49 protein-coding genes and 7 tRNA genes (2 of these 56 cut by a window edge) are annotated in these 57,043 nt (G+C 62.6%); 28 read left to right on the top strand and 28 right to left on the bottom strand.

The features are described 5' to 3' along the window. The 5 genes from F2P44_RS01830 to F2P44_RS01810 form a co-directional block, all read right to left on the bottom strand. Positions 1-537, bottom strand: partial view of a hypothetical protein gene (locus tag F2P44_RS01830; protein WP_167084459.1) — the start only. 561 nt of this gene lie to the left of the window's left edge; 537 of the gene's 1,098 nt are visible here — the first part of the coding sequence; the start codon lies at positions 535-537; its stop codon lies off the left edge, out of view. Then, complete coding sequence (locus F2P44_RS01825; protein WP_167084457.1) at positions 534-1,619, bottom strand: DUF2169 family type VI secretion system accessory protein; 1,086 nt, start codon at positions 1,617-1,619, stop codon at positions 534-536. Before F2P44_RS01825 ends, F2P44_RS01830 begins: the two co-directional genes overlap by 4 nt. A gap of 10 nt (positions 1,620-1,629) precedes the next feature. Then, positions 1,630-2,166: a DUF6484 domain-containing protein gene (locus tag F2P44_RS01820; RefSeq protein WP_167084455.1), complete on the bottom strand. Its 537-nt coding sequence runs from the start codon at positions 2,164-2,166 to the stop codon at positions 1,630-1,632. Then, positions 2,163-3,455 carry a hypothetical protein gene (locus F2P44_RS01815; RefSeq protein WP_167084453.1) on the bottom strand — a complete coding sequence of 431 codons (1,293 nt, stop codon included), beginning with the start codon at positions 3,453-3,455 and terminating at the stop codon, positions 2,163-2,165. Before F2P44_RS01815 ends, F2P44_RS01820 begins: the two co-directional genes overlap by 4 nt. Positions 3,456-3,550: 95 nt before the next feature. Further along, positions 3,551-5,812 (bottom strand): type VI secretion system Vgr family protein, encoded by a 2,262-nt coding sequence (locus tag F2P44_RS01810; protein WP_167084451.1) that lies wholly within the window; start codon positions 5,810-5,812, stop codon positions 3,551-3,553. 64 nt (positions 5,813-5,876) lie between these two features. Here F2P44_RS01810 and F2P44_RS01805 point away from each other — a divergent pair, with 64 nt between their 5' ends. Continuing rightward, positions 5,877-6,092 (top strand): hypothetical protein, encoded by a 216-nt coding sequence (locus tag F2P44_RS01805; RefSeq protein WP_167084449.1) that lies wholly within the window; start codon positions 5,877-5,879, stop codon positions 6,090-6,092. Between the two features lie 283 nt (positions 6,093-6,375). Here the strand turns inward: F2P44_RS01805 and F2P44_RS36310 are convergent, their stop codons facing one another. Next, on the bottom strand, positions 6,376-6,705 hold the full coding sequence (locus tag F2P44_RS36310; RefSeq protein ID WP_370662621.1) for a recombinase family protein: 330 nt from the start codon (positions 6,703-6,705) through the stop codon (positions 6,376-6,378). A 254-nt stretch (positions 6,706-6,959) separates the two neighbouring features. Here F2P44_RS36310 and F2P44_RS01795 point away from each other — a divergent pair, with 254 nt between their 5' ends. From F2P44_RS01795 to F2P44_RS01780, 4 genes are all read left to right on the top strand, one after another. Then, positions 6,960-7,586 carry a recombinase family protein gene (locus F2P44_RS01795; RefSeq protein ID WP_167084445.1) on the top strand — a complete coding sequence of 209 codons (627 nt, stop codon included), beginning with the start codon at positions 6,960-6,962 and terminating at the stop codon, positions 7,584-7,586. Between the two features lie 1,020 nt (positions 7,587-8,606). Continuing rightward, complete coding sequence (locus F2P44_RS01790; protein ID WP_167084443.1) at positions 8,607-9,446, top strand: hypothetical protein; 840 nt, start codon at positions 8,607-8,609, stop codon at positions 9,444-9,446. Between the two features lie 134 nt (positions 9,447-9,580). Further along, a complete protein-coding gene (locus tag F2P44_RS01785; RefSeq protein ID WP_167084441.1) occupies positions 9,581-9,796 on the top strand; it encodes a helix-turn-helix domain-containing protein in 216 nt (71 codons plus the stop codon). A gap of 188 nt (positions 9,797-9,984) precedes the next feature. Then, on the top strand, positions 9,985-12,489 hold the full coding sequence (locus F2P44_RS01780; RefSeq protein WP_167084440.1) for a DUF3987 domain-containing protein: 2,505 nt from the start codon (positions 9,985-9,987) through the stop codon (positions 12,487-12,489). Between the two features lie 155 nt (positions 12,490-12,644). On the opposite strand, the gene F2P44_RS01775 is transcribed toward F2P44_RS01780, so the two are convergent. After that, complete coding sequence (locus F2P44_RS01775; protein WP_229423318.1) at positions 12,645-14,033, bottom strand: tyrosine-type recombinase/integrase; 1,389 nt, start codon at positions 14,031-14,033, stop codon at positions 12,645-12,647. Positions 14,034-14,514: 481 nt separating this feature from the next. Here F2P44_RS01775 and F2P44_RS01770 point away from each other — a divergent pair, with 481 nt between their 5' ends. Continuing rightward, the gene (locus F2P44_RS01770) at positions 14,515-15,036 is read left to right on the top strand and encodes a Panacea domain-containing protein (protein WP_167084438.1); all 522 of its coding nucleotides are present in this window, start codon (positions 14,515-14,517) and stop codon (positions 15,034-15,036) included. 14 nt (positions 15,037-15,050) lie between these two features. Next, positions 15,051-15,521: a hypothetical protein gene (locus F2P44_RS01765; protein ID WP_167084436.1), complete on the top strand. Its 471-nt coding sequence runs from the start codon at positions 15,051-15,053 to the stop codon at positions 15,519-15,521. 54 nt (positions 15,522-15,575) lie between these two features. Here F2P44_RS01765 and F2P44_RS01760 read toward each other — a convergent pair whose 3' ends face one another. From F2P44_RS01760 to F2P44_RS01705, 12 genes are all read right to left on the bottom strand, one after another. Continuing rightward, the gene (locus F2P44_RS01760) at positions 15,576-16,604 is read right to left on the bottom strand and encodes a MerR family transcriptional regulator (protein WP_167084434.1); all 1,029 of its coding nucleotides are present in this window, start codon (positions 16,602-16,604) and stop codon (positions 15,576-15,578) included. Positions 16,605-16,744: 140 nt separating this feature from the next. Then, a complete protein-coding gene (accD, locus tag F2P44_RS01755; protein ID WP_167084432.1) occupies positions 16,745-17,617 on the bottom strand; it encodes an acetyl-CoA carboxylase, carboxyltransferase subunit beta in 873 nt (290 codons plus the stop codon). 153 nt (positions 17,618-17,770) lie between these two features. After that, entirely contained in the window at positions 17,771-18,337 is a 567-nt protein-coding gene (locus tag F2P44_RS01750) for an HNH endonuclease (protein WP_167084430.1), read from the bottom strand. A 204-nt stretch (positions 18,338-18,541) separates the two neighbouring features. Beyond that, a tRNA-OTHER gene (locus F2P44_RS01745) sits at positions 18,542-18,631 on the bottom strand. Between the two features lie 7 nt (positions 18,632-18,638). Further along, positions 18,639-18,714, bottom strand: a tRNA-Trp gene (locus F2P44_RS01740). Positions 18,715-18,756: 42 nt separating this feature from the next. After that, positions 18,757-18,832, bottom strand: a tRNA-His gene (locus tag F2P44_RS01735). A 22-nt stretch (positions 18,833-18,854) separates the two neighbouring features. Further along, a complete protein-coding gene (locus F2P44_RS01730; protein WP_167084428.1) occupies positions 18,855-19,700 on the bottom strand; it encodes a HEAT repeat domain-containing protein in 846 nt (281 codons plus the stop codon). 70 nt (positions 19,701-19,770) lie between these two features. Further along, positions 19,771-19,857 (bottom strand) — tRNA-Leu (locus F2P44_RS01725). A 164-nt stretch (positions 19,858-20,021) separates the two neighbouring features. Continuing rightward, positions 20,022-20,097: transfer RNA gene (locus F2P44_RS01720), tRNA-Arg, on the bottom strand. A gap of 8 nt (positions 20,098-20,105) precedes the next feature. Beyond that, a tRNA-His gene (locus tag F2P44_RS01715) sits at positions 20,106-20,181 on the bottom strand. A 289-nt stretch (positions 20,182-20,470) separates the two neighbouring features. Next, a tRNA-OTHER gene (locus F2P44_RS01710) sits at positions 20,471-20,544 on the bottom strand. A 257-nt stretch (positions 20,545-20,801) separates the two neighbouring features. Beyond that, a complete protein-coding gene (locus tag F2P44_RS01705) occupies positions 20,802-21,263 on the bottom strand; it encodes a hypothetical protein (protein WP_167084426.1) in 462 nt (153 codons plus the stop codon). A 126-nt stretch (positions 21,264-21,389) separates the two neighbouring features. Between F2P44_RS01705 and F2P44_RS01700 the strand changes: the two genes are divergently transcribed. Continuing rightward, positions 21,390-21,578 carry a helix-turn-helix domain-containing protein gene (locus tag F2P44_RS01700; RefSeq protein WP_054265574.1) on the top strand — a complete coding sequence of 63 codons (189 nt, stop codon included), beginning with the start codon at positions 21,390-21,392 and terminating at the stop codon, positions 21,576-21,578. A gap of 29 nt (positions 21,579-21,607) precedes the next feature. Here the strand turns inward: F2P44_RS01700 and F2P44_RS01695 are convergent, their stop codons facing one another. Continuing rightward, the gene (locus F2P44_RS01695) at positions 21,608-23,452 is read right to left on the bottom strand and encodes a pre-peptidase C-terminal domain-containing protein (RefSeq protein ID WP_167084425.1); all 1,845 of its coding nucleotides are present in this window, start codon (positions 23,450-23,452) and stop codon (positions 21,608-21,610) included. 378 nt (positions 23,453-23,830) lie between these two features. Here F2P44_RS01695 and F2P44_RS01690 point away from each other — a divergent pair, with 378 nt between their 5' ends. From F2P44_RS01690 to F2P44_RS01665, 6 genes are all read left to right on the top strand, one after another. Further along, a complete protein-coding gene (locus F2P44_RS01690) occupies positions 23,831-24,028 on the top strand; it encodes a hypothetical protein (protein WP_167084423.1) in 198 nt (65 codons plus the stop codon). Continuing rightward, entirely contained in the window at positions 24,022-24,408 is a 387-nt protein-coding gene (locus F2P44_RS01685; protein ID WP_167084421.1) for a PIN domain-containing protein, read from the top strand. The genes F2P44_RS01690 and F2P44_RS01685 overlap by 7 nt, the downstream gene beginning before the upstream one ends. Before the next feature lie 194 nt (positions 24,409-24,602). Next, positions 24,603-27,371: an XrtA/PEP-CTERM system TPR-repeat protein PrsT gene (gene prsT / locus F2P44_RS01680; protein ID WP_167084419.1), complete on the top strand. Its 2,769-nt coding sequence runs from the start codon at positions 24,603-24,605 to the stop codon at positions 27,369-27,371. Between the two features lie 427 nt (positions 27,372-27,798). Next, complete coding sequence (locus F2P44_RS01675; RefSeq protein ID WP_229423317.1) at positions 27,799-28,446, top strand: N-acyl amino acid synthase FeeM domain-containing protein; 648 nt, start codon at positions 27,799-27,801, stop codon at positions 28,444-28,446. A gap of 108 nt (positions 28,447-28,554) precedes the next feature. After that, a complete protein-coding gene (gene prsT, locus F2P44_RS01670; RefSeq protein ID WP_167084417.1) occupies positions 28,555-31,323 on the top strand; it encodes an XrtA/PEP-CTERM system TPR-repeat protein PrsT in 2,769 nt (922 codons plus the stop codon). Positions 31,324-31,413: 90 nt separating this feature from the next. Next, the gene (locus F2P44_RS01665; protein ID WP_229423316.1) at positions 31,414-32,169 is read left to right on the top strand and encodes an N-acyl amino acid synthase FeeM domain-containing protein; all 756 of its coding nucleotides are present in this window, start codon (positions 31,414-31,416) and stop codon (positions 32,167-32,169) included. Here F2P44_RS01665 and F2P44_RS01660 read toward each other — a convergent pair. The 8 genes from F2P44_RS01660 to F2P44_RS01625 all read right to left on the bottom strand — a co-directional run bounded on the left by F2P44_RS01660 (position 32,166) and on the right by F2P44_RS01625 (position 39,761). Beyond that, on the bottom strand, positions 32,166-33,749 hold the full coding sequence (locus F2P44_RS01660) for an FAD-binding oxidoreductase (RefSeq protein WP_167084415.1): 1,584 nt from the start codon (positions 33,747-33,749) through the stop codon (positions 32,166-32,168). The two genes, F2P44_RS01665 and F2P44_RS01660, sit on opposite strands and share 4 nt — an antisense overlap. Before the next feature lie 121 nt (positions 33,750-33,870). Further along, the gene (locus F2P44_RS01655) at positions 33,871-34,818 is read right to left on the bottom strand and encodes an EDSAP-1 family PEP-CTERM protein (protein WP_167084413.1); all 948 of its coding nucleotides are present in this window, start codon (positions 34,816-34,818) and stop codon (positions 33,871-33,873) included. 157 nt (positions 34,819-34,975) lie between these two features. Next, positions 34,976-36,094, bottom strand: coding sequence for a nucleotidyltransferase domain-containing protein (locus F2P44_RS01650; protein ID WP_187363202.1), 1,119 nt, complete (start codon positions 36,092-36,094; stop codon positions 34,976-34,978). Next, positions 36,094-37,008, bottom strand: coding sequence for an HprK-related kinase A (locus F2P44_RS01645; RefSeq protein ID WP_167084411.1), 915 nt, complete (start codon positions 37,006-37,008; stop codon positions 36,094-36,096). The genes F2P44_RS01650 and F2P44_RS01645 overlap by 1 nt, the downstream gene beginning before the upstream one ends. Beyond that, positions 37,005-37,280 carry an HPr-rel-A system PqqD family peptide chaperone gene (locus F2P44_RS01640; RefSeq protein ID WP_167084409.1) on the bottom strand — a complete coding sequence of 92 codons (276 nt, stop codon included), beginning with the start codon at positions 37,278-37,280 and terminating at the stop codon, positions 37,005-37,007. Before F2P44_RS01640 ends, F2P44_RS01645 begins: the two co-directional genes overlap by 4 nt. 43 nt (positions 37,281-37,323) lie before the next feature. After that, positions 37,324-37,980, bottom strand: coding sequence for a hypothetical protein (locus F2P44_RS01635; protein WP_167084407.1), 657 nt, complete (start codon positions 37,978-37,980; stop codon positions 37,324-37,326). Positions 37,981-38,220: 240 nt separating this feature from the next. Then, the gene (locus F2P44_RS01630; RefSeq protein WP_167084665.1) at positions 38,221-38,829 is read right to left on the bottom strand and encodes an XrtA/PEP-CTERM system exopolysaccharide export protein; all 609 of its coding nucleotides are present in this window, start codon (positions 38,827-38,829) and stop codon (positions 38,221-38,223) included. Between the two features lie 143 nt (positions 38,830-38,972). Beyond that, positions 38,973-39,761, bottom strand: coding sequence for a S1 family peptidase (locus F2P44_RS01625; RefSeq protein ID WP_167084405.1), 789 nt, complete (start codon positions 39,759-39,761; stop codon positions 38,973-38,975). A gap of 456 nt (positions 39,762-40,217) precedes the next feature. Between F2P44_RS01625 and F2P44_RS01620 the strand changes: the two genes are divergently transcribed. The 14 genes in view from F2P44_RS01620 to F2P44_RS01555 are tightly spaced (at most 25 nt apart) and all read left to right on the top strand, a layout consistent with a single transcriptional unit that may run on beyond the window. Next, positions 40,218-41,756, top strand: a complete 1,539-nt coding sequence (locus F2P44_RS01620; RefSeq protein WP_167084403.1) for an XrtA system polysaccharide chain length determinant — start codon at positions 40,218-40,220, stop codon at positions 41,754-41,756. Between the two features lie 25 nt (positions 41,757-41,781). Beyond that, a complete protein-coding gene (locus F2P44_RS01615; RefSeq protein ID WP_167084401.1) occupies positions 41,782-42,723 on the top strand; it encodes an XrtA-associated tyrosine autokinase in 942 nt (313 codons plus the stop codon). Further along, positions 42,716-44,263 carry a TIGR03016 family PEP-CTERM system-associated outer membrane protein gene (locus tag F2P44_RS01610; protein WP_167084397.1) on the top strand — a complete coding sequence of 516 codons (1,548 nt, stop codon included), beginning with the start codon at positions 42,716-42,718 and terminating at the stop codon, positions 44,261-44,263. Before F2P44_RS01615 ends, F2P44_RS01610 begins: the two co-directional genes overlap by 8 nt. Positions 44,264-44,280: 17 nt before the next feature. Next, a complete protein-coding gene (locus F2P44_RS01605) occupies positions 44,281-45,309 on the top strand; it encodes an XrtA/PEP-CTERM system-associated ATPase (protein ID WP_167084395.1) in 1,029 nt (342 codons plus the stop codon). Next, positions 45,306-46,190 carry an XrtA system polysaccharide deacetylase gene (locus F2P44_RS01600; RefSeq protein ID WP_229423315.1) on the top strand — a complete coding sequence of 295 codons (885 nt, stop codon included), beginning with the start codon at positions 45,306-45,308 and terminating at the stop codon, positions 46,188-46,190. Before F2P44_RS01605 ends, F2P44_RS01600 begins: the two co-directional genes overlap by 4 nt. Then, a complete protein-coding gene (locus F2P44_RS01595) occupies positions 46,187-47,281 on the top strand; it encodes a FemAB family XrtA/PEP-CTERM system-associated protein (protein WP_167084393.1) in 1,095 nt (364 codons plus the stop codon). The genes F2P44_RS01600 and F2P44_RS01595 overlap by 4 nt, the downstream gene beginning before the upstream one ends. Positions 47,282-47,283: 2 nt before the next feature. Continuing rightward, on the top strand, positions 47,284-48,492 hold the full coding sequence (locus tag F2P44_RS01590) for a TIGR03087 family PEP-CTERM/XrtA system glycosyltransferase (RefSeq protein WP_167084391.1): 1,209 nt from the start codon (positions 47,284-47,286) through the stop codon (positions 48,490-48,492). Next, entirely contained in the window at positions 48,492-50,036 is a 1,545-nt protein-coding gene (xrtA, locus tag F2P44_RS01585) for an exosortase A (RefSeq protein ID WP_370662620.1), read from the top strand. The genes F2P44_RS01590 and xrtA overlap by 1 nt, the downstream gene beginning before the upstream one ends. After that, on the top strand, positions 50,036-51,184 hold the full coding sequence (locus F2P44_RS01580; RefSeq protein ID WP_167084389.1) for a TIGR03088 family PEP-CTERM/XrtA system glycosyltransferase: 1,149 nt from the start codon (positions 50,036-50,038) through the stop codon (positions 51,182-51,184). The genes xrtA and F2P44_RS01580 overlap by 1 nt, the downstream gene beginning before the upstream one ends. Then, positions 51,172-53,076, top strand: coding sequence for an XrtA/PEP-CTERM system amidotransferase (locus tag F2P44_RS01575; RefSeq protein ID WP_167084387.1), 1,905 nt, complete (start codon positions 51,172-51,174; stop codon positions 53,074-53,076). The genes F2P44_RS01580 and F2P44_RS01575 overlap by 13 nt, the downstream gene beginning before the upstream one ends. 17 nt (positions 53,077-53,093) lie before the next feature. Further along, on the top strand, positions 53,094-54,293 hold the full coding sequence (locus F2P44_RS01570; protein WP_167084659.1) for a TIGR04063 family PEP-CTERM/XrtA system glycosyltransferase: 1,200 nt from the start codon (positions 53,094-53,096) through the stop codon (positions 54,291-54,293). Further along, positions 54,290-55,459 (top strand): glycosyltransferase family 4 protein, encoded by a 1,170-nt coding sequence (locus F2P44_RS01565; protein WP_167084385.1) that lies wholly within the window; start codon positions 54,290-54,292, stop codon positions 55,457-55,459. Before F2P44_RS01570 ends, F2P44_RS01565 begins: the two co-directional genes overlap by 4 nt. Before the next feature lie 2 nt (positions 55,460-55,461). Further along, positions 55,462-56,421 (top strand): glycosyltransferase family 2 protein, encoded by a 960-nt coding sequence (locus tag F2P44_RS35320; protein WP_167084383.1) that lies wholly within the window; start codon positions 55,462-55,464, stop codon positions 56,419-56,421. Next, on the top strand, positions 56,418-57,043 hold the 5' portion of the coding sequence (locus F2P44_RS01555) for a glycosyltransferase family 4 protein (RefSeq protein WP_167084381.1). The gene runs 478 nt beyond the window's last position; only the first 626 of its 1,104 coding nucleotides appear in the window; its start codon is at positions 56,418-56,420; its stop codon lies beyond the right edge, outside the window. Before F2P44_RS35320 ends, F2P44_RS01555 begins: the two co-directional genes overlap by 4 nt.

Raw genomic sequence — 57,043 nt, 5'->3', positions numbered from 1 at the left:
CAAAAGACGCCGTTTGTCGAGATTGTGAATGATGGTGCCTCGATTGACGAAGGTATCGGCAGCGACGATCAAGACTGCGGCATGTCCCTTATCGAACAGCAGTTTGTACGCAAGTTCAAGGGCAGTTGCGACGCCAGTCTGCCCCTCTGTCACCAAGGTGGAGTCGCCGTGTACGGGATGACCAAAATGCTGCTCCAGTCTGCTCAAGATGCCCGTGTCGAGGTCAGTCAGCCTTCCTGCCCGCTCCAGTTCAGCCACGCATAGCAACAGCGGTGTTGAGGCGAGTGTCGCCCGATGGCCAGAGGCCAGCGCTTGGCGGATGGCTGATACTGCCATTTGCGCCAGCTTGTCCAGCCCAGTTCCTACGCCCGGCCAGGGTACGGACGCGCCGATCAACGGTTCATGCTCCTGGTCGACGAATGCAAGTTCGACGAAGTTATTCTGGCGTGTGCGCAGGGCGGCGCAGGTCGATGCCGTGTCGAGGCCAACGCTGGTGACTAGACCCGCGCCACGAATGGCGATGCGTGGGCGGCTCATAAGCGCATCTCAATGGCTGGCCCCCGGCAGCAGCCGGTGGGGTCGATATCTTGTTCAGGTGCCCCGACCTCAACATGGCCAATCTCGTCAATGGCGCGACGCAGGGGCTTTGCTACCCGCCAAGTGACGCTGAATCTTTGCCGGTCAGGTTCCAGCAACAGCGTATCGGCGCGCGCTGGCAGGGTCTGTGATGCCCCGTCTTTCGGATTAAACGTCACGTCGAGTGATAGCGACGGCAAAGTAAAGTCCAGACGGCCCGACGGTGTGAGGGCAGGGAGGGTCAAGTTGAGAAGCGTGACGGTCTCTCCCCCGATCAAAGCGTCAAGTTGCTGGTCTTCAGGCGCGCTTTGGAAATAGCGCTCATCAAAATCATGGGGTAGGAACGGAAACACGTTCTTTTGCCACGCTTCGTCGTAGGTGCCGGCATACTTGAGCCGTTGGCTCCAGTTGCGGCCTAGCGGCCCAAAACCCATCGGCGCGTATGCTTTGCCCGGATGTTTAATCTTGGCCTCGACGGCCTCCGTCTGCGCCATAGGAGCGCCATCGATCAAGCCACGGCGGATTTTTTTCTGATACCCAAGTCCAATGGGATTGGCGAGATAAGCCGCACGTTTGTCGGGTTTGCGCGGATTTTTCTCCACGCCCCCGAAGGCAATGTCGTAACTGATGGGCTGGCGTGTAAACGGAACGGCCGGGCCGGGGTTAATACCGAGCAGGCTGGCGCGCCAGTTGCGCTTGCCATAAACATGAAATGCTTTGCTGACGCTCCCGACTTGGAACCCCACACCGACGCGTTGCGCCGCCACCCCCTGGGGTGCATAGGCACTGCCTAACAACAGCACCTCACAGCGCGGTTTAACGAGTACGAACTCGCATTCATACTCCGGTGCCGACAGCCCAGGTTCCTCGGTCGCGGTATCGGCGCTCACAGGCTCGATCTGCGTGTCCAGCAACTGCGCCGGCTCGCCGCTAAGGGGGAGGCGGTAGGTCGCCTTGATGACGACCAGCAGGTGCTTACGTCCGCTTTTATCCGCAGCGGTGGTGCAAGCGGCGGCAAAGCCGGTGTGATTGATGATCTTCATCGGCGGCTCTTCAGTTAATCGAGACGGAACTGCCCTTGATCGCGTTTTGCCCTGCGGCGCGCGAGAGCAGATCAAGTCCGCGTATTTCGACGTTGCCATCCACATCAAGTGTGATGCTGGCTCGGCCACATTGCAAGGTCAGCTTGCGGTTTGCGACCAGCTTTACTTCGTCGCCGTCGCCGATGACTCGCAAGGGTGATGATGTAGAGGTCAACGCTGGGGCTTGCGCACTGTCCTTGCTCCTCACGGCAGAGCGGTGCAAGAGGCCCATGACCACAGCTTGCGTGATGTCGCCGCGTTCAAACTGGAGCGCCACCATGCTCCCAATGTCAGATTGCGCAAGCGGCGCAAATGTACGAGCGACGGCCGGTCCTTGGACCGGGTTGCCTTCAAAGTCGACGAGGGGAGCCATGTCGCTTGTAAAGCCGGTGAGGGTGCCGATGACCAGCCCCGTCACTGGCGTGGCCTGAGCGGCGTCATGTGTCTGTGCTGCGAGAGGTTCCGAAGCAACTGCGGTCTGCTCAATCATCATGGTTGTGTCGGTCATAATGTACTTCCTTTAAGTTGTTGCAAGCGCAACCACTGTATCGCGCTGTGTGCGCGTGTGGGCAGCAGCATGCTTCCCGGTTGCAAAAGGGACCAGTACAAAGCGGCGAGTTCCCGGTGTGCCTGCTCGCCGTGGTCGAGAATTTCGGAGAGCCAGGCGAAACTCACGGGTCGCCCTAAAAACAGCCGTGCGTCATCACGATAGTGCGACTGGTTGTCATGCCACCACGCGGCAACTTGGTCGGCAGCGGGATAGGGGTATCCATCCTTGATAGCCGCGTCGAATTGCTCCTCACCGAGCGGCGAGGCCAATACCGCGTCGCTCCGTTCGCAATCAAACCCCGTAATCATGCGGAAGGCTTCGGCGGCGGTAGCAGCCAGGGCCGGCACACGCATTTGCTCGATGAGCCAATTGCCGTATCCGGCATGCCCACTCCAGCCAACCGCCTTTATCATCAGTTCAGGCGTCAGTGGCGATTGCGACAACTTGCCAAGGTACTCCAGCACCCGCGATTGAGGAAGGGACAGGCAGATCAGCTTGAGCGCATGAGGTTGATGGCTGTCGCCTTGGTCGACGAACGATTGGAGTACCGTAAGCGACTCTTCATCGAGGCCGTTGAGCAGGGTCGCGGTCCAGGCCCCCCAAAAGCGGATAGCTGGGTCAGATCGCCTCGCCGGGTCGAGCCACGCTCTTACTTCCGCAAGTAAATCGACGCGGCCGCACTCGCCTGCGGTGCGTAGCGCCCGGCTGACCAGTTCAGGGGTGCTGCCCGTCAGGATGGCGGAGAGGTGATCCCCGCCTGACAGCCGATGCGTATGGCACTGCGCCAGCGCCGCGTCGCGGTAGCGAGGGTTGGCGTCACTCAGATGTGCCGTCAGGGCTGTGACGACCAGCGGCGAGTCATGCCAAGCGAAAAGGCCATCCAGTGCCCATGCCTTGCCCGGTAACGCATCGGTTCGAGCGAGCATTGAAGTGATAGCCGCTTCGTCTTCGCTGAGGAAAGCAAACGCAAGCGCGGCAAAGATATCGGCGGACAGGTCCGGCGCATCGGTGGCAAGTGCATTTCGCACTGCGTCCAGTCCACCACTTCCCGCAACGAGCAGACCGTCGAGATGCGCGTCGATGGATTCATCGTATTGCACCAGCATGGCGAATGTAGTTCTTGGATGATCGAGATAGGCGCTATCGCGCCGCCACCAGCGGGTAGCCACTTCTGTAGCGTGGCGACGGACGACTACAGGAATGCTAAAAGAGATTGGCGGCACTGAAGTGCTGCTTTGTTCTGACATGTCCGCCTCCAGCGACTGCACAGGAATAATAATGGGAACTGATTGCGAACGGCTCCGCGCGCATGCGCGAAGCCGCTGTCGGCAGCAGCCAGGATTTAATTGTTCTGGATGTCCTTGCCTTTGACCGCCACAGTACCGGAGGCACTGATGTTGATCTTGCTACCGTTGATGACGATACTTCCGTCCGACTTCATCACAAGAGTGGCCTTGCCGACGGTAATTGACAGCTCGTCCCCGGCACTGATTGCAATGCTATTCCCTACCTTGGTAATCTGATCGGTGCCAACCACGGTCGCCATGACCATCCCAACATTCAGGCTGTAGCCAAGGCCGACGTTGACGCCGTACGCGAGGCCGACGTTCTCCAAACGGCCCATGCCCACGTTCTGCATGTAGGCCATGCCGATGGTCTCGGTCTTGAACTTGGCCACGTTGATTGACCAGTTCTTGCCGATGGTGTCTTTCTCGTTCTTTATTACCGACTTGGTGCGATTGCCGCCGATGTCGATGGTTTCGTTCTTGCCCACGTCCTCAGAACGGTTGTCACCGATGCTGATTTTCTCATTGTGGTCCACGCGCTCGGCACGGTTGTTATGGATCGTGATAGTTTCGTTGTTGTCGACAGTTTCGACGCGATCATGATGCACCGTAATGGTCTCGTCACGATTGACCGTCTCGGTTCTGTCGCGCTTGACGAGCGTGGTCTCGTCCCTATCGATAGTTTTTCGTCGGTCGTTGCCGACCCACTTGTCCTCGTCGTGCTCAACTTCGGTCAGTTGATCTTTTTCCGCATGCAGCCAGAGCTGCTCACTACCTTTTTTGTCCTCAAAGCGCAGCGCATTGGCGTTGTCGTAGCTACCGCCCGGCGTGGAACGCGAGAGGATGCCACTTTGCGTCTTGTTGGCCGGCAGTGTCCACGGCGGCATCGTGTCCGCATTCGGCACCATGCCGGTGATGATCGGACGGTTTGGATTCCCGTCCATGAACGCCACGAGAACCTCCCCGCCGATTCGCGGAATTGTGGTCATACCAAAATTAGCGCCGGCCCACGGCGTCGCCACGCGAAGCCACGCCGAACTCTTTTCGTCATTGGTGCCGGCGCGGTCCCAATGGAACTGCACGCGCACGCGCCCGAATTCATCCGTGTGAATCTCTTCGCCTGCCGGCCCAACCACGGTCGCGGTCTGGATGCCGTGGATTTTGGTCTCCACGCTGTTATGGTCGCGCCCGGCTCGATAAGGAATGATCTTGCGGATCGCGCGCAGTCGATTTTGGTAGTGGGATTCGGCAGTGTTTTTGACGTGATAGTTGTTCGACGCACTGTGAACTACTTCAAGAATCAGAAACTCACGCGCCTGGGCGTCGTTACCGGTCGCGCTGGCGTCAAAGTGGTCGGCGAGTCTGAACCAGCGCCCCGGAAGGACGCTGCGGTTATTCCCGGAACCTTCAAACTGCTTGCCAGCGGCCTCGAATTCTTCCATCCGCAACTGTGCCAGGGAGCGCCCGCCACCCGTGAAGCCGTATGCCCCGGTGTATTCGTACGATTCGATGCTCGGCACGTTCCCCTGCTGACTCACTGTCGGCAGCGAAGTGTGAACAGGAGTAGGTGATTTGAAGTCAAAAGATGCGAGCGCTACTGCGCCCTGCATGATTTGCCGCGAAGGTGACCACTCGCCCAAGCCGTCCTCCTCTGCCTCGCCTCCATGACGTTGGAACCGGATCGAAGGATCGCCGTCGATTGGCTCCACGCTGGTCGTGTCATCCGACAGCACCAGCTTGTGGCCGTTTTCCGAGTGTTCAAACCAATACACGATACCGTTGCCGACCCAGCGCCGTTCAAGAAAATTGCGGTCACTCTCGTCAAACTGGCAGCAGTCCGTAAGCACCTCGGTCGCACCACTCACCCGCCAGTCCCACTCGGCCAGACTGCCATAGTCGCCGAAGATGCTGGCGGTCTGCTGGTACATCGTAGTGTAGTGGAAGAGGTAATTATCCTTCCGCATCGCCAGGTACTTGTACCAAGGACCGAGCAAGGCTTCGTAATACGACACCCCGCCATCGGCCGTTTTGAGGGAAAAGCTGAAGACGATCCCGGTGAAGTAGCGCAGCGTGCCATCGCGGCGAACCAACTGTACACACAGCATCTTTCCCTGCATATCCTTGAGCGGGATGTCGGGATTGTCCGATAGCAGCTCGACGCGGAACTCGAAGGGCTTGGATAAGCTCTCGAATGCTTCCAGCTTGTTGACGAGCAACTGCCCAGAAGGGGCGTCTTGGTTTGGAAATGACAAGCGCAACAGGCGATTGTGCTGACGGTCCCCAACGAGATCACGTAAGACGGTCAAAGCTCTACTCATGCTTTATTCCAATATCGCAAGTTGACTGGGGACGGGGCGTGGTCTATTGCACGGGCAGGGCCACATGAAGGAGTCTATTTTATCACAGTTATCATTAATGAATTATGCAAATGAAATATTTGTTGTGTTTTTTATAGGAATTTTAATGCCCATCCTACTACCAAAAGTCCTCCAGGGCGGCGCGGAATCACCATTCTCTCCCTACGCTCACGTGATAGCATTTGAAGATATTTTTTCTTGGGATTTTCCAAAAAAATTTCGTCGCAGAAAAATTTTTTGAGGACTATACCGATCAGTCTATACGTAGACCGGGGGGTGACCTTTGCCTCCCCCCCACCCCCCCCCCCTCGGCATTTCCATACCCGCTGAGGCGCTGCGGATACGGAGGGCGGTCAAAGGAGTCGTCGGCAGTCGTCCACCATTTTTATTTCCCAACACAGCAGCGCCCATCTTGGCTAAGTGAGTCCAGCGCGTTCAGGGCCGGCGTAAGAGGGACTGCTTAGCCCCGTCAACCGGCACGGCGCTTACGCCCACAGATAGTCTTTGCTCGCACCCCTGCTACCTCAGGCTCGGCAATGCAGGCCCGAAGTACGTCGAACTCGACTAGACCGCGCTCTCGCGCGCAATGTCGGCAGGTTTGACAATGGAGAGCACGTCGACCCCGATATACCGTATACCCTAACCAGTTCGCTCACGCTTTGACGTTTCTCGTACGCCGCCACGATTGCAAGCCGCTCTGCTGGCGTGGTCTTCGGGCGGCGTACCAGAGTCTCCCTCTCTGCCTTGACTCGTGCAAGTCCCGCTTGGGTTCTCTCAACGATCAGGTTGCGCTCCATCTCCGCCACTGCGCCCGACGTTGCAAGCATGAGCTTGCCAAGTTGAGGAGCAACCACTCCCCCTGGCGAAGGTCTTTTATCGGCGGCAGCACGTCAGGCACACCGGGGATGGAGAGAAGTAGCTCGGAAGCCACACCCCTATCTGGCTCCCATAGCATAAAAACCTGCTGGTCCATTTTGAGTATGCCTAAAGTGGACCAAAGTAGAAGTGCGTCTGCTACGGGCAGAAATTAAAATAGACCATGTTTAATAGACTTTTTCAAAAGAACTGTGTATATTGGACTTTATCAATATTTATGAAGGAGTTCATCATGTTCGTTCGCGCCTACCTCCGAGCGTCGACCAAGCAGCAAGACGCCACCCGTGCCAAGAGCCAGCTCGAATCATTCGCAAGTGAGCGCGGTTTACACATCGCGGCCTTCTACATCGAAAATGAATCTGGCGCATCCCTGTGTCGCCCCGCGCTGTTCGAGCTGATCGCTGACGCAACCGCAGGCGACATTCTGCTGATCGAGCAGGTAGACCGCCTGAGCCGCTTGAATGAGTCGGACTGGAACGCCCTCAAACAGGCCCTGAGCGCCAAGCAGATTAAGGTAGTAGCTCTCGACCTGCCTACCTCTTGGATGATGGCAGCGCCCGCTGACGACTTCACAACGAGGATGTTTTCTGCCATCAACGGCATGATGCTTGACATGCTGGCCGCGATTAGTCGAAAAGATTACACAACTCGCCGTGAGCGCGCGGCCCAAGGTGTACTGAAAGCAAAGGCTGCGGGCAAATATCAAGGACGAGTCGAAGACATCCAGCGCAACCAGTTGATTCAGCGGCATCTCAAAGCAGGACAGTCGAGCTGGATTGAGATCATGGAACTTGTCGGCTGTAGCCGTGGTACGGTTGCCAAACAGGCTGCGCTCTTGAAGGCTGCGGAAATGGTATGAATCTGCTGTTCATTTACGACCTCGCGTACCGTTCGCCAACAACGTGGCCGACCTGGGGAGAGCGCCAGCTTGGCATCGCTTAAATGTAAGCTCAGGTTGTTCCGCTCTAACCACTTCCGCAGCGAGGCATCGTGAAGGTATGCAAGGCTCGTTCAACGGGCCGTCAGACGTCGATGGCGCTTGCGCCACTCGTAGGACTGCCGAACATGGATCGTGGCCTCTGGGGTAGCTTCAAGCCTTCCCAAGAGCTTGTACCGGGCCACCCGAGCGCGCTCCGTGGCAGTAGCGCCAGTGAGGAGCGATACCGCAGGTCAAGGCAGTGACGGCAGGCCACCTCGTTGCTGACCAATACAAGGATTGAAAATTCCCCTCGTGCGCGTGAGGGGGGCGTCAAGAGGGGATGCACTCGGCAGTTCATGCCCCGAAATCCGCCCACTTGCTCATCGGTATGCACAGGAGAATCTCAGTGCCTTCTCCAAGGGTAAAGAGAATGCAGAAAGGCACCTGCGCGGCACCTCTGTCATAGGGAGATGTAAGTAATAAGTATAAATAATATATATACTTTCTCTACTTCTCATCCCCCCTTTCTCTGTGCTGCCTACTGACATGTTTGTGTTGATCCGAAGGCATTCAGAAAACCTCTACAAGCCCCCAGTGCATACGTCCTGCCGGCATCAGTCACGCCGAGGCCATACCTTTCGCAACCGCCACCGTACGCTCGATTTTGGTTTATGTAAGCGCCGTCGCACGCTCAGCTACCCGCCTGCTACTGCTACTTTAGCTACTCTGCTACCGTTCGGCGCGACGAGGCCGACGAGCTGCGACATTTTTTGGTCTGTATAAGCGTCTCCACAAGCTCGGATACCCTGCTGCTACTGCTACGTTTGCTACTCTGCTACCGCTCCGCGCACCGTGCGCAGGGAGCCACGACATTCCGCGATAGCCCAAGTACTATTTCTAACATTGACGGGTCATCCCGTGCGCTGCTAACGTCGCCGCTTTATTTACTTGAGTGCAGGCATGTTAATTAACGAAATTTCTACAATCGGCGAGGCGCTGTGGGTGTTATCAGCTCTCACCGGGCGGAGGTGGAGCGAATCAGAGTTCATCAGCGAGGTCCTTCGTTTGCGGTTGCCGGTGTACGCACGCGCACCGAATGGCGCTTCGATTGTCTCCCGTATTCGTGTTGATGGCCGACTGGTTGAAACACCAGAGCCTAACCTCCCAGCAAACCTAGTGACGTTGCTGCAATACGAAATTGAAGAGCTGGTTTTTTCCCCTGGCCCGCAAATCATCGCCTACCACCCGGCCTGGGTGTATGGGGATGAACCGTACGAGCCTTGGGACAAGATCAAGGCGTTTCGCGCTGCGAATCATCGCGTTCTGGCATATTGGGAAGTCGAGCGCGGGGAGTGGATGGGCGATTCCGACAGGTACTTCTTCGCGCGCCCTGTTCAGGTCACAAGCCACTCAACATTCGTGGTGCCACGTTTCGTGATAGCTGAAATCATCGAGGCCCATCGAAGCCGCATCGCCGAGGCAGTGGCGGTTTCTGTGGAGCCTGAGGTGTGCCATCCGGTTCCCACAGCGGCCAAGCCCCCGGCTGTGGAGTCCACGGTGGTCGTTCAACGTTCTATGGTGGCCCCCAAGCAAGCCAAGGGAAAAACTTGGGACACTCATGCACTTCGTCGACTGTACGAGGAAAGTCTATTGCCCGGCGCAACTCATCCGAAGCTGGCGGAAGAGTACAGCGTGTCCCGCCAGTTTATCTCCAAGCAAATACACAAGGCCAAGGACCAGTTCGGACTGAGAAAGGCCGATCCATTCAGTGCGCTTCGTCCAGCCGCAAGTAAAAAATAGGGTGCCTGGCTTGGTTGCCGAAAATTGCGATGCGCCCCGTCAGTCAAGGCGGTCTTGGTTGCGGCAACCTTCGCCGCTGGTTGCTCTGCGTAGATTTTGTTGTCCCAGTATCCAATTAATTTCTAGGACCAACAATGACTACGCAAGTAACTTTCACGGCACTCGCCGCCGAACCGCGCACCACCATCAGCACCATCGAGGCCGCATTCCACTTGGGCCGTAAGCCACAGACGCTGCGCAAATGGGCGTGCTACGAGGATGGGCCAATCCGTCCGGTGCGCATCAACGGTCGCCTCGCATGGCGCGTTGCAGACTTGCTGCGCGTACAAGTGGAAGGGAGTGCCAAATGACCGCTGCCTGTGATGCCGACTTGGCCCACGCCGTTGAAATACCCGTAATGCCCGTCCCAGCGGCTGAAAGCCGTGCGAATATCCCATCCACGCCGGATGCAGTGCGTGCCCCATTGGTAAGCGCCAAGGCCGTGGCGGTTGACGACAGTTGCGGATCGGACCCGGCAACAGCCGCGAACTTGGAGCCAATGCCGACGTTGATTGCGGAGCCGGTCGCTGGGGCGAGTGAAGTGAGTGTGCCAAAAATGAACCCGGCTGCGAATCCGGCGTTCGATTTCGCCATGAAGTTTGCTGCGCGTGGCGTCGCCGTATTTCCGCTGTTCGGCTTTGACGGTAAGAATTGCTCCTGCGGAAAACCGACTGGCTCGCCGAACTGCACTCCCGGAAAACACCCGCGTCAATTGGCTTCTTTTAGAGGGGCAAGCATCAATACGGCAACGATCACTAGCTGGTTTACTTACTATGGACCTGTGAATTACGGCATCGCCACCGGCCGTGAAATCGGAACCAGCGGCAAGATGGTCGTTGTCGTGGACATCGACGCCTATAAATTGGAAGCGGCACACACCCTCGATGAACTTGAGCGCGCCGGCTACTTCTTCCCCGAAACCGCCGAAGTATTGACCGGTGGGGGTGGGCGTCATCTCTATTACGTAGCCGACGCTGGCTCCCAATTCGACAAGACACTTGGCCCAGGCATCGACATGAAGGGTATCGGCGGCTATGTGGTCGGCCCAGGTTCGATGCATGCGTCGGGATCGCGTTACGAGTGGGAGGCATCGAGTGACCTCTTCGAGGGACAGGAGATCGCTCCCCTCCCGAATTGGATATACGAAAAATTCGGTAAGAAGCCTGCTGGTGTTACGCCTGCTACCCGTTCGGATTCCCCGATGGCGCGCCCCGCCGCCGACGTGTCCGAAGAGGAAATGGCGGAGTACAGAGCGGACCTTGAGCACATTTCCCCAGAAAATTACAGCACTTGGTGTACTGTCTTGATGGCACTGAAAAACCGCAGCAACTCCGATCAGATGTTCGAGTTGGCCGACCGGTGGAGCAAGAAGGCAGGCTACAAAGATGTTGGCGATGTACGCAAAAAATGGGAGCACGTTAGCGCTGATGGCGGTGTAACGATCACCAGCCTCAAGCGCCTTGCCGGTCATGAGCGCACCAAGGGCACCGATCTGAGCATGATTATGGACGAACCTCGCCGCGCGCCCGAAGTTTTCGCCGCACCGGAGTGGGCCGAACCTGAGCAGATCGCTGCGTACGCGCCTGCCATTGATTATCCGCTGGATGCGCTGCCGACGATCATGCAAGATGCTGTGATAGAAGTTCAGGACTTTACCAGGGCACCTATGGCACTGGTCGCCTGTTCGGCTTTGGCCAGCTTGTCCGTGGCGGCACAAGGCCTGTACGACGTACAGCGCGACGTAGGACTGAACGGGCCTGTCTCGCTGTACATCATTGCCATCGCGGAGTCCGGCGAACGTAAAAGCACGCTTGACAACTTCTTCATTAAACCAGCCCGCGATTTTGAGGATGCATGTGCAATCGCAGCAAAACCGGAACGCTTGAAATTCGAGACTGACGTTCAAGCGTGGGACGCAAAAAACAAGGGCATTCTGGAGAAGATCGTTCAGCAAGCCAAGGAGACGAAGGACACTTCGACAAAAGAAGCTGAACTCGCTGCTCACCAGGCCGCTAAGCCCGTGGCGCCTGTAATCCCTAGGGTGATTTATGGGGACACGACACCGGAGGCGCTCACGCGTGGTTTGGCATTCGAGTGGCCTTCGGGTGGCGTCATTTCGTCAGAAGGTGGGGCAGTGTTCGGCGGACATGGAATGGGTAAAGACAGTCAAATGCGCAACATGGCCGTGTTCAATGAGCTGTGGGACGGCAAGCCCATCCGCATCGACCGTCGCACCTCCGAGTCCTATACCGTCAAGGGCGTGCGGCTCACCGTCGCGGTGCAAGTACAACCTGCTACGCTGAGCACATTCATGAACGGCTCCGGTTCTCTCGCGCGCGGGACCGGGTACATTGCCCGTTTTCTCGTTACGTACCCAGAGTCTACCCAAGGGACGCGCGCATACAAAAAAGCTCCTTTGCATTGGCCGTCATTGGACCGCTTCCGAGACCGGCTGGAAGAAGTCCTCGCAATTATGCCGGTAATTGAAGAGGGCGCGCTGAAGCTGTCGATGCTGAGCCTGTCGGAAGGGGCGATGGCGGCGTGGATTGATTTCTACAACCAAATCGAGGTTCAACTCGGAAAAGGCGGCGCCTTGTGCGATGTGCGCGATGTGGCAAGCAAGACCGCCGACAACGCCGTCCGTATCGCTGCGCTGTTCCACGTTCTGACAAATTCTCAAGGTCCCATCAGCGAAATGCACATTCGTGGGGCAGCTCGCTTGGCCGAGTGGCATCTGCACGAGTCTCAACGTGTGTTTGGTGGCGTGATGCTGTCGGCGGGCACCAGCGACGCCCAAAAGCTCGATGAGTGGCTCATCAGGCGCTGCAACGAAAACGGCATGACCGAGCTGCCAATGCGTTTCATCAATCAGTATGGCCCCACAGCGTTCCGCAAGAAATCGGCGCTCGTACCTGTTCTGGCCGAACTTGAGCGCCTTGGACGCGTTAAAGTCGGGGGTGAGCCTGCGCGTACGATCCGTGTTAATCCCGCCTTGTTGAACTAAGAGCCGCCGTGTCCGCCAGTGGGGGCCGCGCTACTGCTTTTCCTGCTACAACAGCTACAATAGACTGATCGTCTGAGCACTTGTAGCAGATGTAGCGAGTGAAGCAGTAGCATGGCGCTACGTCGTACGTTTCGGTTCGTCGTTCTCGACGCCTGTCATGCCACGGCCTTCAACAGAGGTACTGCTGGTGTTAGGGCAATCCCCGCTTGCCCTAACATCCACTCTTCGATCTTGACATGCCACATCCGCAGCAAATCAAGCGGCCGACGCCGATAGTGCTTCTCGGCGAGCGCGCTCGGCTTATGCCCCTGAATCTGAGCCACCACCCCGCTTGGCACCTCCACCCACTCCGCAAGCGTGCCAAACGAACGGCGTAGGCCGTGAAGCGAGACGTGGGGCAAGCCCGCGAGCTTGAGCGCCTGAGTGTGGGCAATGCGTGGTTCAGTGATGTGCTCGCTTGCTGAGGTCGGACTACTGAATACCCACTTATTGGTGCGTGGCAGCGCTGCAAAAAGCCGCATCAAGTACGGCGGTAGCGGAATTGTGCGCTTGCCGTCAACCTTGTCGCGGATCGTGATGCTGCTCCAGTTTGGATTCCACTCAACGTCCGCCCATTGGAGCATTGCCAGTTCGTTCCTGCGCGCTCCGGTGATGAGCAGACCTTGCAAATATGCCGAAATGATCGGGTTGCTTAGCTGCCGGACTGCCGCAAACCACCCAGCCAACTGTTCCCGTTGCAAACTGTCCCCGTCCTTCGTCTTGTTCGCCGGCACGATTTCCTTGACCTCATCAGCCAGGCAGCAATCTGCCCGTACTACCGCGCTGTACTGTGGATGTTTCGCGCACCACCGGATAAAGGTCCGAAACTTCCTGTAGGAATTGTGGGCAAACGTCGGGCGCGTTGCACACTCTTCCTCAAGCCATTCTTGGACCGTAATAGCGGTAATTGAGTGCAGGGGGAGCTTGAGCAAGGCCGCAAGAGGGGCGGGCTTCGTTGTCTTCTTGCCGATTTTCGGCGCTGCACCGCCCGGATTGGCTGCAATCGCATGGTCGGCGCGGTGTTGGTCTCCCCACTTAGGGTGTGGAGCAGCCATGTATACGTCCCAAACGTCACGGGCAATGAGTTCACGTTTGCTGTGCTCCAGCGCAGCGATCTCCGCCAGCGCGAGGCGGTTTGCCTCGATGGCTACCGCTTTTGCAGCATCCCCAGCGATACGTTCGGCCGTAACCACGCGCGGATCAATGCCCCTGTTGGTCTGCATCTTGTACGCTACGGCCTCGCGTTGAGCATCATCAATAGAGTAGGTCGCCACGTCCCCAATGGTGATACGCAGCGTCTTGCCGTTCAGGCTGGTCTCGAAAATGTATGACTTGGCCCCTGAGGCAGTGACCCGCACTCCAAGACCGGGCGTCTTACCATCCCAATAAATGCTCTGCTTTTTGCCCTCCGCACATTGAAAAGCTTTAACGCGACCGGCTGTAAAATTATCCCACTTCATTTTGGTGTAGGGTTGGTGTAGGGAATTAATTGTAACGTGATCCATATTTTGGCACAAGGATCAATAGTCAATGTCTCTATAAGTTATTGATTTTTAATGAAATACCGAAGAAATCAACATTGATAAACGGAAATTAATCGGTATTTGTTTGGCCTCCGAAGCCAAGGGTCGTGGGTTCGATCCCCGCCAGCCGCACCAGATTTCCTCCCCCGGATCAACGATTTGCATCGTCGACTGTCAGCTTGCTGCGCAGCGCTCGGGCATGGAATTGCATTTGTTGCAATTTGTCGACGCGCCCGAGCGAGCGCTTGAGATATGTCAATGGAAGTGCTGTGGCGATGCTTAAGATCGTGCAGCGGCCGCGCGGGGCGGGTAATATGGCAGGTGCACTGTATGTATAAACAGTATTTCCGTTTTGTCTCGATGGTACACTTTTCGGGCTGCATTTCCGATTGTTGATCACCTCGCCAATATGTTCTTTTAGTTATCGTTCAGCCAGATATCCCACGGCGCACGTGGAGCCACCATGCCAGTGACAGTACAGCGATTTGATCCTCTTAAAGCGATCGAAGCTATTGTTTATATAGCATCGAAGAGTCCTGCGCCGGGCTTTCATAAAATTTCGAAAATATTTTACTTCGCGGACAAACTTCACCTTGAACGGTACGGTTGTACCTTGAGCGGGGATACGTATATCGCCATGGACAATGGCCCTGTGCCATCGCGGATTTATGATTTCATGAAATTTGCTGGCGGGCGGAGTGTGCCCGTTGCCAATGCCATTCCTGCCATCATGAATGCCCTGACGGTACAGGGTCATTCGGTCATTGCAAAGCGTCACGCCGATGGCGATTATCTGAGCCAGTCTGAAGTGGAATGTCTTGATGAGATCATTGCCACGCATGGCGGCAAGTCGTTCGACCAGTTGACCGAAGAGAGCCACGACCCTGCCTGGCGCTCGGTTCCTGAAAATTGTCCCATTCCCCTTACGGAAATCATTAAAACCTTGCCTGGTGCTGCTGACTTGCTCGACCATTACACTAAGTAGACGGGAATTGTTCCTTGAGCCTCGGCGATGCCTTTCCAGCAGATTTCCGTCTCAAGCAAATTGAGCAATGCTTGGTGCCGGGCGCGGTTCTCTCTCTTCAGGTCGTGTTTCCGGAGGTGACCAAGAATAAATTTCTTGTCCTCGTAGCTTCACCAGATGAAAATTGTCTCCATTTTGTAGTCAACTCGGAAACCAATCCCTATATTAAGGCCAGGGCTCACTTGAACGTGTGTCAAGTTAAGCTGGACGCTGCCAGCCACCCATTTCTTGATCATGATTCACAAGTCGCCTGCCATGAGGTGCTTCCGATTCCCAAAAACGACATTGTCGCAGCATTGATGAATGACGTTAGCCGCTATCGAGGCCGCATTTCGCTGGCGGCGAAAGATGACATTGTGGCGGCGGTGAAGCATGCTGTGACCCTGAGCAAGGTGCTGCAACGCGGCATTATCTCAGCTCTTGAGTCACAGTATTTTCCCCCATGAATTCTGCCGTTGCCTGAACTTCATGGCCCGCTCTTGCCTTGAGAGGTGAATCCGTCATGCTTCTGCCGGCATGGTGGCAGCGGACTGCCGGATAAAAACGAGCATGCCGGCATTGATCCAGCTGCCGGCCAGCAGCGCCGGTTCGCTGTCGATCGCCAGGCGCATTTTGGCCAATGTTGCCGGATTGTCGCCCGCGCCCTGCCTGAACAAGGCGAACCATTCGCGCGTCAGCGCCTGTACTGCCGCGTCGCCCGGTGCGGCGCCGGCTTGCATCTGCCGGTACACCGCGGCGATCAGGCTCATCCACTGCTTGCCGTGCTTGCCGCCGTGCTCGCGCATCTGGCGCAGTTCGCCGGCGTCCAGGTAGTTCGCGTAAATGCCCAGCTTGTACTCGGCCAGCGCATCGATCACGTATTGCTTCAGGTCGGGGGTGATGCCGATGCGCTGACGTGCCGCCGGCTCTCCTTCCATCATCGCGCTCATGCGCAGGGCAAAGTCGGGATTGGCCGCCGTGTCGCGTTCCAGCCGCCGCATCCAGCGCAGCGCCAGGTACTGCGCTGGCCGGCTCGCGGCCGGCACGCCCTGCGCCATCAGCGTCCCGATGCGCGCCACGATGCGCTCCCAGATGCTGTCGCGTTGCGCGTCGGGATGGAAGAAGGGCAGGCGCTGTAATTCTTCCCCGGTGAAGTAATTGTCGTATGCGCCCATCAGTTCGAGGGTGGAGAGCCAGTTCGCCAGATCCGGTTCGGCGCCCAGCTGTAGCTGGCGCTGCAACTGCAACAGCTGTCCGCGCAGCGCACCCGCCTGGGCGATCTGGCGTCCCAGCGCGCTGATCTGTTCGGCCACGATGGCGGCAAACGGCGTGTCCGGCTGGTCCAGCACGGCGCCGATCTCGGCCAGCGGCAGGCCGAAGCGGCGCAGCGCCTGGACCTGGTGCAGGCGCGCCATATCGGCCCGGTCATACAGGCGGTAACCGGAGGCGGCGCGCGCCGACGGCTTGAGCAGCCCGATGCGGTCGTAATGATGCAGCGCCCGCACCGTCACGCCAGCCCGGCTGGCAAGTTCGCCGACCTTCAATCGCATCGGCTGCCATTGTTCGTTCCGGCCAACGGCGTGGCCACAAGTAAAGTCCAAAACCACATGATCGACACTCCATTTTCACTGCGGCACCCGGCAATCAGCAACCTTGTGCAATGGAAATTGTACGCGACGGCGCGCGCCGCTCAAGCCATGCCATCCTTGGGAAGTTTCAGCAGCAGTGCCAGCAGCGCGGCCAGTTCGGTCCGCATCTGCCTGCGGTCCACAATCATGTCGACCGCGCCGCGTTCGAGCAGGAATTCCGGCCGCTGATAGCCATCGGGCAAGGTCACGCCCAGGGTACTTTTGATGACCCTGGCGCCGGTGAAGGCAATCAGCGCCTTCGGCTCGGCGATCACCACGTCGCCCAGGAAGCAGAACGAGGCCGACACGCCGCCCGAGGTCGGATCGGTCAGCACGGAAATGAAGGGGAGTTTCTTTTCCGCCAGCCGGGTCAGCATGGCAGTCGTCTTGGCCATTTGCAGCAGCGACATCAAGCCTTCCTGCATGCGCGCCCCGCCGCTGGCGGTAAAGCAGATGAAAGGCACGTTCTGGTCGATGGCTGCCTGCGCCCCGCGCACGAAGCGCTCGCCCACCACCGACCCCATGGAGCCGCCCATGAACGCGAATTCGAAGCAGGCCGTCACCACCGGCACCGACAGGATGGCGCCGCCCATGACCACCATGGCGTCGGTTTCTCCGGTCGCCTCGGTGGCGGCGCGCAGGCGTTCGGTGTAGCGTTTGCTTTCCTTGAATTTCAGGCTGTCGACCGGCAGCACTTCCTGGCCGATCTCGTAGCGCCCACCGGCGTCGAGCAGGGCGTCGAGCCGGGCCCGCGCGCGGATGCGCAGATGATGGTCGCACTTTGGACACACATGCAGACTGGCTTCCAGCGCCGCCCGGTACAGGGGCGCCTTGCATGATGGACATTGAATCCACAATCCGGACGGAATCGATTGGCGCAGCGCGCTGCCGTCGCGCCGGATGCGCGGCGGCAGCAGCTTGTCGAGCCAGCTCATACGGTGGTACCGCGTGGACAGGGTAGGGCAGGATGGAACGATGAATGCCGGTGCATGGGCGATCCCTTGTGATCGTTAGTCATGCCCGCATCCTAAAGCCTCACCTTACGTCAGGCTCAAGCGAATGGTCGAGCCCGATCGCGGGGGATCGCATCAGGCCAGCATGCGCGAATGTTTCGGCAATTTGGCCGACAAATAATCATGCTGGTCCGCCAGCACATTCCTGCCGCTCAGAATGAAGTGCTCGAAACGGCATGGCACATACGGCACGTACAGCAGCGGATGGAAGTTGTGCACCATGGTGGCGCCCTTGGCTTGATTGCACTGTTTGCACGCGGTGACGCAGTTTGTCCAGCTATCCTTGCCGCCGTGGGTGCGCGCCAGCACGTGGTCGCGCGACAGGTGCTGGCGCGCGAAGACGTTGCCGCAATAGGCGCAGGTATGGCGGTCGCGCGCGAACAGCAGGTGGTTATCGTCGCCCAGCGGCAGCGCTACGCGCAGTTTTTTGGTCATGCGCTCGCTGCCCGAAATGGAAATGATCGGCTTGACCGTCATCGTCGACAGCACGCCCGCATTCGACACGCCGCCGCGAAACAGAAATTCACGGTCGCCCAGTTCCCACGCTACCTTGCCGACGGCGTAGTAGTGGATCGCTTCCTGGGCGGAAATCCATCCGAATGGATTTCCTGCGATGTCGAGTGCTAAGATTTGCGGAGTCATATTTTCACTTTTACTGATGCCTGTTTGAATGGAATAGTAGATAAGGCCGGCGCTTTTGGCGCTGGACGGAGAATGAAAATCTGGACAGGTATGAACGTGATAATACGCCTTGCAGGCAAAGCAGCAAGCACGAAAAAGAGGCGCAGCGCAGCGCGCATTCCCGGGGCCGTGAGGGACGCCCGGGCGATATCGCTTGCGCTGCATTGGAGTGGGGTGCCGGATTCGAACCGGCGAACAACGACTTTGCAGCGTGCCCTTGGGCGCTGCGCCCTTGGACCGCTCGGGCAACCCCACGTAAAAATGGCATCCCAGGAAGGAGTCGAACCTTCAGCCTTCGGTTTTGGAGACCGCTGCGCTGCCAATTGCGCCACTGAGATAGTGCGTCGATGATTGCGGCCGACAGCGCGCAATCGAAGACATGGGGTGACGTACCGGATTTGAACCGGCGGCCCTTGGAATCACAATCCAATGCTCTGCCAACTGAGCTAACGTCACCATTGAAACCTTATAAAAACTATTACTTTTCGCCGCCGCCGCAGGCCGCGATGGCGGCGTCGAGGCGGTTATGCCAATACGAATCGCTGTCCTCGTCACGGCTGACCGCATTCCTGATCGCGTTCAGCGGCGCCAGCAGCAGCGGACTTGCCATCATTTCGGCCGCGTCCAGTTCGAAGACCATGCAGTCGTCATCCAGGCGTTCGAGCAGCACCGCGATCACGCGCTCATCCTTGCGTGACGCCAGTCCGGCCAGGGCTTCGCCGCTGACGCTCTCGTTGCTGTCGCCAAGGTTGTGCCACAGGCGCTCGCGGATCTCGGCCGTGTCCGCTTCATGCATGCTGCCGAGCGCAAAGGTGGCCCAGTCGCGGGTGTCGTCGTCGGGGTCGGCCGCCAGCGCCAGCAGCGCCTCGACCGAGGCATCCTCGTGATAATGTGCGAGGGCGAATGCCACCTGAAAGCGAATATTCGCATCGGCGTGCGTGGCGAATGCGAGCAGCGCCGGCAGTGCCGATGGATGCGGACGGTGACCGACACCGGAAATGGCCGCCAACACCACATTCGCGATCGGGTCGTTCAAGCCTGCCAGCAACAAGGCTTGGGTTTCTTCCATGGCGTATTCGTGGCTCCCTGAATGCCATCGCTTCGGATAGCGTTCACGCCGTAGCTGCGAAGCGATATACATCGCCAGCGCGCGTTTATGCCGGTTTTTGCTCGTCGCAAAGCGCTGCGCCATCGCCAAGGTCTCCGGCGAGCCCAGCATTTGCAGGGCGCGGATGGCTTCCCAGCTCATCTCGCTTTCCCAATCCTGCAGCGCAGTGCCGGCCAGGCTTTTCAGGGACGCTTGTTTTACAACGGTCTTTTTCATGGATGCCGATCCGGTTGCTTGAATGCGGCCCAGTATAGGCCCGCTCAGTGCCGTGGCGAACATGGGTGATTGGTGCGCTCGGAGGGCGTCGAACCCTCAATGCCTGTGCGGCGCCAGATTTTGAATCTGGTGTGTCTGCCATTTCCACCACGAGCGCGGTGCGGGTCCCGGTTGCCTGCCGGGGTAGTGCGCATCAAACTTTCGGAGCGCACCACGGCTTGCGCGTGCCGGGCTGATATCCGGAACCCGCACGCGGTTGTTCGCCACGAACCCTATCCGGGAACTATGGGAATGCCGCGTGCGGGCGACACGTGCCTTGACTGGACCCACCTGCAGGAGTCGAACCTGCCGCCTCGACGTTCGTAGCGTCGCGCTCTTCCATCTGAGCTAAGGTGAGATATATATTGGGGTGACGTACCGGATTCGAACCGGCGGCCCTTGGAATCACAATCCAAAGCTCTGCCAACTGAGCTAACGTCACCATTGAAAAAACGCGCGGTCATGCGCGATAAACTGGCAGTGGATGCAGGAGTCGAACCTGCGACAGCTTGAGTCAAAGTCAAGTGCTCTACCAGCTGAGCTAATCCACAATTGAAAAGAGGGTGGGTGACCGGGGAATCGAACCCCGTATGCGCAAAGACGGCGGACAAATCGTCCGCTGCAGTCGCCATGCTGCTCGTCACCCATGCTTGAAAAGCCATTCCACAAAGCGCCTCGGGCGTGACTTGCCTCTGGCTGCGCCATGCGCCCTCTGAAAGCGCTTTGTGGAATGGCGCGGGATGGAAGAGTCGAACTTCCGGCCTCAACCCGTCAAGGTTGCGCTCTCCGATTGAGCTATTCCCGCACCGTTCCACCCGCACTGGTATCGCACGTGAGGGTGCGATACCGATACAGGCGGAACCGTTTACTACCTGTCCAAATTGTGAAAGAACTGCGTCTGGTCCGGGTTGTCCGGGGACGGCCTCAAACTGAAAGGGCTTGACTGCGTTTGCTGCGTTTTGCGGTACTGCGGTAAAACCTCTGGCCAAAACAAAAAGGGCCCGGAGTCCTTGCGGAACATCCGAGCCCTTGAGCTTGACCTGGCGGTCAGCCGGGGAGGGGTTAGCCTCCGCGACTAGGGGTTGCCCCCCCTCGGATGTTGTTTGTATGTTCCCAATGCGCGCCACAGAATGCGGGCCACTGGCGATGCTGGTGGTAAGACGGTGCTGGCTGCGCATAAAGTGCATCAAGCGCGGCGGCGAGGGTACGGTAACCCTTGAGGCCGGCGGTGCCGGCGCCTTGCAGGGCGGCCAGGACAGCAACTTGCAGCGACGCCAACAGACTGCTGGCAAGCAGCGACAGGCCGCGCGCTGGGCGCTGCGTCGTCATCTGTTGTTGCGTCGTTGTTTTCACGGTGAATCCCTGTGGTCGTTGCTGCGGTTGGTGCTCTTGCTGAGCCAGTGAATGCATTCTGACATGCACAAAATCGGAAAGCAAGCAAATATCGAAAATAATTTGCATGTGATGCAAATAAATGGCGCTGCTTGGGTTTTTTGCAACAGATGAAAACGGGGTGAGCGGCAAAAGGGTATGATGGCGCCTGTCGTAGTGAGGTACGGCGACCCCCCCATGCACACACTAAAACCATCCACGTCATCCACGCCCCTCCAGGGGCCACAGCGCAAAGCCGTCCTGCGGGTCCAGGTTTTGATGGCTGAACACGACATCCGTTTCGTCACCGAACTGTGGAAGCGCCTGACGGCCATGGGCGTGGAGATTTCGCATTCCCAGCTCACGCGCGTGGTCAACAACAGCACCAAGTCCCTGAGCATCGACCTGCTCGAGGGATTGGCCAGCCTGTTCGACTGTCCAGTGTCGGCACTGTTCAAGGACGGCTAGCGCGATTGGCGCTGCCGCCCTTTCCATGATTACGGCGCGTAAGTCGCCTTGACGCTCATATTGTTATAGGCCGCGTAGGCATACACGCCCACGTAGTAGCGGCCCGCCGCCGGTGCATTGATGGAACAGTTTTCCACGCTGCTCGGCCCATCCGACTTGCAGTTGTAGCTGGCCGTGGTCGGGGTGCCGCCCAGTTTGACGAACATGTCGGCGTCGCCGTTGCCGCCGTTGAGCGCGAACGCGACCTGGGTTTTACCCGCCGGAACGTCAATCGTGAAGTAATTCCAGCTGCCCGTGGCCGCGCCCTGGCCGGTCAGGGCCACGCCGTTGCTCAGCACCGGATAGCCGCCGCCCGCGCCGGTCAAGGTCCCCTTCATCGCATACCAGCCCAGCGACGAATAGCTTGAGAAGCCGTTCGCCGGGGTGCCCTCGGCGCCGCCGCGCACCACCAGGCGGTAGCTGCCGGCCGGCAGCGACAGATTGGTGAACTGGGCCGAGCGGTTGACCGACAGGTTGCTGCGCGCAACCACCGCGCCGGCCGCGTTGTAGATGGTGGCGTCCACGTCGAGCATGCGCAAGTATTCGAGCGGGTCGACGCGCAGGTTCAGGGTGGTGATGCCGGTGGTCGTGAACGTAAACGTATCGGTGTCGGTGTTGCGTTCGATCTGGCCGAAGTTGCGGGTAGGATCGATGGCGCCGCCTGTGCCCAGCGTCAGCGCGCGCGACGTCGGGATATCGTCGGCCATGTACGGCACCGCCTCGTCCACGGTCATGATGCGCAGGTCATCCTCGCGATTGCTGGCCGTGTTGTATTCGCCGCGGCTCCAGGTGAACAGCTGGTTGGCCCAGCCGCCGCCCATCCAGTAGTTGCCCATGATCGGCCCCCACTGATAGGCCGCGATGCCCTCGAAATACTCGCCGCCGGTGCCGCCGCCGTCGTGGTTCATGCCCATCTGGTGCCCGACTTCGTGGGCGCCGGTCATGCCGATGCCGTAGCCGTAGTCGAACCCGGAGCCCGGATTGCGGTACAGGGTGCCGGCGGCGGTGGTGCCGAAGGAACGCAGCGGGGCGAACGAGCGGCCATCCTGGTTGATGAAGTTGATGATGCCGGTGCGCAGCAGGTTGGCCGAGCGCGCGGCGTCGTACACGGCGCGGCTGGTGGTCACGTTCAGGTTGAGCATCGAATACTGGTCGGCAATCGATTGCCAGGCGCGGTACATGTTTTCCTTGGTCACGCCGTTCAGTGGGGTGCTGCCGCTCATGACCGCCGTGGTGTTGAGGTAAAACACGTACGGGCTGCCCGGCTTGCTCTGCAGCTGGGTCACGTCCTGATTCTGGTATGGGCCGATATGGGGTGCCTGGCGCAGCGCCATCGCGCTGTAGACGGGATGCGACACCGCCAGCGCCAGCATGGCGGTGGAGCGCTTGTCGCGGAATTCCGGATCGAAATCGGGCACGATCTTGGTGATCGGCACTTCCGTCAGCCAGACCTTGCCGGCGCTGTCGGTGGTGTATTCGTAAGCCTTGCGCGTGTCGTACTTGAGCAGGTAGCCGTACACGGCTTTCTTGTTCCCTTTGAGCACGAACACCGAATCGGGCGTGTCGACCGCGGTACCGGTGATCGATACCACGCCATTCTTGCTGGCGTAGTCGCGGATATGGGCGGCCACGGTGTTGGCGCCGACCGATTGCACTTGCATGGTGCGGCCGTTGGCGTGTTGTGCGGCAAAGCCGCTCAGCACCGCGTCGACGCTGCCGATCTCGATGGCGGGGGCGGGACGGGCCGCTTGCGCGCTGGCAATGTCGGTTTGGGCGGCGGCGCCGGCAGCGTAGGCTGCGGCCATGAGCAGGAACAGGGTATGCGAGGATTTCATTCAGTCTCCGGATTCATCGTTTTTTATCGATCTTTACTTCCCGCCCAGGCTGGCGGTGAAGTTGTCTGCAAGATATCTATTGCGACGGAAGAACGTTACCATGTGAGCAAGATTCTGTATGTATCCAAAATGCATATTTTTCTTTGTGGCGAAATGTGGCGCCGTTCACTCGTCGCGGCAAAATTTTCTTGACGTAAATACTCGAACTTTCGCCTATTCCTGCATAAAAGCGCCTATAAATCCGCGTTTGTTTGGCAGGTGGCCTGTATTTCCGTTGATTTTCATGTGAAATGGGTAGTCCGGTCCCGCTGCTTGCCTGCTGACGGCTGGCAAACGATGCTATACACTACTTAACATTGAACAACTTCGAGGCGCACCATGGGCCGCAATCCGAACGACGTCGCGGTAACCCATGTTCCAGGTGTCATAGCCGACGAAACAGGCAGGCGTGCGCGCGCGGCCGGCGCGGTGCCGGAACGGCCCCCGGTGCCGCAGCCCAGCGCCTTCGGCATCTGGAAGAAGCGTATTCCCGAAGATGGCGTCAGCTACCAGCACAGGTTGCGCGACGAATGGTAAAGGCGCTGTTCGATACCAATATCCTGATCGACTATCTGAACGGCATCCCGGAAGCGGAACTGGCCTGCGATCACTATGTCGACAAGGCCATCAGCGTGGTGACCTGGATGGAAATCATGGAAGGCGTGTCCGAGGACGAGGCCGAACACCTGCTGGTCGAAGCCTTCCTGGGCCAGTTCGAGCTGGTGCCGATCGACCACAAGGTGGCGCTGGAAGCGTCGCGCGTGCGCGAGGTGCACGCCATGCGCCTGCCGGACGCCGTGATCCAGGCCACCGCCAACCTGTCCGGGCGTGTGCTGATCACGCGCGACACCCGCGATTTCGTGCCGGGCGACATGGTCCTGGTGCCCTACATCCTCGCTCCCGACGGCGACGCCTGAGCTTCCCCGTTCGGCCCCCGCCCGGACTTTCCGTTCGGCCCCGCGCCCGGACGCCACGGCGGCCCTGCGCCGGGCGCTATTCTTCTCGTTCTCCAAAGAAATCGATATAGAATATTAGACGTCCCAGACCGGCCAGCCAGGCCGGCGCATGGTCATCCAGCCAATCATTTCACGTTGCACACGATAGGGAAGTCATGTCAGTTACCAGAACCAAGACGCACGCCGGCGCCGCCGTGGTGTCCGCACTATTACTGCTGGGCGCCGTCGGCGCTTGCGGCAAGACCGAAACGTCGGCGTCGCTGGTGGCCGACGCCAAGCAATTCATCCAGAAGGGTGACAGCAAGGCGGCCGTGATCCAGCTGAAAAATGCGCTGGTGAAAAACCCATCGGACGCTGACGCGCGCCTGACCCTGGGCTTGCTGTATATCGACACGGGCGACGCCGTGTCGGCCGAAAAGGAATTGCGCAAGGCCCTGGAACTGGGCGTGCCCAAGGACAAGGTCGTTCCCGCCCTGTCGAATGCCCTGATGCAGCAGCAGCAATACCAGAAAGTGCTCGACCTCGCCGCCGACGCCGGCAGCGATGCCGACATGCTGGCCCTGCGCGCCGACGCCAACGCCGGCCTGGGCCGCGCCGACCAGGCCAGGGACTTGTATGCCCAGGCCCTGGCGTCGAAGCCGGGCCATGTGGCCGCGCTGATCGGCTCGGCCCGCCAAGCCCTGGCGCGCAAGGACCTGGAGGAGGCCAACCGCCTGGCCGACCAGGTGGCCGCGAGCAACCCGACCGACGCCAGCGCCTGGATGTTCAAGGGCGACATGCTGCGCGCCCAGGCCAAGGCCGGGCCGGCCCTGGAAGCCTACAACCAGGTCTTGAAGCTCAAGCCGAACCACCGCTCGGCTTACGTCGAGCGCGCCTTCGTCGAGATCGCGGAAGGCAAGTTCGACGCCGCCAAAGCCGACCTCGAAGCGGCCCGCAAGATCACCCCCAACGCGCTGATGGTGGCTTACGCCCAGGCCCTGCTCGACTTCACCCAGGGCAAGCACGCGGCCGCCAAGGATGCACTGCAAAAAATCCTGCGCGTGGCGCCCGAGCACATGCCGAGCGTGCTGATGGCGGGCGCGGTCGAGCATGCGCTCGGCTCGATGCCGCAAGCCGAGCAGCACCTGCGCAAATACCTGGCCGCCATGCCCGAACACCGCTACGCGCGCAAGCTGATGGTGAGCACCCTGCTGAAAATGGGCCAGACCACCGAAGCGCTGACCCAGCTCACGCCGATGCTGGACTCCGGCAAGGATGACGTGCAATTGCTGGCGCTGGCCGGCGAGGCTTACATGCAGGCGCACGACTATGGCAAGGCCACCGCCTACTTCGAGCAGGCCAGCACCCTGGCGCCGAACGCGGCCGGGCTGCGCACCTCGCTGGCACTGGGCAAGCTGGCCACCGGCGACGATGCGCGCGCGGTCAGCGAACTGGAACAATCGACCAAGCTCGACGCCAAGTCGCCCAAGGCGGCGGTGCTGCTGGTGATGACCGAACTGCGCATGAAGCGCTACGACAAGGCGCTGGTCGCGGCCAAGGCGCTGGAAGCGGCCCAGCCGGCCGACCCGATGGTGCAGAACCTCAAGGGCGGCGTGTACCTGGGCATGAACGACATGGTCAACGCCCGCGCCAGCTTCGACAAGGCGCTCGCGCTCAAGGCCGACTATTTCCCGGCCGCCGCCAACCTGGCGCAACTGGCCCTGCGCGAGAAAAAGCCGGACCTGGCGAAACAGCAACTGGTGAGTTTCCTGGAAAAGGACAAGAAGAATGTCGAGGCCTACTACGCCCTGACCAAGCTGGCCCTGGCGCAAGGGCGCAACGAGGAAGCGAACCAGTGGCTGGAAAAGGCCAGCAGCGAAAATCCCGAAGCGATCGGCCCGGCGCGCACCCTGGGCGCGCACTACCTGGCCATCGGCCAGAAGCAAAAGGCGCTGACCCTGGCGCGCAAGTTCCAGGTTGCCAATCCGAAAAACCTCGACCTGCTCGACCTGCTGGGCCAGGCGCAGATCGCCAATGGCGACTTGCCCGGCGCCCTCGATACCTACGGCAAGCTGGCCGGCGCGGCGCCGAAATCGGCGATGGCGCATTTCCGCCTGGCGACCGTGCACGCGCAGATGAAAAACCTGAACGCCACCGCCGACGACCTGAAAAAGGCGCTGGCCCTGCAGCCGGACTTCGTCGATGCCCAGGTGGCCCAGGCCGATCTGGCCGCGCGCGCCGGCAAGGTCGACGATGCGCTGGCGGTGGCGCGCCAGATCCAGAAACAGCGTCCGAAGGAAGCGCTCGGCTACCAGCTGGAAGGCAATCTGTCGATGGGGCAGGGCAAGAGCGCGCCAGCGGTGGCGGCGTTCGAGAAAGCCTTCGCGCTGGCGCCGTCGAGCGCCAACCTGATCAAGCTGCACGCGGCCATGCGCGCTTCCGGCAAGGGCAAGGAAGCCGATGCGCGCCTGGCCAAGGCGGCCGCAGCGCATCCGAACGACGTGGCGCTGGTCTTGTACATGGCCGAGAACGACCTGGCCGGCAAGCGCTACAAGGCCGCCATCGCCGGGCTGGAAGCGGTGCTCAAGGAGGCGCCGGCGAATGTCGCGGCGCTCAACAACCTGGCTTGGGCTTACCAGCAGGAAAAAGATCCGCGCGCGCTGAAAACCGCCGAAAAGGCCTTCGAGCTGGGCGGCAGCAGCGCGGCCGTCACCGATACCCTCGGCTGGATGCTGGTCGAGCAGGGCGACGCCAAGCGCGGCCTGGCCTTGCTGCAAAAAGCGGTGGCGCTGGCGCCGGAAGCGGCCGACATCCGCTACCACCTGGCGGCCGGACTGGCGAAAACCGGCGACAAGGCCGGGGCCAAGCGCGAACTGGATCGGGTCCTGGCCAGCAAGGACTTTGCGCAGATGGAAGAGGCGAAGGCACTGGCCAAGTCGCTGTAAGGCCCAGGGCGCGCCAGGCGCGCGCCGGCTTGTCCGCGCCGCCAATCCCGACACCGTCATTCGCGCCAGTTCATCTGGCGGGAATGGCGGTTTTTGTGTTTTTGGGGCGGGAAACAGGGGGCCAGGCCGGAGAGAAAGTGTAACTCCAGCATCACCAGCAGGGGGCGCGGCGCGCGCCGCATGGCTGTTGCATATTTGCGAAGAAAAAGTTTAATTGTCTCCCTGCATTTTGCCGAGGATGTTAGGATAGCTGAGTTAGCAATATGTTACTGAATTCACTGCTTGGACAATATCTTCGGGATCATAGTCGATGGATCAGGTTCTTAATATCGTTGAAACAACTCGTTTCAATTTTCCCGCGCCGGATGCTGGTGACCTGGGCAGTCACTGTGTTTTCGCGGAAGATTATTCTGATAACATCTCCGAGATGACGATCAATACACGCAGCTTCGGGATTCGCGTTGCCGACACCGAGGAAGGACGTAACCGGGCAAGCATGCTCATCAATAAGATGTATGCCTGGCGTGGATATGCCGGTACCCATCGGCTGGAAGACAATCCCAACCAGATCACCCTGTCGGCCTTCGATGGTGGCGAAGTGATCGGCACGGTGACCCTGGGGGTCGATTCCCCGGTCGGCATTCTCGCCGACGAAGTGTTCAAGGACCATATCGACGCCTTCCGCGCGCGCGGCGCCAAGGTGTGCGAGATCAGCAAGCTCGCCTTCGACCCCACGGTGCGCTCCAAGTTCGCGCTCGGCTCCCTGTTTCATATCCTGTATATCTACGCGCACCATATTTACCAGTGCACGGATGCGTTTATCGAGATCAATCCGCGTCACCGGCGCTATTATGAACACATGCTCGGTTTTCGCACCCAGAGCGGGGTGAGGATCAATCCGCGCGTCGACGCACCGGCCCATCTGCTCTGGCTCAGCCTCGATTTCATGGGCGCCGAGATCGAGCGCCTGGGCGGCGTGCACGACGATGCGGGTACCGAACGCTCGCTCTACCCCTATTTTTTTTCGAAGCGCGAGGAAGCCGGCATCGCCGACCGCCTGCTGTCGATCGGCTAGACCTCGGTGCGGCGAATCGGCCCCGGCGCGGCGGCATGCCTGCGGCGCTTCATTCACGCAATCGGCGGGAAGCGTGACCACGCCACCGCCTGTAACAACAGGATCGTCATGTCAACGCAAGCCCATTCCCTGGCCGCCGCCGCCCTCACCACCGTTCTTATGCTTGGTGCATTGAGCGGATGCGGCAAAACCGAAACGCCGGCGGCCCTGCTGGCCCAGGCCAAGCAGTTCCGGCAACAGGGCGACCATGTGTCGGCCCTGATCCAGCTCAAGAACGCGGTCGCCAAGAATCCGTCCGATCCCGAGGCCCGCCTCGCGCTGGGCGAAACCTATAACAAGCTGGGCGACGCCGTCTCGGCCGAAAAGGAAGTGCGCAAGGCCATGGAGCTGGGCATGGCGCCCGCGCGTACCCTGCCCGAGCTCTTGATGGCGCAACTGTTCCAGGGGCAATACCAGAAAGTCATCGACGCCACCGCCGATACCGCTTACACGGCCAATGTCACGGTGCTCAGCCAGCGCGGCGCCGCCTTTTACCAGCTCGGCAAGCGGGCCGAGGCGGCCGAAGCCTTCGAGCGCGCCCTCAAGCTCGATCCCGGCTACCCGGTCGCGCTGATGGGCCTGGCCAACGTGGCGCTGGCGAATGGCGACAAGGCGGGCGCGGCGCGCTATGTCGAACTGGCCGTGAGCAAGAATCCCAAGGACGTGCAGAGCTGGCTGTTCAAGGGCGACTTCGAGCGCGCCGAAGGCAATCCGGCGGCCGCCCTGGCGGCCTACGACCAGGTGCTGGCGCTCGACCCCAACAGCGCCTCCGGCCACCTGCAAAAAGCCTACCTGTTCATCGCCGAACGGCGCTACGAGGAAGCGGCCGTGTCGCTGGCCGCCGCCCGGAAAAACGCGCCGAAGAACCTGATGGTCAGCTACGCCAGCGCCATGCTCGACTTCACCCAGGGCAAGCACGCGACCGCGCTCGAATCGCTGCAGCAAGTGCTGCGCGTGGCGCCCGACCACATGCCCTCGGTGTTGCTGGCCGGCGCGCTGCAGTTCACCCTCAAATCGCTGCCGCAGGCCGAGCAGCACCTGAAAAAATACCACGAAGCCCATCCCGAGAGCGATTACGCGCGCAAGCTGCTGGCCTCGACCCGCATCGCCGCCGGCGACCCCAAGGGCGCCATCGCGGTCCTGGCGCCGGTCGTGGGCGCCTCCCAGGATCCCCAGCTGCTGGCGATTGCCGGCAAGGCCTACACGGATAACCGCGAGTTCGGCAAGGCCACCGCCCTGCTGGAGCGGGCCAGCGCGCTCGACCCGAAAAAGGCGCAGCTGCGCACCGCGCTCGGCTTGAGCAAGCTGGAACAGGGCGAGGAAGCGCGCGCCCTGAGCGAACTGGAACTGGCCAGCACCCTCGACCAGGCCACCAGCAACGCCGGCCTCACCCTGGCCATGACGGCGCTGCGCCTGAACCAGTTCGACAAGGCCCTGTCCGCGCTGGCGCCGCTCGAAGCGCGCACCCCGGGCGACCCGATGATCCAGAACCTCAAGGGCCTGGCGCTGCTGGGCCAGAAGGAGCAGGCCGCGGCGCGCGCCGCCTTTGAAAAAGCGCTCAGCCTGCATCCCGATTTCTTTCCGGCGGTCGATAACCTGGCGCGCCTGGACATGCAGGCCGGCAACCTGAATGCCACCCGCCAGCGCTATGAAGCGTTTTTGGCCAAGTATCCCGACAACGTCGAGGCGCTGACCGCGCTGGGCGCCATGGCCGTGGCCCAGCGCCGCCTGCCTGAGGCGAGCACCCTGCTGGAACGCGCCAACGCGGTCGACCCGGCCGCGCCCGGTCCGGCGCTGGTGCTGGCCGGGCACTACGTGCACATGGGCGCGCTGGACAAGGCGCTGGTCCTGGTGCGCAAGCTGCTGGTGGCCAATCCCGGCAGCCCGGCCGTGCTCGACCAGCTCGGCCAGCTGCAAGCGGCCAGCGGCGACAATGGCAGTGCCATGGAAACCTTCACCAAGCTGACCGTGGCCGCGCCGCAGTCGGCCGAAGCCCATTTCCGCCTCGGCTCGGCCCACGCGGCCATGGGCAACCTGCCCTCGGCCAGCGCCTCGCTCAAGCGCGCCCTGGTGCTGCAGCCCGATTACCTCGAGGCCCAGCTGGCGCTGGCCAGCGCCCACCTGCGCCAGCAACAGTTCAACGATGCGCTCGGCGTGGCGCGCGCCATGCAGAAGCAGCATCCGAAACTGCCGGTCGGCTACGTGGCCGAAGCCGACGTGCTTCTGGTTCAGCACAACGCCATGGCGGCGATCCCCTTGTACGATAAAGCGTTTTCTCTGGGCAACAATGCCGAGTTGCTGATCAAGTTGTACGAAGCCTTGCGCATCGTCGGCAAGAGCAAGGAAGCCGATGCACGAGTGCAACAATGGCGTGCCGCCCACCCGGATGACGTCAAGCTGCCGGGTTACCTTGGAGAGCAGTATATTGCCAATAAAAAATATCAATTAGCAATAACAGAATTTGAGGCCATACTGAAGAAGGCGCCTGCCTATCCGAGCGCCCTGAACAATCTGGCGGTGGCCTATGAACTGGCGGGCGATGCGCGCGCCCTGCCGACCGCCGAGCTGGCCTTCAAGGCGCTGCCCCGCAGCGCGGCGGTGATGGATACCCTGGGCTGGCTGCTGGTGCAAAAGGGCGACCTGGCGCGTGGCTTGCCGCTGCTGCGCGACGCCAGTGCCAAATTGCCGGGCGTGCCCGAGATCCGCCTGCATCTGGCCAAGGCGCTGATCCAGGCCAAGGACAAGGAGGCGGCGCGCAAGGAACTTGACGTGTTGGTGGACAAGTACAAGCAATTTCCGCAAGGCGAGGAGGCGCGGGGTTTGCTGAAGCAACTTTAAAGCGGGCACGACGGCGAGTCGCAGCCCACCGGGCACCATTCCTGCCGGCAGCATGTGCGGGTGCGGCGCCACGCCACAGGGAGTTTTCACATGAATGCAGCGCATGATGCAGTGGAAGCGATGGGCAAGCAGCAGGCCCATCTGGAGTCGTCGTACGTGGTGGGAGCCGAGGAAGACGATCACGGCCGCCTGATCGGCAGTTTCACCGACAACGACCGCACCTTCGGGATCCGCCTGGCCGATACCGACCAGGGGCGCAATTCGGCCAGCCTCCTGATCAGTAAAATGTATGCCACGCGCGGCTACAACGTGTCCAGGATGGAACGCGACCCCAACCGCATCACCCTGTCGGCCTCGGACAAGGGGTGCCTGATCGGCACCGTGACGCTGGGGCTCGATTCCGAACGCGGCATCCTGGCCGACGAGATTTTCCACGACCATGTCGAGGCTTTCCGCGCGCGCGGCGCGCGCCTGTGCGAAATCACCAAGCTGGCGTTCGACCCCCAGGTCAAATCCAAGGCGGCGCTGGCGGCCCTGTTCCATACCCTGTTCATCTACGCGCGCTACCTCCACAGCCGCACCGACGTGCTGATCGAAGTCAATCCGCGCCACCGGCGCTTTTACCAGACCATGCTCGGTTTCGTGGACCAGGCCGAACTGCGCCACAACACCCGGGTCGACGCCCCGGCCTACCTGATGTGGCTCAGCGTCGAGCACATGGCGCAGCAGATTGCGCGCCTGGGCGGCACCAGCAGCCATGCCGGCACCGAACGTTCGCTGTATCCGTATTTTTTCTCTTCGCGCGAGGAAGAGGGCATCGCCGGGCGCCTGATCAAGATCGGCTAGGGCGCTGCCTTGGGCACGGCCGGCTGGGCATCGTAGCGGCCCGGCGCGATGATGCCGTCCGGATCGAGCCGGGTCTTGAGCGAGTGGATGGTGGCCCAGTAGTGCGGGTCGCGCCGCACGATGGCGGCCATCATGTCGGCGCGCGCGCGGTACACTTCCAGCCCCATCGCGTGGATCTTGTCGAGCATGCGGTCGGCGCAGAAGTGGGCGCGCTTGACGCCTTCCAGGTTGCTGCGGTCGAACAGCAGGTTGATCACCGCCACCAGCGAGGTCGGGGTTTCGATATTGATGGTGATGTACAGGGTGTCGTGATAATGGCGCGCCGCCGTCTTTTTCATTTCATCGATGAACTTGGCCACGAAAGCCCCGTCCAGCGGCAGCGCCGGGTTGATGAACAGCAAACCGCAATTCGATTGGTCGAGCTGGGACGCGTTCAGGTCGGTGCGCCCGAATTTCCATAGCAAATTATCGATCGCCGCATCGGTCGGCACCCCCAGCGCCAAGGTGTGCAGGGGGCGGATGGCCGCGATCGCGGCGGCATTCGCGCGCGCGGCCGGAATGAAGCGCAGCCGGTGCGCCACCGCATAGGCGGTGTCGAGCAACTGGTGGGTGATCGGGCGCACCCGCGCCAGGCCCTTCATGCGTTTCCGGATCTCGGCCAGGTTGGCCTTGACCTGGGCCTGGGTGCCGGTGATCGCCCCCAGGCTGGCCCATTCGCCCGGCGCGATCAAGTCCATCACGCTTTCCGCTTCGCCGAAGGCGCGCTCGGGCGTGTACCCGCATTCCTGTTCCAGGTAGCGCGTCACGCCATAGGCCAGGGTGGCATGGGTGCGCGCGCGGTTGGCGATGTGGGTGACCGACTCGATCAAGCCTTCGCGCTTGCAATTGGCCAGCTCGTCGATAAAGGCCGGCAAATCCTCTTCGCGCCGCAGCGACAGCGACAGCGCCACCTGCTTGGGGCGCTTGGGCACGAGGCGGAAGCAGGCGCTGACGACGATGCCGAAATTGCTCTGGAAAAAAAGCCCGTCGAGGATCGGCCCCAGCCCGTAGGGATTGCTGGTGCCCAGCGGCGAGTGTTTCAGGCGCCGGAAGCCCGTGCGCAGCAGCTTGCCGTTGCCGCACACCACGGCCAGCCCGAACAAGTCTTCCTTGCGCGGCCCGAAATAGCCCACCCCGCGGTCGAGCGCATTGCCGATGATGCTGGTGGCGCGCGCCGAGCCGGTGACGTTGAAGGTGAGGTTGGGATGATGCTCTTCCAGGAAGTCGTACAGCGCGCCCTGGGTCACGCCCGGCCCGATCACGGCCACCGGCAGTACCCGGCCGTTGCGCTTGTCGATCGTCATGCGGATCGCGTTCAGGGCGCCCAAGTCGACCAGCAGGCTGCCGGCCATGGTGGGCGACTTGCCGCCGTAGCCGAAATTGAGGCCGGTCGAGAAGGGATACAGGGGCGTGCCGTTCTTGCGTGCCTCGCGCACCAGCTTGATCACGGCGCGCACGCTTGGCGGACGCACCTGGCCGCGCACATCGGTCGCGCGGCCGGTGATGTTATTGCTCGGATGGTCGCTCTGGGTGTAGGCCATGGTTCTATTATCGCTTAAAAGCGGGCGCGCAAAAGCAAACGACCCGAGCGCTTGACGCGATCGGGTCGTTCTCGACACACTGCGCGCACCGGCCCTGGCCAGCCCGGCGCGCGCATCGGTCTTACTTGGCAGCCTTGCGGCGCGAAGCGGCGCCCAGGGCCAGCAGGCCCAGGCCGATCAGGACCATGCTGCCTGGTTCAGGCACGGCACGCACTTCCGAAGCGATCGAGTTCGATGCCTGGTTGATGGTCAGCTTGTAGGTACGGCCGCCGGTCAGGGTCACCAGGTTCGACAGGATCGTGCCCGAGCTTTCCTTGATCGAATTTTGCGAAATGTCGCTCGAGGTCACGCCGTCGTTGATCTCGGCCGGGCTCCAGTTCATGATCGTGGTCGATACATTGCCGATCACTTCCTGCAGCGACAGCGTCCAGCTGATGGTGCCCAGCGAAGAACCGCTGACGCCGTTGATCGCATTGACGAACGCGGCCACATAAGCGTTGAAGCCGAGCGCGAACTTCGCTTGCAGCGTCGTGCCGACGCTGAAGGTGGTCACTGCGGTCGCCGAGTTGGCGATGGTGGCGTTCGCGCTGCCGGCGTTACCTGGCGACATCACGGACGAATCGGCACGGGTCAGGCCGTTGGCGCCGGTCACGCCCAGCGCGGTGCCGGCGATGTACATGTCGCCCAGGGCGTAGTTACCGCTCGGCGCCGGGAGGTGCGCCGTGAAGTTGTTTTCCACACCGCCTGGATAGTTGCCAACTGGCATGCCCGCGCCGCATGATGGGCCCGCGCAACGGTTCTTGACATCGACCGTACCACCGATGGTGGTGCTGAAGATGTTGCCCAGGCCGGCGCCGGTGCCTTGCGCATTGTTGAAGTTCGAATTCGCGGTGCCGGTGCGGTTTTCGTTCTGGATCACGATGCCGTTGGTCACTGGCGCGTTGTTCGAGTTCAGGATGATCAGGCCGGTGATGGCCAGGTCGGCCATGCCCATGGTCGCTGCGGACACTGGGGCGACGACGAACGCTGCGGAAACGGCTGCGGCAGCGAGGTATTTTGTCAGTTTCATATGTGGTTCTCCCGGATTATGTTTGTTGATCCTACACGCCTTGATGTAAGCAGGACTCGTGCCAGAAGAGACTCTTTGTTTTAAATCAATGACTTAACTTGGTGTTTATGACTGCTGCATGAGGGGGTGTAAGGAAAACCGACATGCGGGACGCGGATTAATCTTTACGAGGAGAAATAAAAGCCTTGTGAAACAGATGTCTTGTTAATAACAAGGGTGGCATGCGGAGCCAGTTTCCCCTGATATACAGTAAAAAGCGCGCGCCGCCGCTCCAGCGGTCGCCGCAGCTGGGGTGCATGGGCAGCAGGGCGCGCAGGAACAGGCTGTCCATCAGGGCCAGCAGCGCCGTGCCGGGTCCGGCCGCGCGCGTCGCGGCCAGGGCCGATTCCGGCACCGGCGTGTGCAGCAGGCGCGCGCAGTAGCGCAGGGCGTAGAACAGGGGACGGCCCAGTTCCAGTTCGGCGGCGCGCGCCGGCAGCGCATCCCAGAAGCCGGGCGTGCCGCCCAGGCTCGCCAGCAGGCGGTGCAGGTCGAGCAGGTCGCGCAGGCCGTGGTCGAACTCGCCGTCGTAGAACAGGTGCACGGCGCTGTGCAGCACCATGTCGGCCGGGGCCAGTACCTGCACTGGCGCCTGGCCCGCCGCCGCTTGCACTGCGGCGGGCAGGGCCACGGCGGCGGCGCGCAGCCTGGCCGGATCGGGCCGCACGCGCGCCGTTTCCGGCAAGATCGCGTGGTGCACATCGATCACGCTGGCGCGCCGCGCATGCTTCATCGGCGGCAATTCGTGCATCCAGGTGCGGTAATAGCGCTGGTCGTAAGCGTCTTGCGCCACCGTGGACCAGCCGTGCAGCATCAGCGCCGCCTCCACCTGGGCCAGGCGGTCCTTGGGCACCAGGATGTCGATGTCGGAAAACAGCCGTCCGCGCGCCGCCGCCAGGCCCGCCATGGCGTAGGCGCCGCCCTTGAGCAGGATCAGCGGCACGCCGCTGCCGGCCAGCGCCGCGCCGATCTGCGCCACTTCGAAGCGCACCGCGTTCGCGTGGCGTTCGGCATGCACGCCGGCCCAGTCGAGGTGGCGGCGGGCCTGGGCCGGAATCGCGCCGGCCACGCCGTGTTCGTCGAGCAAGCCGTGCAGGCTGGCTTCCAGGCGGGCGCTGGCGGCCTGGCGCAGCAGCAAGTCCCATTCGGCCAGGCCCAGGGCCGCGCCGCGCGCGGGGTCGCGCAACAGTTGCAGCAGCAGCGGTACGGCGCTCGGGGTGAGGCGCGCGGCCGCCATCAGGGTGTGTCCGCCAGCTGCTCGAACATGGCCACTGCCTCGTCCAGCGCGCTGTAAGTGAAATCGATGCAGCGCGTCTGCGCCACCAGATCGCCCAGGGTGGCAAAGCCGCGCGCGCCCAGCACGCTGTAGTTAAAGCCGTTTTCGGCCACCCGCATGAAGGCGCGCGCGGGCGCCACGTCGAGCAAGGTCGTGGCCGCGCCCGCCGCATACTTCGGAAACACGATCCAGCCCGGGCGCGCCAGCTCGGCGGCGCGCGCGATGCTGCCGGCCGGCGCCTTCAGGTGCGCCACCGTGCCCTTGGTGGTGTCGGGTACGGGGCGGCTGATGACGGCGTCCGGCTGGTAGCGCCGCATCACCTCGATCGAGCCGTTTTTCAGGCTGATCGGGCGCGGCAGCGGCGCCAGCAAGCCATCCTCGGGCCGCACCAGCGCCAGTTCGTCCGACAGCAGGCGCCAGCCGCAGCTGACCAGGGCCGCGCACAGGGTGCTCTTGCCGGAACCGGGCGGGGCCGGCAGGATGGCGGCGCGCCCCTGCTTTTCGACCACGGCCGCGTGCAGGATCAGATAGCCGTGGGCGCGGCTCGACACGCACCAGTTCATGCCCCACTCGAACATGGGAAACGCTTGGGCGGCCGGCAGCGGCAAGAAGGGCACGATGCCATCGTAGACGAAGCGCGCCAGCGGCTTGTACCAGCGCCGCAGCGAGGGCGGCGGCGCGACATCGACGTGGAAGTCGGCAAAGCCATTGTTTTCCAGCAGGGGATAGTCGCCGTACAGCAGGTGCAAGCCATCGGCCACGCTGGCGAAGGGGCTGTGCACGCGGGTCACGAAGGCGCCGGTTTGCAGGTCGATGCTGCCGTCGCGCAAGCGGCGGCCCAGTTCGGCGCGGCTGAGCGCGCTCAAAGTCGTCATGGATGCGCGGCGATCAGGTCAATGCCCGCCAGTTGGTCGAGCAGGGCTTGCAGCGCGCCATCGGCATCGTCCTCGTCCGCGGCGCCCAGGGCCAGGCGCAGCGCCGCCACGCTGTGCGCGCCGGCGCGCACCGCCAGCAGCACTGCCAGGGCATCGGCGTCGAGCAGATGGGTGTCGCCGCTGAGGTCGTTAAACAGGACCGCTTCCTGGTCCCAGCTGCGGTAGCGCAGGGATTGGCCGGGAAGGACGTGCCAGGACAGGGCGGGCGGCATGAGGTCGGAAAGGCGGGCGCGCGTGGCGCCGGCGCCGTGCAGGCTAGTGATGGAAGGTGGTTTTCAGGTAAGCGACGATATCGTCGCCATACCATTTGACGCCTGCCGTCGGTGCGTAATAGCCCAGCTTGCCACCACCGGTGGTCTGGTATTCGCGCCAGATATTGCGCAGCTGCGCTTCGGTCAGCACGGTCGAGCGTCCGGTCAGGATGTTCAGGTAGGCGGCGAGCACATGGCTGGCCACATTGTGCGGATCGATATCCTCGCTCTTGAACGGCCCCTTGCCATCAATCGCGTTCTTGTTGCCGTTGGTATTGAACACATCCATCAGCGCCAGGTTGCCGAGCGCGGTCTGGTTGGCATTGACCGGGAAGATATCCTTGAAGGTGCGGCTCGACGTCGCCGTCGGGCTGGCCGGCCAGCCGGATGGGTTGTTGGCGTAAAAGCCCGGCGAATTGCCGCCGCAGGTCAGGGGATTGTCAGGCCGGTGGCTCGATTGCAAGCCGTTCGACAGCGAGCCGGACGGCGAGGCGCAGGTGGTGGCGGCCATGCCGGGCTGGCTGGCCAGGGTCATCAGGACCCCGGAGACGCCCAGGCTTGTCCGCGTGAAGCGGCGCCGCGCGCTGCCCGTTGCCGACAAGCCCGCTTGCGGCTGGGCTGGTTCGCCGCTGGGGCGGTCCTGTTGCTGATTGGTAGTCACGTCAGTTTCCTCGAATTGAACGGCATCGTCAGGCGATGCCCCGTCAGGCGTGCACGATGTCAGGGCCATCAATGCAATTTCCATACCAGCGCCGCGCAGCGCTACAAAAATATGATGTAGATCAAAGGCTTGTCGACTGGGTGTGTTAGCGACCCAGCCCTCGTGCGGTCCAGCCTGTAAAAAAACCCGACATCCTGTCTTTTGCGCAAGTATTCCACGACTTGCACGCCTTGTCGACCTTTAGAAGAAGCTTTCCGGAATCACCAGCACGTCGCCCGGACGCATGTAGATATTCGCCGAAATATCGCCCTGCTTGATCAGGTCGTTCAAGCGCACGGCCAGTTTTTCCGACTTGCCATCGATCTTGCGGATGATGATAGCCTTGTTGCCCGAAGCAAACTCGGTGACGCCGCCGACCGCGATCAGCACATCCATCAGCGACATGTCGCGCCGGTACGCCAGCGCTTGCGGACGGGCGGCCTGGCCGATCACGCGGATCTGCTCGCTGTAATTGCCGACGAAACTGGTCACGATCACCGTCACCACCGGTTGCTGGATGTATTTTTCCAGCGCTTTTTCGATATCGCGCGCCAGGGTGGTCGAGGTCTTGCCGCTGGCTTGCAAGTCTTCCACCAGCGGGGTGGTGATCTTGCCGTCCGGACGCACCGGCACCGAGGTCGACACTTCCGGATTGCGCCACACCACGATATTGACGCTATCGCCCGGGCCGATCAGGTATTCCTGGGTGCTGGCGGGCAGGGGATCGGGTACCACGGTCGAGACCGGGGATGCGCAGCCGCCCAGCAACAGTGCGGACAGCGCCAGTGCGCTGCCGCCCAGCCATGTCATCGTATGCGATTTGAAGGTGTTCACCTGGTTTCCTTTATGCGGACAGCGCCCGAATTGAAATACTGTAATGCAATTTTAATTACAACAGTTTCTATTTTAGCATGAAGTTTTTTAAGCGAAAGGGTGGCCGCGATTTTTGTTCTTCACGGTGTTGTTTGTTGTAACAAGGCACGCACATGGCTGACCGGGATCGCATAGCTGATCCCGCTCGGATTGGTGATCGCGTTTTCCTTCAAGCCCTTGACGAATACCATGTTCAGCACCGCCAGCACCGTGCCGGTATCGGGATCGTAGACCGGGCTGCCGCTGTTGCCGGGGTAGGCCGTGCCGTCGAGCTGGTAGATGGGGGCGGGCGCGCGCGCCAGTTGCGCAATCGCGCGCGCATCGAGCTTGCGCGAACTGACCGAGGGCATCACCAGCGGGGTGATGGCCGACAGCATGGCGCGGTGGGTGACCGGATGCAAGCCGAGCACCATGCCGAGCGGAAAGCCGGTAAACGCCAGCGCCTGGCCTTCCTCGACGTTGCTGCCATCGCCCAGGCGCAGGGCCGGCATGGGCGCGCCCGCCAGGCGCAAGTGAGCCAGGTCGTGCAGGCGGTCGAGCGCGGCCAGCTTGGCCGGACGGAAATCGACCTTGTCGCCGCGGGCGATGACGATGCCCAGCGTTTCATTGTGCTCGCTGTCGAGCGTCTCGGGAATGGCGTGCGCATTGGTGACCACGCTCAAGCCGTCGCCGGTGACAAAACCGGTGGCCGCGAACACGATCGCCGGACTGCGGGTGGGCTGGTAAGTGCCGATCCCGACCACGGAAGGCTTGACCGACTGGATCACCTGGCCGAAGCTGGCGCAGCGCGCCGGCACGTGGGCCGCCAGGGATAAAACGGCCGCGGCGGCGACGCTGCTTGAAGCGCGCAAAAGGAGGGGAGTAGCCATGCGCCGACAGTACCCGATTGGCGTCGCGCCAACAACTAGTTTCATTCACGCAAAGCCGTCAATGATGGCCGCTTCGCCACTGTTGTAATTTCAGCTTCGCGGCCACGTTTTCTTTAGTTTTTTGCCTATCAATGTGCGAAACTCTTTGCGAGGGGCAACAGGATTAGTCGACTTGTCATGGAATACACGAGTAATGCCGTAAACAATTGTTGAACGTATACTAGCGTTAGCGAATTTACTATCAGCAAGCATCGGATTCCTGTATCATATGATTATTAATCAATGCCTTGGGGTAATTTATTGACGCGCTTGCTGAGCTGTCGCAATGAATTGCTTTTTGTGCATCCGACAACACTTTGGCTGGCGCTTTGCGGCACCGGGCGCCCCGCGTTCGTCCGCGGAGCTGCCGGCCTGGGCCACCCTTGCGGGACGCCCTTTATTGGCGAGATTGACGCGATGGCAGAACTGCAGGCCCTACTGACGAACTTCCTGAAAGCGATCTGGAAATACCGCTGGTATGCGGTCGTCATTTCCTGGATCGTGGCCCTGGTCGGCTGGGCGGTGGTGTACCGGCTCCCCAACGAATACCAAGCCTCGGCGCGGGTCTACGTCGACACCCAGAGCATCCTGCAACCATTGCTGTCCGGCATGACCACCGTGCCGAACGTCGACCAGCAGGTGGCCTTCATGCGGCGCACCCTGATCAGCCGTCCCAACGTCGAGCGCGTCATGCGCATGGTCGACCTCGACATCAAGGCCTCCACTCCCAAGGAAAACGAAAAGCTGGTGGATGACCTGATGGCGCAGATCAGCATCGGCGGCACCGAGCGCGACGACATCTACACGATCTCGTACAAGAATTCCAATCCCAAGCTGGGCAAGGATATCGTGCAATCGCTGCTGACCATTTTCGTCGAAGGCAGTTTTGGCGGCAAGAAGCAGGATTCCGAAAAAGCCGTGCAATTCATCGACGACCAGATCAAGAATTACGAAGAAAAACTGGTCCAGGCCGAAAACGCGCTCAAGGAATTCAAGATCAAGCACCTGGGCATGCTGCCGCGTGGTGGCGGCGGCGACTTTACCGCCAACATGACCCAGATCGAAGACTTGCTCAACCAGGCGCGCCTGGAACTGACCGAAGCCGAGCAGGCGCGCAATGCCATAAAGCGCCAGATCGCCGGCGAGGAACCGGCCCCGCTGACCGCGCCCGAAGCATCGACCGTGGCCAACCCCGAACTCGACGCCCGCATCGCCGCGCTCAACAAGAACCTGGACAGCCTGCGCATGCAGTACACCGACGCCCATCCGGACATCGTCTCGGCACGGCGCCTGATCGCCCAGCTGGAAGCGCGCAAGCTCGACGAAGCCAAGCGCAACAAGCGCAACAACGACCCCGGCGCCAACTACAGCCCCATGCTGCAGCAAATGAACGTGGCCCTGTCGGTGGAAGAAGCGCGGGTGGCCTCGCTCAAGGCCCGCGTGGCCGAATACGGATCGCGCGCGGCGCGCCTGCGCGCGCAGAGCAGCAACGCGCCCGAAGTCGAGGCCCAGCTGGCCCAGCTCAACCGCGATTACCTGATCAACAAGGAAAACTACGAAAAGCTGGTTGGCCGGCGCGAAGCGGCCAAGCTCTCGGGCGACCTCAGTTCGGCCACCGACATGCTGACCTTCCGCGTGATCGACCCGCCCACCGTGCCGTCCACGCCGTCGGGCCCGAACCGCCACCGCCTGTTCTCGTTCGTGTTCGCCGGCGCGCTGCTGGCCGGCCTCGGCGTCGCCTTCCTGATGAGCCAACTGCGCCCGACCTTCATGAGCCAGGGCACCCTGCGCGACGTCACCGGCATTCCTATCCTGGGCAGCATCAGCATGAACTGGACCAACGAACAAAAGGTCATGCGTACCAAGCGCCTGTACGCCTTCGGCGCGGCGGTGATCGTCCTGTTCGGGGCCTACGGCGGCGTGATGGCGGCCCTGTTTGTACGACCGCTGCTCTGATGCGGCCTTCACTGGAGAGAACAGCGTGAGCATTATTGAAAAAGCGGCCAGCCGCATCGAACACAAGAAGGGCGAAGCGCAGGACGCGCCGGCCGCGCCGGCAGCCGCGCACCCGGCCGCGCCGGTCGCCGCCGCCATCGCCGAGGCACCGGCCGCCGTGCCTGCCGCCGCACCGGTGCACGCGCCTACCGCCGTGCCTACCGCTGTGCCTACCGCCGTGCCTACCGCCGTGCCGCGCCGCACCAGCAACCACGTCGAACTCGACCTCGAACGCATGCACGGCATCGGCCTGGTGACGGCCGCCGGCGGGCGCACCACCCTGGTCGAGGACTTCCGCATCATCAAGCGGCCCTTGCTCAAGCGCGCGTTCGCGGCGCGCGGGCCCGGCGAAAAGCCGGGCAACCTGATCATGGTCACCAGTTCCCTGCCGGGCGAAGGCAAGACCTTTTGCTCGATCAACCTGGCCATGAGCATCGCCATGGAACTGGACCACACGGTACTGCTGATCGACGCCGACGTGGCCCGTCCCTCGGTACTGCGCACGCTCGGCCTGCCGGCCCACCGCGGCCTGATGGACATCCTGCTCGACGACAAGCTCGACATGGCCGACGTCATGTTGCGCACCAACGTGAACACCCTGAGCATCCTGCCGGCCGGCAGCAACAACCCGCGCGCCACCGAACTGCTGGCCAGCCAGGCGATGAGCACCTTCGTCTACGAAATCGCCAACCGCTACCCCGACCGTATCGTCATTTTCGATTCGCCGCCGCTGCTGCTCACCAGCGAAGCGCACGTGCTGGCCAGCCACATGGGCCAGATCGCGCTGGTGGTCGAAGCCGAGGGCACGACCCAGCACGCGGTCAAGGAATCGCTGCGCCAGCTGGAGGGCTGCAGCAATGTGAACCTGATCTACAACAAGACGCGCGAATTCCCCGGCACCGAAACGTATGACTACCACTATGGCTAAGCGTGCGTCCGGACGCCGCCGCGCCGTCGTCGTTCCCGCGGCGCTGGCGGCCCTGCTGGCCGCGCCATCGAGCCGCGCCGAGTGGAAGTTCACGCCCACGGTCGACCTGCGCGAGACGTACACCGACAACGTGGCGCTCACCCGCGCCGACGAGGCCAAAAGCCGCTTCGTGACGGAACTGACGCCCGGCTTCAGCCTGTTGAACAAGGGCCCGCGCCTGAACCTGTTTGCCAACTACAAGCTGCACTACTACGCGTTCGACGACAACGACGTGGAAGGCGTGCGCCACGCCCAGTCGCAGCTGCGCGCGGCGGCCAAGGCCACCGTCATCGGCGACCTGCTGTTTCTCGACGCCGACGGCGCCATCGGCCAGCAAGCCGTATCGGCCTTCGGCCCGCAGGTCAACAGCAACGGCTACGCGAGCGCCAACCGCGCCAACGTCAAGACCTGGCGCATCAGCCCCTACCTGCTGCACCGCTTCGGCAGCAGCGCCACGGCGGCGGTGCGCTACACCCACGACTCGGTCGACGCCGGGCGCATCGGCTTTGGCGACAGCAGCAGCGAGGTGCTGACCATGAACCTGAACAGCGGGCGCACCTTCCGCCGCGTCGGCTGGGGCGTGCAGTACAGCGGCCAGCGCGTGGACGACAGCATCGCGCCCAAGTCGAACGTCAAGATGGTGAGCGCGAACGCGCGCTACCGCCTGGGCCAGGAGTTCAACCTGACCGCCAGCGCCGGCTACGACGAATACGACTATCAGTCCGGCGGCGAGCCGACCAAGGGCCGCTTCTGGCAAGGCGGCATCGAATGGACCCCGACCTCGCGCACCAGCCTCGTGGCCGGCGGCGGCAAGCGTTACTACGGCAATACCTACAACCTGCGGGCGCTGCACCGCAGCCGCCGCACGGTGTGGAGCATCAACTACAGCGATTCGGTGACCACCACCCGCTCGCAGCTGCTGCTGCCGGCCACCATCGACACCGCCTCGATGCTGGACCGCCTGTTCACCGCGCAGATTCCCGACCCGGCCAAGCGCGCGCAGGCGGTCGACGCCTACATCCGCTCCACCGGCCTGCCGTCCGCGCTGGCCGACAGCATCAACTACTTCAGCAACCGCTACATCTTGCAGAAGCAGTTCCAGGCCTCGGTCGCGCTCAACACCGCGCGCACCACCTTGATCCTGAGCGCGTTCGATAACCGGCGCGAAGGCCTGTCGCTGATCCAGACCGACAGCCTGCTCACCGGCCCTGCCAGCGCGCGCATCAACGACGACACCACCCAGCGCGGCGGCAGCGCGCTGTGGAACATGCGCCTGACCTCGCGCAGCGGGATCAACGCCTCGTGGACCAGCTCGCGCACGCAATCGCATGCCACCGGTTTGTCGAGTAAGAATGCAGCCTTGCGACTGGCCGTGACGCGCCAGTTTTCGCCCAAAGTGCGGGGCGCCTTCGAGGCGCGCCGCGTGTCCGGTACCACGACCGACCAGGTCGCGTCGTACCGCGAGAACGCCTTAACGGCCTCTCTGTCCTTGCAGTTCTAGCGGAAATCGAGTCAGCGATGTATGAAACTTATTATGGGCTGAGCGACAAGCCCTTCCGGCTGCGGCCGGACCCCCATTTTTTCTTTGCCAGCAAAGGCCACAAGCGCGCCATGGCCTACCTCGAGTACGGCCTGTCGCATGGCGAAGGCTTCATCGTCATCACAGGTGAAGTCGGCGCCGGCAAGACCACCCTGGTGCGCAACCTGTTCAAGCAAATGCCGTCCGAGCAGATCGTGGCCGCGCATATCGTCAACACCCATCTCGATGCGGACGACACCCTGCGCACCGTGGTCGCCGCTTTTGGGTTGCCGTACGAAAACGCCAGCAAGACCGCGCTGCTGGAGCGCCTCGAACAATTCCTGCGCGCCTGCGACCAGGATGGCAAGCGCGCCTTGCTGGTGGTCGACGAAGCGCAGAACCTGACCCCGCGCGCGGTCGAGGAACTGCGCATGCTGTCGAACTTCCAGACCGACGACAAGTCGCTGCTGCAAACCTTCCTGCTCGGCCAGCCGGAGTTTCGCACCACCTTGCACAGCGCCGGCATGCAGCAGCTGCGCCAGCGCATCACGGCCAGCTATCACCTGGGCCCCATGGATGGCCCGGAAACCCAGGCCTATGTCGAGCACCGCCTGCATACGGTCGGCTGGAAGGACGATCCCTCGTTTTCCCCCGGCGCGCACGCGGCCATCTTCGACTACAGCGGCGGCATTCCGAGGAAGACCAACGCCCTGTGCGACCGCCTGCTGCTGATGGGCTACCTGGAAGAGATGCACTCCTTCACCGAAACCGATGTGAATGAAGTGGTGCGCGACATCCGCCAGGAATACGAACTGCCGCCCGAAGCGGTGCGCGAGCAGGCTGCCGCCGCCCTGCGCGGCGTGGCCTCGATCGGCACCCTGGACAATCCGGGCTACCTCGACGAGCGCATTCTCAAGATGGAAAAGTCGATGGCCTCGGTGCTGGCGATCCTTAAAAAAGTCGTCAGCACCTTGCCGGCGCTGTCCCACCACGCGCCGGATCACCACTCCACGGACCACCACGAATGAACGACCGCCTGCACCCCGCCGCCATGCCGCGCGCGCTCGGCCAACCGATCCGCAATGCGATGACAATCGATGTCGAGGATTACTTCCAGGTGTCGGCTTTTGCGCCCATCATCGCGCGCGAGTCCTGGCCCGCGCGCGAATGCCGGGTCGAAGCGAACATCGAACGCATCCTGGCGATCCTGGCCGATGGCGGCGTGCACGCCACCTTCTTTACGCTGGGCTGGATCGCCGAACGCTATCCGGACATGGTGCGCCGCATCGTCGCCGGCGGCCACGAACTGGCCAGCCACGGCTACGGCCACCTGCGCGCCTCCGACCAGACCCGCGCCGAATTCGCCGATGACGTCGGGCGCAGCAAGGCCCTGCTGGAAGACATCGGGGCCCAAGCAGTGCTCGGTTACCGCGCGCCGAGTTTTTCGATCGGCACCGCCAACCTGTGGGCGCTCGATGTGCTGCACGACGCCGGCTACCGCTACAGCTCCAGCATCTACCCGATCCAGCACGACCACTACGGCATGCCGGACGCGCCGCGCTTCGCCTTCTACCCGAACGGCCCGGATGGCCTGCTGGAAGTGCCGATCACCACCGCCATGCTGGGCCAGCGCAAGCTGCCGGCCGGCGGCGGCGGCTACTTCCGCCTGCTGCCTTACAGCCTGTCGCGCTGGATGATGCGGCGCGTGAACAGCGACGACGGCCAGCCGGCGATCTTCTACTTCCATCCGTGGGAGCTCGATCCCGGCCAGCCGCGCCCTCAAGGTGCCAGCCTGAAAACCCGTTTCCGCCATTACGTCAACCTGCAACGCATGGAAGGGCGCATCAAGCAGCTCACGCGCGATTTTGCCTGGGACCGCATGGACCGTATTTTCTTAGGGACTAAATGAGTTCAAACACCGACGCCGTGCAGGACCGCCCCATCACCGCCAGCACCGCCGCCACCGTGCACCTCCTGCGCGCCGGCGACGCGCGCGACATGGCGCGCTGGGACGCCTTCGTGGCAGCCTGTCCGGAAGCGACCTTCTTCCACCGCGCCGGCTGGCAAACCATCATCGGCCGCGTGTACGGCCACAAGACCTGGTTCTACTACGTGGAGCAGGATGGCCAGATCGTCGGCGTGCTGCCGCTGGCCGAGATCAAGAGCCGCCTGTTCGGGCATTCGCTCGGATCGCTGCCGTTCTGCGTGCTCGGTGGCGTGGCCGCAACGCTTGATGCCGCCCGTCCGCTGCTCGATGCCGCCGCCGACAAGCTGGCCGCGCAGCTCAAGGTCGGCCATCTGGAATACCGCAACCTGCTGCCGGCGCACGCGGGCGACCCGGCCTGGCACCAGAAGGAACTGTACGTCACCTTCCGCAAGGCGATCAGCGCCGACGACGACGAGAACATGAACGCCATCCCGCGCAAGCAGCGCGCCATGGTGCGCAAGGGGATCAAGTGCGGCCTCACCGCCGAGATCGACCAGGGCGTGGACCGCTTCTTCATCGCCTACGCCACCAGCGTGCACCGCCTCGGCACGCCGGTGTTCCCGAAAAAATACTTCGCCGTGATCAAGGAAGTCTTTGGCGAAGAATGCGAAATTCGCATCATCGTCAAGGATGGCGCGATCGTGGCCGGGGTGCTGAGCTTTTACTTCCGCGACGAAGTGCTGCCTTACTACGGCGGCGGCATGCCGGCCGCGCGCGAATTCGCCGGCAATGACTTCATGTACTGGAACCTGATGCAGGCCGCTAGCGCGCGCGGCGCCCGCATCTTCGACTTCGGCCGCAGCAAGCTCGGTACCGGCGCCTTCGACTTCAAGAAGAACTGGGGCTTTTCGCCGACGCCGCTGGCCTACGAATACCGCCTGTACGAGTCGACCGAACTGCCCGACAACAACCCGCTCAATCCCAAGTACCAGCTGTTCATCAAGCTGTGGAAAAAGATGCCGCTGGCGCTGGCCAATGTCCTGGGCCCGCACATCGTCAAGAGCCTGGGCTGAGCGTGGACGACCTGCTGCTGCTGATCCACCGGATTCCCTACCCGCCCAACAAGGGCGACAAGATCCGTTCGTATCATCTGCTCAAGCACCTGGCGCGCCACTACCGGGTGCACCTGGGGACCTTTGTGGACGACCCCGACGACTGGCAGCACCTGCCGCGCGTGCAGGCCCTGTGCGCATCGAGCCACTTCGCACGCCTGGACCCGACCCGGGCGCGCGTGCGCAGCCTGGGCGCGTTGCTGGCCAACCGCTCGCTCTCGCTCGACTACTACCGCGACAAGGGCATGCGCGAGTGGGTCGCTGCCACCATGGCGGCCAACAAGGTCGAACGCATCCTGGTGTTTTCCTCGCCCATGGCGCAGTATGCCGAACCGTATCCGCAGGCGCGCCGCGTGGTCGATTTTTGCGATGTCGATTCCGACAAATGGCGCCAGTACGCCGCGCAGAAATCCTGGCCCATGAGCATGCTGTACGCGCACGAAGCGCGCCAGCTGCTGCGCTACGAGCGCAAGGTGGCGCTTGACAGCGCGGCCGCGCTGTTTGTCTCGGCGCCGGAAGCGGCGCTGTTTCGCCAGCTCGCCCCCGAAAGCGCCGAGCGCACCGGCTTTTTCAATAACGGCGTCGATACCGACTACTTCACGCCGCATGCCGACTACCCGAATCCCTTCATCGCCGGCCAGCAGGCGCTGGTGTTTTGCGGCGCCATGGATTACTGGCCGAACGTGGACGCGGTGACCTGGTTCGCGCGCGAGATTTTCCCGGCCGTGCTGGCACGCCATCCGGCGGCGCAATTCGTCATCGTCGGCGCGCGTCCCGCGCCCGACGTGCTGCAACTGGCCGCGCTGCCTGGCGTGTCCGTCACCGGCACCGTGCCCGATGTGCGCCCGTACGTCGCGCACGCGGCCCTGTGCGTGGCGCCGCTGCGGATCGCGCGTGGCATCCAGAACAAGGTGCTCGAAGCGATGTCGATGGCCAAAACGGTGGTGGTGTCGCCGCAGGCGCTCGAAGGCATCGCCGCCGAGCCGGGGCGCGACCTGCTGCTGGCGCTTGACGCGCCGCAGTTCGGCGCCGCCATCGGCCAGGCCCTGGATGCGCCGCGTCCCGACATGGGCCGCGCCGCGCGCCACGCCGTCGAAACCCAGTATGGCTGGTGCAGCAACCTGGCGCCGGTTGTCTCCCTGTTAGAACAGATGTCCGTCGAAAGCGCATAGTGGAACAAGGCATTACCCTCAACCCGGCGCGCCCGGCCCAGTCTTATTTGCTGCAGTCGCTCCTGATCGGCGCCGTGCTGCTGTTTCCCTTCCTCGCCTACTTCGAGACGGCGGCATCGATCGTCAACATCTGGGACAGCTCCGGCACCTTTGCGCACGGCTATGTGATCCTGCCGATCAGCCTCTGGCTGATCTGGGGCCGGCGCGACGCGCTGCGCGCCATGCCGGTGCGGCCGTGGTGGCCCGCGCTTGTCCTGCTGGCTGGCTGCGGCGCCGCATGGCTGCTCGGCGAAATGGGCGAAGTGCAGATCGTGCGCCACTACGCCTTTGTCGCCATGCTGCCTTTGAGCGCGCTGGCGATCCTCGGTTTGCCGATTGCGCGCAGCCTGGCCTTTCCGCTGGCGTTCATGTTGTTCGCAGTGCCCTTCGGCGATGTGTTCATCGAACCGCTGATCGGCATGACCGCCAACTTCACGGTCGACGCCCTGATCGCCACCGGCATTCCGGTTTTCCGCGAAGGGAACAACTTCAGTATCCCGACCGGCAACTGGTCGGTGGTGGAAGCCTGCAGCGGCGTGCGCTACCTGATTTCATCGGTGACGCTCGGCTGCCTGTACGCCTACCTGACCTACCGCACCACCTGGCGCCGCGCGCTGTTCATCGCCGCCTCGATCATCGTGCCGATCTTCGCCAACGGCGCGCGCGCCTACCTGATCGTGATGATCGGCCACCTGAGCGGCATGACCCTGGCGGTCGGCTTCGATCACTTGATTTACGGCTGGGTGTTCTTCGGCTTCGTGATGTTCCTGCTGTTCTGGATCGGCGCCATCTGGCGCGAAGATATCGCTCCCGCCGCCGATGCGGCCGCGGCGCCGGCCGTGCCGGATGCACCGCCGGCGCCGTTGAACAAGCTGCTGCCAGCCGCGCTGGCGGTCATCGCCTGCGTCGGCATCTGGCCCGCTTATAACTACTACCTGGAAAAGACCGAGCCGGCGCCGGCGCCCGTGGTGCTGACCGAAGTGGCTACCAGTGCGCCGCGCGGCCCCGCCTTTGTCGACTGGACCCCGGCCTTCCCGACCGCGAGCGCCGAACTGCAGCAGTTCCACGCGCCGGATGGCCAGCCGGTCGGCTTCAAGCTGCTGTACTACCGCAAGCCGCCCGAAGGCACCAAGCTCATTACCACCACCAACCGCCTGTCGCCGGTGAAGGACCCTGTGTGGCGCACCATCACCACCGTCGTGCGCGACGAAGCGATCGGTGCGCGCGGCCTGCGCCTGCGCGAGAGCAGCATGTCCGGCCCGAGCGGCAAGATGCTGGTGTGGCACTGGTACTGGATCGACGGCAGCACCACCAGCAACGACTACGCCGGCAAGCTGCTGCAGATCCGCCAGAAGCTGCTGCATGCCAGCGACGACGGCGCCGCCGTGATGATTTTCGCGCCGTACGATGAAAATCCGGAACCGGCGCGGGTGGCGATGCGCGCCTTCCTCAAGGGCGACCTGGCCGCCATCGAGGCCGCGCTGGCGGCCAACACGAGGCATTGATGACCGACATTCCCCTCGTCGTCCACCTGATCTACCGGCTCGATTTCGGCGGCCTGGAGACCTTGCTCGTCGAGCGCATCAACCGCATGCCGGCCGCGCACTACCGCCATGCGGTGGTGTGCCTGGCCGATTACACGGCGTTCGCCGACAAGATCACCAAGCCCGGCGTGGAACTGTTCGCCCTGCACAAGCAGCCCGGTTTGTCGCTCGGCACCCACGGCGCGCTGTGGAAGCTGCTGCGCCGCCTGCGCCCGACCATCCTGCACACTTACAACCTGTCGGCGCTCGAATACGCGCCGGCCGCCATGCTGGCAGGGGTCCCGGTGCGCATCAACGGTTTGCACGGGCGCGATGCGGGCGATCCGCAAGGGCGCAACCGCAAGCACAACATGCTGCGCCGCCTGATGCTGCCGTTCTACGATTGCTGCTACGCCAATTCGGTCGACATGCTGGCCTGGAACCGCACCGTGATCGGCGTGGCCGGGAACAAGAGCCGCTTGCTGGCCAACGGCATCGACGCCGACAAATTCCATCCGCAGGGCAGCGCGCTGCGCCAGTCCGGACCGGAGACGATTGTCATCGGCACCGTCGGCCGCATCCAGGATGTGAAGGACCATGCGACGCTCCTGCGCGCCTTCGTGCTGCTGCATGCGCGCCTGCCGCAGGTGCGCCTGGCGATTGTCGGCGGCGGCCCGCTGCTGGCGGCCTTGCAGGCCCAGGCCGAACAAGCCGGCGTGGCGCGTGCGGTCTGGCTGCCCGGCGCGCGCCTTGAGGTGGCCGACATTTTGCGCGGCTTCGACATCTTCGCGCTGTCCTCGATTGCCGAAGGCACGCCCGGTTCCGCGCTGGAAGCGATGGCGAGCGGCCTGCCGGTGGTCGGCACCCGCGTCGGCGGGGTGCCGGAAGTCGTTGCCGATGGCGTGACGGGCGCGCTGGTGCCGCCGTCGGACCCGCTTGCGATGGCCGATGCGCTGGAGCGCTACGTGGTCGACGCCGCACTGCGGCTGGAGCACGGCACGGCAGGACGCGCGCGGGTCGAGCGCCACTACAACATGGCTGCCATGGTGGCCGCTTACGAATCCTTGTACGACGCCTTGTGCGAACATAAAAAACTATTCAGGAAGAGTGCGAAATCATGTGTGGAATAGTCGGCATTTTTGATACGCGCGGCGCGCGCGAGATCGACCCGGCGCTGGTCAAGCGCATGAACGAAACCCAGCACCACCGCGGTCCGGACGAAGGCGACGTGTACACCGAGCCTGGCGTGGGCTTTGGCCACCGGCGCCTGTCGGTGATCGATATCCTGAGCGGCCAGCAGCCGATGTTCAACGCCGAAGGCAACGTCGGCGTAGTCTTCAACGGCGAAATCTACAATTACCCCGAGCTGACCGGGGAACTGCAAAAACTCGGCTACGTGTTCCGTACCAAGAGCGACACCGAAACCATCGTGCACGCCTGGTCGGCCTGGGGCGAGGAGTGCGTGCAGCACTTTCGCGGCATGTTCGCCATCGCCGTGTGGGACCGGGTCAAGCAGACCATGTTCATGGCGCGCGACCGGCTCGGCGTCAAGCCGTTTTACTACGCGCTGCTGCCGGACGGGATGTTCATCTTCGGCTCCGAACTCAAATCGCTGCGCGCTCACCCCGGCCTGCCGCGCGCGATCGACCCGCGCGCCGTGGAAGACTATTTCGCCTACGGCTACGTGCCGGAGCCGAAAACCATCTACAGCAGCGCTTTCAAGCTCGCGCCCGGTTTTTGCCTGACCGTGAATATCGGCCAGCCGATCCCGCAGCCGCGCCAGTTCTGGGACGTGCCGTTCAAGCTGCACGGTGCCATGACCGCCCGCGACGCCGAGGGCGAGCTGGTGGTGCGCCTGCGCGAAGCGGTCAAGATCCGCCTCAAGGCCGAAGTGCCGCTGGGCGCCTTTTTGTCGGGCGGCGTCGATTCGAGCGCCATCGTGGCCATGATGGCCGGCCTGATGAAGGACCCGGTCAACACCTGCTCGATCGCCTTCAACGACAAGGCCTTCGACGAGTCGGAATACGCCGAACAGGTGGCGCGCCAGTACAAGACGCACCACCACACCGAAACCGTCGACACCGACGATTACGCGCTGCTCGATACCCTGGCCGACCTGTACGACGAGCCGTATGCCGACAGTTCCGCCATCCCGACCTACCGCGTGTGCCAGCTGGCGAGGAAACGCGTGACGGTGGCGCTGTCGGGCGACGGCGGCGACGAAAACCTGGCCGGTTACCGCCGCTACCGCTACGCCATGGCTGAAGACAGCGTGCGTTCGCGCCTGCCGACCGGCCTGCGCAAGCTGGTTTTCGGCCCGCTCGGAAAATACTATCCCAAGGCCGACTGGGCGCCGCGCATGTTCCGCGCCAAGACGACGTTTGAAGCGCTCGCGCGCGACCTGGTCGAGGGCTACTTCCACGGCGTCTCGATCATGTCCGACGCCATGCGCGCGCAGTTGTTCACCCCCAGCTTCCACAAGCAGTTGCAGGGCTACCGCGCGATCGACGTGATGCAGGGCCACGCCGCCAAGTCGCCGACCGACGATCCGCTGTCGATGATCCAGTACCTCGACATGAAAACCTACCTGCCGGGCGATATTCTGACCAAGGTCGATCGCGCCAGCATGGCCCATGCGCTGGAAGTGCGCGTGCCGCTGCTGGACCACAAGCTGGTGGAATGGATTTCGGGACTGCCATCCGACATGAAGCTGCACGGCGGCGAGGGCAAGTACATTTTCAAGAAGAGCCTGGAACAGTACCTGCCAGAAGATATTTTGTACCGCAAGAAGATGGGTTTCGCGGTGCCGCTGGCGGGGTGGTTCCGTGGCCCGCTGCGCCAGCGCGTGCGCGATTCGCTGCTGGGCGAAACGCTCAAGGACACCGGCATCTTCAACATCGATTACCTGACCGAGATGGTCGAACAGCACGAGTCGGGCCGGCGCGATTACAGCGCCCCGATCTGGACCCTGCTCATGTTCGAAGCCTTCTTGCGCAAAGAGCTGCTGGGAGCGGGGGCATGACGGAGGCAGCGGCGCCATTGCGCATTCTCCATGTGCTGGACCACTCCATTCCGCTCCACAGCGGCTACACCTTCCGCACGCGCGCGATCCTGAACGAACAGCGCGCGCTGGGCTGGGATACCTTTCACGTCACCAGTCCCAAGCAGGGCATGACCCAGGCCGCCTACGAACACGTCGACGGCCTCGATTTCTTTCGCACCGCGGCGGCCGGCGGCCCGCTATCGCGCCTGCCGGTGTTCAACCAGATCGCCGTCATCGACGTGCTGGAAGACCGCTTGCTCAACGTCGCGCGCGAGGTCAAGCCGGACGTGCTGCACGCGCATTCGCCGGCCTTGAATGCTGTTGCCGCGCTGCGCGTGGGGCGCCGCCTCGGCATTCCGGTGGTGTATGAAATCCGCGCCTTCTGGGAAGACGCCGCCGTCGATCACGGCACCAGCCGCGAATGGGGCCTGCGCTACCGCATGACGCGCGCGCTGGAAACGTATGCGCTCAAACGGGTCGACGCCGCCACCACCATCTGCGAAGGCTTGCGCGCCGAAATCGTCGGACGCGGCATCCCGGCCGAAAAAATTACCGTGATCCCGAATGCGGTCGACGTGGCCGACTTCAGCGTCGACGGCGCGCGCGACGAAACGCTGGCCTTGCGCCTGCACCTCGACGGCAAGTCGGTGCTCGGCTTCATCGGCTCGTTCTACGCCTACGAAGGCCTGGACGTGCTGCTGCGCGCGCTGCCGGCCATGCTGGCGGCGAACCCCGAGATCCGCGTGCTGCTCGTTGGCGGTGGCCCGCAGGACGCTGCGCTCAAGGCACTGGCCGGGCAACTGGGCGTGGCCGATCAGGTGGTGTTCACCGGCCGCGTGCCGCACGACCAGGTGCAGCGCTATTACAACCTGGTCGACGTGCTGGTGTATCCGCGCCTGAAAATGCGCCTGACCGATCTGGTGACGCCATTGAAACCGCTCGAAGCGATGGCCCAGGGCCGCCTGCTGGCCGCCTCCGACGTGGGCGGCCACCGCGAACTGATCGACGATGGCCAGACCGGCATCCTGTTCGCCGCCGGCGACCCGGCCGCGCTGGCGCACAAGGTGCTGGCCTTGTTGGACGCACCGGAACGCTGGGCCGCGCTGCGCGCCAACGGCCGCGCTTTTGTGGAGCGCGAACGCACCTGGACCGCCAGCGTGGCGCGCTACAAAGCGGTGTATGGCTCGCTTAAATGAAGATCCTGACCTTCACGACGCTGTTTCCCAACCAGGTCAAGCCGAACCACGCCATTTTTGTCGAGACGCGCCTGCGCCACCTGGTCGCCAGCGGCCAGGTGGAGGCGCGCGTGGTGGCGCCGGTGCCGTGGTTTCCGTTCACGGCCAAGCGCTTCGGCCAGTACGGCGACTTTGCGCGCGTGCCCGCTAGTGAGGAGCGCTTCGGCTTGCCGGTGCTGCACCCGCGCTATCCGGTCATTCCCAAGGTCGGCATGAACTTCACGCCGGCGCTGCTGGCCAACGCCGCCAGGGCCACGGTCGGCCGCATGCTCGATGAAGGCTACGACTTCGACCTGATCGACGCCCACTATTTTTATCCCGATGGCGTGGCGGCGGTCAAGCTGGGCAAGCATTTCAACAAGCCGGTGGTGATCACCGCGCGCGGTTCGGACATCAGCCTGATTCCGAACTTTCCCAAACCGCGCAAGATGATCCAGTGGGCCGCCGCCAACGCCGCCGCCGTCATCACCGTGTGCGACGCGCTCAAGACGGAGCTGGTGCAGCTGGGCGCCGACCCGGCCAGCATCACGCCGCTGCGCAACGGCGTGGACTTGCAGCGCTTCCGCCAGGGCGACCGCGCCGGCTTGCGCCGCGAGCTCGGGCTCGATGGCTTTACCCTGTTGTCGGTCGGCCACCTGGTTGAACTCAAGGGCCACGACCTGGCCATCGGCGCGCTTCCACAGCTGCCCGGCGTGACCTTGCTCATCGCCGGCAGCGGCGTGGAACTGCCACGCTTGCAGGCGCTGGCGCGCGAATTGAAGGTCGAGCAGCGCGTGCGATTTTTGGGCGCGGTGCCGCAGCCCGAGCTGCCGCGCTACTACGGCGCGGCCGATGCGCTGGTGCTGGCGTCGAGCCGCGAAGGCTGGGCCAATGTGCTGCTCGAATCGATGGCCTGCGGGACGCCCGTGGTGGCCAGCCGCGTGTGGGGCACGCCGGAAGTGGTGGCCGCGCCGGCCGCCGGGGTGCTGATGGGGGAACGCAGCCGCCAGGGCGTGGCCGACGCCGTGCAGGCCCTGCGCGCCGATTATCCGGCGCATGACGACACGCGCCGCTACGCCGAGCAGTTCAGCTGGGACAGCACCACTGCCGGCCAGCTGCGCATTTTTAACGCGATTTTGGGGAAATAGCCATGCCTCACGCATCCACGCCGCTGGTGTCCGTCGTCATCCCCTGCTACAACGCGCAGCGCTACATCGGCGCGACCATCGCGTCGGTGCTGGCGCAAAAGGACGTGGCGCTGGAAATCATCGTGGTCGACGATGGTTCGCGCGACGGCTCGGTGGCATTGGTGCGCAAGGGTTTTCCGGCGGTGCGCATCGTCGAGCAGGCCAACGCCGGCGTGGCGGCCGCGCGCAATGCAGGCATCGCCGCCGCACGCGGCGAGTGGATCGCCTTTATCGACGCCGACGATATCTGGCTGCCCGGTAAGCTGGCGGCCCAGCTGGCGCGGATGGCGGCGCTGCCCGATTGCCGCATGAGCTACACCGCCTGGAAGGTGTGGCCGAGCGACGTGCCGCAGCCGGCGCCCGACTACCTGGCGCGCCTGCAGGACGAGGCGATGGATAGCGCGCGCTGGGCCGGCGCGAGCGGCTGGATCTATCCGCAGCTGCTGCTCGACTGCGTGGTGTGGACCTCCACGGTGCTGATGCAGCGCACGCTCCTGGCGGAATTGAACGGCTTCGACACCACCCTGCGCCTCGGCGAAGACTACGACCTGTGGCTGCGCGCTTCGCGCGTGACGCCGATTGAGCGCGTGGCGCGGCCTTATGCCCTGTATCGCATCCACCCGGCCAGCATCACCAAGGCCACGCCGGCAGAAAACTACCGCGCGCGCGTGATCGGCCAGGCGCTGGGCCGCTGGGGCCTGGCCTCGCCCGACGGGCGCATGGGCGACGCGCCGGCGGTACGGCGCATGCTGGCCAAAAGCTGGAGCGACTTCGCCGGCGCGCATCTGCAAGCGCGCAACCTGGGCCAGGCGCGGCGCGCCGGCTGGACCGCGCTGCGCACCGACCCCACCCACGTCCCGGCGTGGAAAGTGCTGGTCAAGACTGGCCTCAAGGCACTGTCGCCATCAAAGGAAAAAGCATGATGAACATTGGACTGGTGGCACGCTGCCTCAATACCGAACACATTCGCGGCATGGGCAAGTACGTGTACGAGCTGCTGAGCCACTCGAAGAACCATCCCGAGATGCACTGGCGCCTGTTCGGCGACGACGACCGCCACGGCATGGTCACGCCGCCCGGCGCCAACCTGGAAACCGATGTGTTCAGCTTTCGCGGCGACCGCTTCCGCGCGTGGGAGCAGCTCGGCCTGCCGCTGCGCCTGCGCAATCTCGATATCGACCTGCTGCACGCGACCGAAGGCGCCTTGTCGCTGTGGCAGCCGAAACCCACGGTGGTCACCCTGCACGATACGCTGGCCTGGGAAGAACGCCCCGACACGCTCGGCGCGCGCCTGTACTGGGACCATACGATTCCGGCGGCGCTGAAAAAATGCGCGCATGTCATCACCATCAGCGAATGCTCGCGCACCGACATCCTGGCGCGCTGGCCGTGGCTGGAACCGAAGCTGACGGTGATTCCGCACGGGATCGATGAAGCCTATTTCACCAAGGAGCACAGTCCGATGCACGCGGAACTGGCGCGCCAGATCGGCACGGCGCCATATGCGGTGTATTTGGGCGGGCCGATGAAGCGCAAGCGCCCCGA

The sequence above is a fragment of the Massilia frigida genome, assembly GCF_011682175.1.
Classification (GTDB): domain Bacteria; phylum Pseudomonadota; class Gammaproteobacteria; order Burkholderiales; family Burkholderiaceae_D; genus Telluria_A; species Telluria_A frigida.
This window is presented reverse-complemented; position numbering and strand designations above follow the sequence as displayed.

Excerpts from the sequence above, each read along its gene's own strand:
- F2P44_RS01825 (WP_167084457.1), bottom strand. The coding sequence starts at position 1,619 with ATGAAGATCATCAATCACACCGGCTTTGCCGCCGCTTGCACCACCGCT.
- F2P44_RS01820 (WP_167084455.1), bottom strand. The coding sequence starts at position 2,166 with ATGACCGACACAACCATGATGATTGAGCAGACCGCAGTTGCTTCGGAA.
- F2P44_RS01815 (WP_167084453.1), bottom strand. The coding sequence starts at position 3,455 with ATGTCAGAACAAAGCAGCACTTCAGTGCCGCCAATCTCTTTTAGCATT.
- F2P44_RS01810 (WP_167084451.1), bottom strand. The coding sequence starts at position 5,812 with ATGAGTAGAGCTTTGACCGTCTTACGTGATCTCGTTGGGGACCGTCAG.
- F2P44_RS01805 (WP_167084449.1), top strand. The coding sequence starts at position 5,877 with ATGAAGGAGTCTATTTTATCACAGTTATCATTAATGAATTATGCAAAT.
- F2P44_RS01795 (WP_167084445.1), top strand. The coding sequence starts at position 6,960 with ATGTTCGTTCGCGCCTACCTCCGAGCGTCGACCAAGCAGCAAGACGCC.
- F2P44_RS01790 (WP_167084443.1), top strand. The coding sequence starts at position 8,607 with ATGTTAATTAACGAAATTTCTACAATCGGCGAGGCGCTGTGGGTGTTA.
- F2P44_RS01785 (WP_167084441.1), top strand. The coding sequence starts at position 9,581 with ATGACTACGCAAGTAACTTTCACGGCACTCGCCGCCGAACCGCGCACC.
- F2P44_RS01780 (WP_167084440.1), top strand. The coding sequence starts at position 9,985 with ATGCCGACGTTGATTGCGGAGCCGGTCGCTGGGGCGAGTGAAGTGAGT.
- F2P44_RS01775 (WP_229423318.1), bottom strand. The coding sequence starts at position 14,033 with ATGGATCACGTTACAATTAATTCCCTACACCAACCCTACACCAAAATG.
- F2P44_RS01770 (WP_167084438.1), top strand. The coding sequence starts at position 14,515 with ATGCCAGTGACAGTACAGCGATTTGATCCTCTTAAAGCGATCGAAGCT.
- F2P44_RS01760 (WP_167084434.1), bottom strand. The coding sequence starts at position 16,604 with ATGCGATTGAAGGTCGGCGAACTTGCCAGCCGGGCTGGCGTGACGGTG.
- accD (WP_167084432.1), bottom strand. The coding sequence starts at position 17,617 with ATGAGCTGGCTCGACAAGCTGCTGCCGCCGCGCATCCGGCGCGACGGC.
- F2P44_RS01750 (WP_167084430.1), bottom strand. The coding sequence starts at position 18,337 with ATGACTCCGCAAATCTTAGCACTCGACATCGCAGGAAATCCATTCGGA.
- F2P44_RS01730 (WP_167084428.1), bottom strand. The coding sequence starts at position 19,700 with ATGAAAAAGACCGTTGTAAAACAAGCGTCCCTGAAAAGCCTGGCCGGC.
- F2P44_RS01700 (WP_054265574.1), top strand. The coding sequence starts at position 21,390 with ATGGCTGAACACGACATCCGTTTCGTCACCGAACTGTGGAAGCGCCTG.
- F2P44_RS01695 (WP_167084425.1), bottom strand. The coding sequence starts at position 23,452 with ATGAAATCCTCGCATACCCTGTTCCTGCTCATGGCCGCAGCCTACGCT.
- F2P44_RS01690 (WP_167084423.1), top strand. The coding sequence starts at position 23,831 with ATGGGCCGCAATCCGAACGACGTCGCGGTAACCCATGTTCCAGGTGTC.
- F2P44_RS01685 (WP_167084421.1), top strand. The coding sequence starts at position 24,022 with ATGGTAAAGGCGCTGTTCGATACCAATATCCTGATCGACTATCTGAAC.
- prsT (WP_167084419.1), top strand. The coding sequence starts at position 24,603 with ATGTCAGTTACCAGAACCAAGACGCACGCCGGCGCCGCCGTGGTGTCC.
- F2P44_RS01675 (WP_229423317.1), top strand. The coding sequence starts at position 27,799 with ATGACGATCAATACACGCAGCTTCGGGATTCGCGTTGCCGACACCGAG.
- prsT (WP_167084417.1), top strand. The coding sequence starts at position 28,555 with ATGTCAACGCAAGCCCATTCCCTGGCCGCCGCCGCCCTCACCACCGTT.
- F2P44_RS01665 (WP_229423316.1), top strand. The coding sequence starts at position 31,414 with ATGAATGCAGCGCATGATGCAGTGGAAGCGATGGGCAAGCAGCAGGCC.
- F2P44_RS01660 (WP_167084415.1), bottom strand. The coding sequence starts at position 33,749 with ATGGCCTACACCCAGAGCGACCATCCGAGCAATAACATCACCGGCCGC.
- F2P44_RS01655 (WP_167084413.1), bottom strand. The coding sequence starts at position 34,818 with ATGAAACTGACAAAATACCTCGCTGCCGCAGCCGTTTCCGCAGCGTTC.
- F2P44_RS01650 (WP_187363202.1), bottom strand. The coding sequence starts at position 36,094 with ATGGCGGCCGCGCGCCTCACCCCGAGCGCCGTACCGCTGCTGCTGCAA.
- F2P44_RS01645 (WP_167084411.1), bottom strand. The coding sequence starts at position 37,008 with ATGACGACTTTGAGCGCGCTCAGCCGCGCCGAACTGGGCCGCCGCTTG.
- F2P44_RS01640 (WP_167084409.1), bottom strand. The coding sequence starts at position 37,280 with ATGCCGCCCGCCCTGTCCTGGCACGTCCTTCCCGGCCAATCCCTGCGC.
- F2P44_RS01630 (WP_167084665.1), bottom strand. The coding sequence starts at position 38,829 with ATGACATGGCTGGGCGGCAGCGCACTGGCGCTGTCCGCACTGTTGCTG.
- F2P44_RS01625 (WP_167084405.1), bottom strand. The coding sequence starts at position 39,761 with ATGGCTACTCCCCTCCTTTTGCGCGCTTCAAGCAGCGTCGCCGCCGCG.
- F2P44_RS01620 (WP_167084403.1), top strand. The coding sequence starts at position 40,218 with ATGGCAGAACTGCAGGCCCTACTGACGAACTTCCTGAAAGCGATCTGG.
- F2P44_RS01610 (WP_167084397.1), top strand. The coding sequence starts at position 42,716 with ATGGCTAAGCGTGCGTCCGGACGCCGCCGCGCCGTCGTCGTTCCCGCG.
- F2P44_RS01605 (WP_167084395.1), top strand. The coding sequence starts at position 44,281 with ATGTATGAAACTTATTATGGGCTGAGCGACAAGCCCTTCCGGCTGCGG.
- F2P44_RS01600 (WP_229423315.1), top strand. The coding sequence starts at position 45,306 with ATGAACGACCGCCTGCACCCCGCCGCCATGCCGCGCGCGCTCGGCCAA.
- F2P44_RS01595 (WP_167084393.1), top strand. The coding sequence starts at position 46,187 with ATGAGTTCAAACACCGACGCCGTGCAGGACCGCCCCATCACCGCCAGC.
- F2P44_RS01580 (WP_167084389.1), top strand. The coding sequence starts at position 50,036 with ATGACCGACATTCCCCTCGTCGTCCACCTGATCTACCGGCTCGATTTC.
- F2P44_RS01575 (WP_167084387.1), top strand. The coding sequence starts at position 51,172 with ATGTGTGGAATAGTCGGCATTTTTGATACGCGCGGCGCGCGCGAGATC.
- F2P44_RS01565 (WP_167084385.1), top strand. The coding sequence starts at position 54,290 with ATGAAGATCCTGACCTTCACGACGCTGTTTCCCAACCAGGTCAAGCCG.
- F2P44_RS35320 (WP_167084383.1), top strand. The coding sequence starts at position 55,462 with ATGCCTCACGCATCCACGCCGCTGGTGTCCGTCGTCATCCCCTGCTAC.